The sequence below is a fragment of the Chryseobacterium daecheongense genome (assembly GCF_003729955.1).
Classification (GTDB): Bacteria; Bacteroidota; Bacteroidia; order Flavobacteriales; family Weeksellaceae; genus Chryseobacterium; species Chryseobacterium daecheongense.
On the sequence record NZ_RJTX01000001.1, the window covers coordinates 980,417 to 1,038,087 of the forward strand.

Genomic DNA, 57,671 nt, shown 5'->3' on the forward strand with positions numbered 1-57,671 from the left:
AGTTCCGTTTTGCTCCTTGTATTGTAAGTGATTTGAAATTAAAGTCCAATCTGACGATGATATTTTTTGTTCTCTTTTACAGGAGATTAAGACTAAAAAGGCAAATAATAGTAAAATTCTTGATTTCATCTTTCAAAGAAAGCAAAAAAGTGCTATATTTGCAAACCTAAAACAGGGTGCATAGCTCAATTGGATAGAGCGTCAGATTACGGCTCTGAAGGTTGGGGGTTCGACTCCTCCTGCGCTCACTTCTTGGGATAAGTCTAAAATGATAGACTTATCCCTTTTTTATTTCTGCTGAATCCTTGCATATTTTAGTTTTATCTCATAAAATGGACGTTTTTGCTTGCAAACTAAAAATAAGAAAACGATGGTTTCTTCTTATACAATCTGTCTTTCCTGATGTATCTTATCGAAATAGTTACCCAGGCTGAGAATGCGGTTTTCATCTACCGGATTAATATATTTCAGAAACATTTGTTCAGTACTGTGTCCGGTAGCTTCCATTAACAGAGGAGTGGGAATTTTGCCGTAAAAATTGGTCGCAAAGCTCCTTCTCCCTATATGACTGGTCAGTACTTCCCATTTTTTCACCTTTAAATTTTTCACCCTGTGCCCTATCCTTTTTACAGCATTTATAGATTCATCTATTTGAGCAATCTGTGCTATCTTTTTGATATGGTTGTTATAGTTGGTGGGTGAAAGTTTTTTAGGGAAATTATTATGATTTCTTTCTATGATTTCCAAAATAACAGGATGTACAGGTAGTAATACTTCTTTTTGTGTTTTTTGCTGCATAAAAGAAATACATATTCTATCGTTTATTTCCGTCAGTTGTTCAGTGCAGAATTTCATAAAATCTGATATTCTCTGTCCTGTATAACAACTTATCAAAAGCCAATCTTTAGCAGCCTGTAACTCTTGAGGAACATCTGTTTTTTCTATTTTCTGTATTTCGTTCTCTGTAAGATTAATTACGTTTCTTCTTTTCCTTTCCTTTCTTATATCAATCTCCCTTATATTGGTTCTTATACCTTTTCTTTCTGCAAAGTTTAAAATGGTTTTAATAAAATGAATCGTTCTATAGATGGTATTTTCACTATAAGCTTCTTCTTTACCAAAAGAAATGAAATTTTTGACAAAATCATTATTAACAGCACTTAAACAAGACCTTTGAGCCATATATCCATCAAACCTTTCGACAAGGTTGAAAAATACTTTATACCTTTTATAAGTTGACCGGCAGATGTATTCCTTTTTAGCAGAAATATAACTTTTGATAAAGTAAAGAAGAGAATCCACGGGATATTCAATTTCATCCCTGCTACAGAGGTCTTGTATTTTTTTTGAAAAAGCTTTTGGAGGCAAGCCTTTATCTATACAATCTGTTAAGAGTATTTTTAAAGCATCTAATTTTGCATTGATTTTTTTATTTTTCTTCAAGTAAATATTACTGGGGCGTTCTTTTTGGCTATCCCAGTCTTCTTCAGAAATTTTTAAAGGAGTTTTGCATTGAAAAAGTAATTGATCTGATTGATTTTTTACTATTAGATGAATGTTTTTTTTTAACTGTTTTTGCTCAGAAATAAAAAAAAATAAAGTCATAGCTTATGGATATTAGATTAATTTCCAGCTAAGATATGACAAAAGGTAGTCCTATTTAGACTACCTTTTCAAGGCAAAGATAGGACAATATTTTAATTATACAAATAAAAATACAAAAAAGTAACATTTTACATTACAGAGACTTAGCAAAAATAATAGTATTCATGAAAGAAATGATTTAAAATAATATATGTTCAACATAATTTTATTATGAATATTATTTGCTTGAGAAAAATGTTTATAAATAAGAAAATAATTTAAAGAAATAGTCTAAATAGGACTACTTATTATAAACATAACACAAAAAAAATGAAACGACTTTTATTACTAGGCTCTCTACTATTTTCAGTAGATGCCTTCTGCCAGGTAGGTATTAATACAAGTACCCCACAGAAAACACTTCATGTAAATGGCTCTCTACAAATTACGAATGAATTAAATGTTGGAGGTAATGCCTCTACAGCCGGATCAGCCGGAACATCAGGGCAGGTTCTTACATCAGGTGGGCCCGGTGTTGCTCCTTCATGGACTAATATAAATTCAGTAAGCGGAACAATAGCTTCTGCAAACTATGTACAGGGAACTACTACTTTAACAGTCCCTCAAGGAACCACTGCTGATGTTCCAGGAGTCTCGATAACACTAACTGTCCCTGCAGGAAAAACCCAAACTTTTTTGTTTACCATTTTGGGATATGCTTCAGGTTTAACGTACGAATCAACCCAAGGAGTTTTTTCTTTATTACAAAATGGGGTTAAGATATCATCTGCATTTGCATCGAAAGCAGGCTATTTCCCTTCTTCCACCGCAGGGCAGGAACTATGGAACATGCCTGTTCCTGTAACGTTTCTAAAATCGGTAACCCTTGGACCTGGAACCTATACTTTCAAAGTACAGTATACATCTTGGTGGGGAAGCAGTGATGTTAATCTCGTTCCTTCGAGCTATGGGGGTTACAATGGAGATACAGAAGCCATGCTTACTAAAATGCAGGTTTTAGTCTATAATAACTGATGATTGAAAACGATGCAATCATAGTAACAGCAGAAAATTTTTCTGTGGTAGCTAAGAAAACATTCCCGAAATGTCAGTTCATTCAACAAGTCTAAGTTTTTTCATAAGTTTTTGTAGGGCGGATAGGTGTGAATATTTGTCCGCCAATTCTTAAAACAAAGTATTTATGATGTGTTTTAGGAATTCATTTAGAGCTCAAGAAAAGTGAATTATACATTCTATTTTTTATATAAAAGTAGAAAAGCCTAATGAGATTGTAGATGTCCTAAGCCCCTAATTATTATTTCCCTTCAAATATATATGTTCCGATATCACAGATGATGAGAAAGAAAAAGGGGGCTTAGTTTTATTACAAGACCAATATATCATTTAACAGAATTTACGTCAAAAATTAAAATTATGAAAAGAATAATAAATTTTCTGTTTGTCATCAATGCCTTATATCTGAGTGCACAACAAGGAAGTGTAGGTATTGGTACAACTAATCCTGATGCTTCAGCTATTTTAGATGTAGTATCATCAAATAAAGGATTGCAGCTTCCGGTAGTTTCTCTTACTTCCACTACCGATATTACTACTATACCGAATCCAAAAACCGGTTTTATTATTTACAACAATGCTGTTGCAGGTTCCGGAAATACTTCTGTTAATAAAGGTTTATATGCATTTAATGGCACAGGATGGGAAAGGATGTGGACGAAATCTGATGTAAAAACCGAAATAGATAAAATCCCTTTCATAACACCAGTGTTTGCAGCAAGTAATATAGCTGCTTCAGGAAGTATCGCAGCAGGTACAATTACCAATCTCACCTTCAATACCCTCCATAAAGACTTACCGGCAGGAGCGCAAGGCGGACCTTCTTACACAGGATACAGAATCCAACAGGCAGGAGGATATGTGATCTCTTATAATGTGGATATCAGGAACGTATCGGGAGACACCACAGGTGGGGCGATGGTCTATGTACAGAAAAACGGAACCGATCTGTGTACTTACGGAACTTCAAAGGTATATCAGTATGGAGGAGTTTCAAGTACATGCACAGTGAAGCTGGCGGTAAATGATCTTATTACATTCAGAGCACAGTCTTCAAATGCTGCCTATCAGATAACCAATCCTAATGTTTCTATTTCGAAAATATCAAATAATTAAAATCTTATGAAATCTAAATTACTAAGTGTATTTCTGGGATTAATTATGATCATGAATCATGCCCAGATAGTTATAGGATCAAGCAACGCATCACCGGCTGCTGCCCTGAAGCTTGATTCAAATAATAAAGCATTAAGAATCCCGAATTTATCTATAACAAGCAGAACAGATGCAACAAACCCAATTTCGTCACCTGCAACAGGAGTCATGCTTTATAACATCAATTCAAGCATTACTAATGATATTACAAAAGGAGTAGGATATTGGGGAAGTGATAACCAATATCATTCTCAGGCAACCCCTACATCAGCCGATGAAATTGTTTCCACTTCTCAAATTCCCTCGCTAATCTTCAGTGCAGCTATTGGACAAAAACCTATTACTGCTTCGGGAAGCGCCGCAGGTGGAAGCTGGACCAGACTTTCTCTTATCACATCTGAAATATTGTTTGATAAATACGCTGCATGGGATAGTACAACCAACCAATATAAAACACCTTCTACAGGTATATACATGCTGGAGTTTATTACCGATATGTCAAATACAGGGAATAACGGAGGAACTAGCACTCATAGGATTTTGAAAGCAGCAGCTCTTATGGTAAGTGCTTCCGGACGAGACAGCGTGATTAACAACAGAATGTACACAACGTTGATTACTACTCAAAATTTAACATTAAATGACCTTCTTGCCTTTGAATACATCTATACTGCAAACAATTACAGAATACAATCAGGGACTCTTAATATCTACAAATATCAATAATGATGAAAACACAAATTACATATATAATATGCTTATTAGCTACTTTTAATTTAAAGGTCAATGCTCAGGTGGGTATAGGTTTAAACAACCCGGATGCAAATACTATTCTGGATTTATATAGTACCAATAAAGGGTTGCTTATTCCCCGGATACAGCTTTCGGGAATCAATGATACTTCTACGGTTCCGGTAACATCTTCCTCCAGCTCACCTGAACAAGGGACTTTAATTTATAATCTTTTAGATAGCGGAACTTCACCCAATAATGTATTTAAGGATACTTTTTATATCTGGACAGGCACACAATGGGAAAGTATTGGAGAAGTAAATGATATTCGTACTGAAATCAACAATAAAAATACTACTCAGGTATTATTTGCCGGAAGCCCGGCTGTAGTAACTGCAAGCTATACAATGCCTAACTATTCAGCATGGACCACAATGAATTTTTCTACTGAAAGATTAGATTTGGGAAACACTCATACAGCAGGTACTTTTACAATTCCTGCAACAGGATTGTATTCATTCTTCGGAGATGTTTCATTAGGTTTATCAAGTCCAAACGGAGTCGCTAAAGCTTTTGGGGCACGCATCTTCAATGCGACGACTTCTACGGTATTAGCGATTTCATATTTTGGAACAGGAGCCGGAGGAAATGGAGGAGATATGCCTTTATACTGGATGGGAAATTTACCTGCAGGTACACAGATCCAGATTCAATATCGCGTAAGAGCTGATTTTTCCAGTACATTGTCTACAAGCGCTAATTCCAACATAACACTAAGAAAGCATTTTTGAAAAAAACATTAAAAGAAATTCTCTTTCATATTTAAAATATTAGAGTTATGAAAAAAATTAACTTCTTGTATATTCTTACTATCACCATTTATCATTTCCTCAGCTAGATTTAACATTAGATAAATACTTCAGTGATGTCATCTCCTCAGGGATTTTAGTTTTTGCATCAATATTTATAAATACAGGAAATAAAAACCATTTAAAACACAAAAAATGAAAATTAATATTTTAATTCTAAATGTATTAATTCCAGGTTGTCTGCTTAGTCAAGTTGGAATTAACACAACCAGTCCCACTAAAACATTGGATGTCAACGGTGAAGTGAGAATACGAACCCTTAATAATGTCAGTTTACCAAATGTGATGTATCTAGTTGCTGCCGATTCACAAGGCAACTTATCCCGAGCAACTCCTTTTGATACCATGTATTCTTCAGGAATATATGTAAGCTCAATAACCAACAATCAATGGAGTAATATAAGAATGAGCACTAAAGGCACTCGTCTTGATTTTGTTGGAAGAGCCGCTATGGGAAGCGGAATAGATTTTACATTTTCTGTTTTCTATGATTATGGGGCAGGTTTCAGTATAATATCTTCTCCCGTTATAGAAGGAGGCAGTTCGATAAATGTGTCCGGTATTTCTGCAACATCCTTCAGGGTATCTATTACCAGTGGCGCTACAACAGAAAACTTCTTATTCACGATTTCTGTACCTTCTTCGGATTTGGCCAATATAGTAGCTTCTAATATTAATGGAATAGTAATGAAAGGGACTTTTGTTTCTGAGCACAATATGTCATAAATCATAGCTAACTTCTAAAAGCACTACACTAAAGATGAAAAAAATTATATTGGCATTGTGCGCAATAGTATATTTTCATGGCCAATCACAGATTGGAGTTGCTATTATTTCTCCAACAAATACTTTAGATGTGAATGGAGAAACCAGGATCAGAACATTGGCAGACATACCATCCCCTAATGCATCCACTCTGTTAGCCACCGATAACAGCGGAGTGATGAAAAAGACAACTTTTTTTGATGCTATATATTCTTCAGGATTATATACCCGAAGTTTATCAAATGACAATTGGAACAATCTATATGTCGGAACAAAAGCCTGTCGACTTGATTTCGTGGGAAGAGTCGCTGATAGTGGTATTGACTTTACGTTTTCAGTATTATACAAAATAGGTGTCGGATTTCAGGTTGTGTCTCAAAACAATGTTGTTATCATACCTATTAATGCTACAACTTTTCAAATATTTATTTATGTCGGAGCGGTTTATACCTGCAAATTGACGCTCTTGGGAAATATGGCAAATATGAATGCTGTTAAAACCTTAGGAGGGGGTTGGATTCAGGGAACTTTCAGGAGCATTCCCATTTTGAATTAAGCAATCTGCCGAAAGATTGAGCATAACTTAAAAATGAAGAAAATATATCGATGATCAACAATTGACTAAGTAAGTATCATTCTGCTGAATGATTTACAAGGGTAATATAAAATAGAGATAATGGATTTTAAAGAGATACACATAGGAAAAATGATTAAAAAGAGAGTTACAGAATGCGAGATGGATACATCCCGCATCTGTAACTTTTTTAAATGTACTGTTGAAGAAATTGAGAAAATGTATGAGGAGAAAGGTCTGGATTCTGAAATATTATTGAAGTGGTGTAAGATTTTGGGATATGATTTTTTCAGAATATATTCTCAACATCTCATATTATATTCTCCACCATTTAAGATAGAGACAAAAAAAAAGTTAAAAAAATCTTTACTGCCAAAGTTTCGGAAAAACATTTATACTAAAGAAATAATAGATTTTATTTTTGAACAGATCGATTCCGGAAAAATGACAAAAAATGAAGTAATTAAACGATACAGGATTCCTAAAACAACACTATACAAATGGATAAGCAAATACAAGAAATAAATCAGCCTGATTATAAGCAAATATATATTGATATTATTACCGTAAAATTTCCAGAGAAAATGGAGAAATGCTTTTTTTTACTTAATAAGAAGGAGCTGTCCGATATAGATATTATAGAGCTCAACAAAAGGGTTTTTGAAACAGAGGATCTGGAAACTGAAAAATTTAATCAAAAACTCCGCTCTTATAATACATCCTCCATAATAAAGATTTTAGATTATCAGCAGAAAAACAGCTTAAATAATACTCAATTAGCAAAACATTTTAAGTTAAGTCGCAACACAGTGGCAAAATGGAAGAAAATGAATATATGTTAGTTAATATCAACAAGGTAATCTATTAAAAAGGCCGAATTAAAGACTATCTTTCTCAGAATAAAGGTTTTAAAGCCAGATAAGATCAAACTTCGTACCCGGACTGCAATTGCAACAGTTCCCGTTATCATTGAGTGCGAGATAAGATAGAGAATCCTGCCAAATGGCAGGATTCAGTATTATTTTAAGTGATTATTTTACGGCACTCTTTGCCTTTTCAGATTCCATCAGGTGATGTTCTAAAGTAGGCAGGGTTTTACTTGCAAAAGATTTCAATGATGCTTCCGTACCTTCATTCGCCTGCTTTTTAAATTCAGCAATATCCTTTTGATGATCCTTCACCATAAGATCCGTGTATGCACGGTCAAATTCTGCTCCTTTTTTTGCTTTCAAATCATCATATTCCTTTTGTTTCTCGGCATCTAATCCGGCAGGCAAAGTATACCCCGCTGCTGATGCCCATTTCTTCAATTCATCATTGGCTTTACCATGGTCTTTCACCATCATACTTCCCAATGCTTTTACCGCCGTATTGTTTCCATTACTAGCTGCAAGTTCCCCCATCATTACCTCCATCATTCCACCTTTTGCAGCAGCATCCGCAAATTTTTTGTCCTGATCACTCAGAGAATTTGCTGTTCCGGCATCCGTCACTGTGGCAGAATCATTGACATTCATCGTAGAATCGGCAGGAGCAACCATTGCAGAACTATCTGCAGATTGATCAACGGCCGTAGTTTCATTTTTTTTGCACGCCACTATAGCAGCAACTGCTAACAGGGCTAAGATTGAATTTTTCATATTATAAAATTTAGTGGTTAATTGAAATACAACAATTTATCTGCCAAAATAGGAATCAAAAAAACCTCACAAAATTCGTAAGGTTTTCATATTGTATTTAAAGTAATGTTTTTATATTGTCAATCCATGAATGTTTTTCACCTGAGCCATTACGAATGTACTGTGGGTACTGCCAATAGATGGTACAGCACCTAAAATATTGAAAACAAAATTCTGGTATTGCTTCATATCCTTAACATATACTTTAAGGAGAAAATCAAAATCACCGGAGATACTGTAACACTCTGCAACTTCTTCAATCTCTAAAATTTCCCGTTCAAATTCAATCGCCAGATAGCTGTCATTGCTTTTTAATTTCAGCTGGCAGTAAACAGTAAATCCAAGATTAAGTTTTTCGGCATCCAGAATAGCCGCATATTTTTTAACATAACCTTCCTGTTCCAGCCGTTTTACTCTTTCAAAAACAGGTGATGGGGAAAGATTAACTTCTTTAGCCAACTCTTTGACAGTCAGTTTTGCATCTTTTTGAAGCAATCTGAGCAATTGCAGATCCTTATCATCCAGGTGTTCCATAGAATATTATTCTTTAAGGGTTCATTTTAACCCAAATATACAGAATTTTATTCTGAAATAATTTTAATTTAAAGTTTTTTTTGCTTAATTATTACATTATTATTATTTATTTATTCTATATATCTACATTTACACCAATCAGATAAGGATGACCAACATCTGATTTTAGTAAAAAGTAAAAAAGGGAATTTTATATTAAGATCACTTCAATTGCGGGGTGGTCTTTTTAAATCAAAAAAATAAATTAGAAAAAATTCACTCAGTTTGAATACTTTTAGGGAGGGCAGTTATACAAATTGTATAGCTGCTTTTATTTTATATAGATTCAATAAAATTTAACGCTTCTTATGCAATATCTTATTCATACTATTATTTTTTATGAGAACTATAAATAATGAAACTAAATAGGATTTCAATCAAACCACCCACCAATGAAGATATATCGGCTTCCACTTTCATGGTAAAAAGACTATATGCCGCCAATCCTAAAGCACCTCCCAACATCCAATAAAGACGTGTTCCGTAAAGACTGGCGAACGTTAAATATCTACCACCAACGATCATCATCATTCCCTGAAAGAACCATCCTATATTATTCAAAGACAAACCATAAGCTAAAGGAATACACATAATCATCCAAATTGTACCTTCCATGGCCAATTTACCAAGGGGATTATTTTTACTGTGTTGTCCTTTTATACCAATTAATTTCCCCATCAATGTTGCTAATGGAAAAATGAATACTCCACCTATCATTAAGACCCATACAGCTTGTTGAAAAGAATAAAAATAAGCGGTAAGACTAGAAACCAGCCAAACGCTACCAGAAACAAAAACGCCAATAGAACCATATCCATATCCAACCCCCATGTCCTTTTGGGCTTCAGATAAGCTATCCGCATTCAGGTCTTTATTTTCCATATCTCGTATTAATTATTATTTTAAACCAAAATAATAAATCAATGAGCACTTTTATAAAAAATACGCCCAGATGCAGGTTTATGTATACAATCATCCTGCGATATTACTATTGAATTAAAATTTTTCAACACAAGCTTCGATTTATGATGAATTTATATTCTCTTCTTTTCTCCTTATCAAAGTTTAAATGAAATCTGTCATATATTGAATTAAATATTTTACTTTACATTTGCAGCTAAATTTTATACACAATGAGAAAAAAACAATTAACAAATCTTCTTCGAGATTCATTTGACACCTTTTATTTTAATTCCGTTCATCTGTTTAACCTTTAACTTCACCTACTGGTGTAAAATCCCCAATCAGAATTAACAATTATTTCAAATTCGCATCATTTTTAGAGACAAAGAAATAAATTAAACTCTGATATTTAATAAATTAGGAAATAAAATCATTTATCATTATAAAAAACACATTTCAGAAGCACCAAAAGTATAAAAACCTCTATAAGTACCTTCAATAAAGGATTTACCAAGAGAAAAATCTACCCTGCATAGCATAATATCATTTCCCTGGCACTATCGGATATTAAAAAAAAATGCTACTTTTGCTTTAGAAAATAAAGATTGTTTTTGAATTTTTTTATTCATAATTTAGATACACCAATTTATAAAACATTAAAAATCCAGTAAAATGAGAAAAATACTTCTACTATTTACTTGCATGTTCAGTATTTCGGTTTTTTCACAAATTAAAGTGTTGAAAAACGAAACTTTAGTGGAAATTGGCAAGGATAATTCTGTAGGTCTCTATAAAAAGCAAGATAAATTCACCATCAATTACCAAGATCTTAATACCAGTAATTTAAATACATTCAGATCTTTTTCATTTTTAAATCTAAATGGAGATGTGGAAAGTCTTTATAAACTAATTTCTGACGGATTTATCGACACCCCTATTGGAAACATCACCCTTGAGCTTCCTAATGACATTATCGAACTGCATTATGAAAAGAACTACGGACAATCTACCGTACAATTTATCCAATACATCAATAAGAACAGAAAATATGTTGGAAAATCACAACTTCTGAATAAAAAGCAAATTGATAAAATCTTTGGAAAAACCAACGGGAAATCTGCTTTGTATGATAAACCGGCAACCATGAATAATGTGAACACCACATCGAAGCCATCTACAGCATCTACAGCTGCCCCATCATCTAGCAGTAAGGACAAGAAATCAAGAAAATAATTATATTTTTTTAATATTCAATAAACTCATTCCTCGTGAATGAGTTTTTTATTTCTATTTTTGCAAAAAGATCATTAAAAACTATGTCTCTTCAGGTAACGAATTTAACTAAAAAGTTTGGTGAACAAACCGCCCTTAACAGCATCAACATCTCTATTGACAACAATGAAATCATTGGTCTTCTGGGTCCGAATGGAGCCGGAAAATCCACTTTAATGAAGTCTATTGTTGGTGCCCTGAAGATTGATGAAGGTGAAATTATCTTTAATGGGCTGAATATTTCAGAACAGGCTATTGAAAGCAAAAAGAAGATTGGTTTCTTACCTGAAAACAATCCGCTATATCTGGAAATGTATGTGAAGGAATACCTTCAGTTTGTAGCCAATATTCATAAAATCTCCGAATCCAGAGTGGATGAAGTGATTGAATTGGTAGGAATCACTCCTGAAAAATCTAAAAAAATCGGACAACTTTCTAAAGGATATAAGCAAAGAGTCGGTTTAGCACAGGCGATCATTCATCAGCCGGATCTCTTGATTCTTGACGAACCTACCAACGGACTTGACCCGAATCAGATTATCGAGATCAGGAATGTGGTGAAAGAAATCGGACAGGAAAAGACGGTTTTACTTTCTACCCATATCATGCAGGAAGTAGAGGCACTTTGTTCCCGTGTTATTCTTATTCACAAGGGGAATATTGTCCAGGATTGTCCTATTGAAGAATTTAAAGGTAAGTTTGAAAGCCTGGAAGAAGCTTTTGCGAACTATACAGCATAAAAATAAAAAGCTCCGGAATTCCGGAGCTTTTTTGTTATTGTTCATTTTCAGGTTTATAGTCAATACCTGCTTGCTGTTCAGGATTTTGAACTGATTCAACACTTTTCTTTTGAAGCTGTTCTAAAAGCTGAAGACCTAAAAGTCCGCTTATTCCTCCATTTGCAGCATCTCCGTTGCCACCGATCAAAACATCCGGCATTATTTTGACATTTTGGGAAGCTATGTTTTCCATAATTTTCAGCTGGGTGAAGTTATTTCCTCCCATAGCTTCTACGGAAAGTTTATAAGATTCCGCATTGGATTTACCAATAGCAAGGATTTTCTCTGCTTCCGCATTCCCTGTTAATGAAATTTGTTCTGCATTTGCTTTTGCAAGAAGTTCAATTTTTTCAGATTCCGCTTTTGCCAATAATCTCGTTTTTTCAGCTTCTCCATTCGCTAAAAGCTTCAGCCTGTCTCCTTCCGCAGTTGCCTGTAACCTTACAGAATTTGCATCCCCTTGAGCTTTTTTAACACTTGCATCTGCAATTCTTTCTGCAATTACAACCCCCTGGTCGGCTTTTACAATTTCTTTCTGCATATCTGCGATCGCGGTTTCTTTTTCAAGGGTCTGACGTGTTTCCTGCGCCAGCTTTTCTGTCTCATATGTAATCTTTTGCTCTTCAGCAAGCTTTCTGTCCGTTAATGTTTTCATCAGACTTTCAGGCGGAACAATATCTCCTATCAGAGTATCCACTCCATTCACATTATATTGTTCCAAAACATGACCGATGTGTTCTTTTGCAGATTGCTGTCTTTCTTTTCTTGTTCCCAGGAACGCAATTACATCACTTCCCTGCGCAGAGTTTCTAAAATAGTTCCCAATGGTGGGTTCTAATACCTGACTTACGAGATTCACCATATTTCCAAATCTTGCAATGACTTTAGGGGCTTCATTGGTAGGAATGTGAATGATCTGTGAAACATCCAGATTAAAAGGGAAACCATCTTTACTTCTTACAGTAATTGTAGACAGATTTTTATCCAGTTGATGAGATTCACTTCTTGCGGAAGCCCAGTTCAATACAAGATTGGTAGTGGGAACCAATTCCACTTTCATAATATAAGGATTAATAGGATATTTACCCGGCCCCAAAGGTTCTGCCCAAACTCCTTTAGACCCTTTCTGAACAATATTTCCATGCTTGAATTCTGCACCGCTCAAATCTTTTCCTTCTTCTCCTACATAGGAAATGACCACTCCCACATGACCGATAGGAATTTCCGTCATATGCACCATTTCAAGTTTAGCAAACCAAGGGTTTAAGAAATAGGATCCGGCAAGGATAACCTGCTCCTGAAGACCTTTATAGCCTCCATTCTGTAAAAACACGTCTACATCCTGGAATTTATTATGTCCTTCTACGATTTTTCCCGCAATCTGCCCTTCTTCCAAAGGATTACCTTCTAATGTTGTGATCACCCCTACTGCATTGTCAGGAATAATCATCATATCTGCCAATTCAATATTGAAGAGTAAAGTATTGATTCTATAAGATCCCGGTGTTATGATGGCGGTTTGTCTTCCCTTACGTCCACCGTTTCTTAAAAATGCTTCCGCATCCTGAAAGGAATCGCAGTCCACTTTCCGGCCTAGAATCCTTCCTGTTTCCAGTTCTACACCATCTTTAGCAAGAAGCAGCCCTATCTTTCCTGTTGGAATTACCGTGAAAGGCTGAAAATCTATAGAATACTGCCAAATCCATTTCCCGAAATACACTCCGGGAGCTAAAGTTTGTGCCTGGAAACCGGCTTCCCCGTTCGTAGCAATAATTCTTCCTTCCGGAAGTGTTTGTTTACCAAAAAGGACAAACTTTTTAGTTACTAATCCAATCTTATCTTCAGGAACAATGACTAACCCGAAAAATACTCTCAATACAAATTTGTATAAAACAAGGCATACTACTACAATGCCTACCGGAATCATCCAGCTTTGGAATGTTAAGTCCATTATTATTTATTTTTAAATTGTTGTTTATTGTGTTCAGAAAACGACAGATAGACCCATCATCCATTGGATTGGACTGGGCTATACATCAACATGAAAAAATTCAGGTCAATATTTAATACTGAAAACAGGAGGGGAAGTGTTAAAAATCGTGAAAATGATTTCAGACACTTTTAAAAGGAATTTTTTGAAATTGATAAGTTTCATTTGAGTTTTAAAAGGATATTACCTTTTATATGAGCTAATACGATGGAAGTTACAATCCGGTTACAAAAAAATTAAACAAAGTGATAAATATTTTACCAAGCAGCTGATTATCCGCTCTTTGCAATTTTTAAAAAATATTCATCATAGCTTTCTTTCGCCGCCTCATATCCGATATTGAAGATTTCTTCCAATCTGTCTTTTTTTCTTTCGAAAGTACCATAACTTGAGAGTTTCTGGGAAGAAATAAACCAGTCGCAATATTCAAATTTCACTTTTTCCACTCTATAGGATAAAAGGTCATAAGAACGGGATACAATGGCTTTAATCGATTTGAGATCATTAATTTTGATATCATGAGGTGGAGACACAAATACTCCGATAAGTTTATCACATTCATCTCTGATAATATCGGCCGGAAAATTATTCAGTACTCCCCCATCACAGTACATTTCCTCACCAATAATATAAGGTGTGGTGACTCCTGGAATTGAACATGAGGCAATGATGGCATCCGTAACTTCAAAATCTTTGTCGAATATTTTCTGAGTTCCGGAAACCAGTTCTGTGGCTACAATTTTCACTTCTTTATTCAAGTCTCCTAATTTCATATCATGAAAAATAGGTTTCAGGTAATTTCTGAAAATTATGGAAGAAACTAATCCCGGCTGGTTAAATGTAAAATGTTTCCAGTTGAAGAAATACACAGAATTGAAAAATTCCAGAATCTCTTCCGGAGTTTTTCCTATAGCATGCAAGCATCCGACTATGGAGCCGGCGCTACAGCATGACAGAACATCAATGTCGATATTTTTTTCGTTTAAGAATTTTAAAACTCCTGCATGCGCGATACCTTTGGTACCGCCTCCGGATAAAACAAGCCCTACTTTCTCAAAATTCATAGAATAAAATTAAGAAAACAGGGCGAGAAAATGAGATTAATTTTTCTAAATATGGTGATTTTACGATTATTTTAACAGATATTCCTGCATGAATCTAATGACTGCCAATCGCTGAAAATCTATATTCTCTTTTTTACGGAATCCATGCCCCTCATTTTTAGCCTCCAGATACCATACTGTTTTACCCTGAGCTTTAAGTTTATCCCGCATCTGTACTGCTTCAGAAACAGGTACTCTCGGGTCATTGGTTCCTTGAATGATGAACATCGGTTTTTTAATCTTATCAATATTGTTCAAAGGGGCAATTTTGGTAAAAAATTCAGCCATTTTCGGGATTCTTTCGTCACCGTATTCTACCCTTCTTAAATCTCTGCGGTATTCCTCCGTATTTTTCAGGAATGTATTGAAATCTGAAATTCCCACAACGTCTACTGAGCATCTTATTCTGTCTGCATACTCATAAGCGGTAGCTAAAGTCATAAATCCGCCATAGCTTCCCCCCATGATCATGATTCGATCTTTATCAAGTTCCGGTTGTTTAGCAATCCAGTCTAATAAAGCGCCTATATCTTTTACAGAATTCATTCTTAGGTACCAGTTATCCGCAGCGATAAATGTTTTACCAAATCCTGAGGAGCCTCTTACATTCGGATAGATCATTGCCACTCCCAATTCGTTCGTGTAATAGTTGTAAGAGCCCAGTGAAGAAGCCATAGATTGTCCTTCCGGGCCGCCGTGAATGGAAATCACTACCGGTCTTTTTCCTGTAAATTTAGAAGCTGCCGGATAATAAAAGCCTGAGATTTTCATATTGTCAAAACTTTTCCATTCAATCAGTTTGGGAACAGACATATCTGCGGGCTGCATTTCTCCCTGTTCGCTTTCCGTCCATCGTTCGATATTATTGGTAGCAAGATCCAGTTTGTAAATATCAGATCCGGAGTTGGCTGCTGATTGGGTGAAAAACAAATACTTGCCATCTTTGGTAAATTTGGCACCACCAATCAATCCTATAGAAGTTTTAACTGGAGAATATTTATTAGTGCGGGTATCCAGCTTATACATCTTATTGATCCCGCTTTCATTGGTCGTGAAAATAAGAGTGGATTTATCCTCCGAAACATCATACCCTTCCACATTCCAAGGGATGGAAGAGGTAAGATAATTGATTTTTTTAGTTTTTGTATTTAAAACAGCCAGCCTGTCAAATTCATTATCTCTATCAGTCACATACCATATCTCATCCGGATTTTTTCCGAATGTGGCACCGGACTGAACGACTCCTTTTTCATTTCTGTCCGTAACAGGTTCCAGTTTTTTCGTTTCAAGATCATAAATGTACAAATAGGAATCATTCGCGGAAACGTATTCTCCGATCAATAGTTTCTTACCATCGTCCGAAAGATCATTGATTCCCCAACCTCCTCCTTTCACTTCTAAAATAAGTTGTGCTTCCCCGGGTTTTGAGGGGTCCATATAATAAATATCACGGTCTCCGCCATTTCTTTTGGTGGAGGTAAAGTAAAATCCGGAACCGTCTTTTTTCCATTTCACACCTCCGTTTTGCGATTTTCCGCCATCGGTAAGAAGTGTTGACTCCATTGTTTTCAGATCAAGCTTGAACAGCTGCCCAAATTCATTCCCGCCAATATCTTTTGAGTAGATCAAATACTCGCCTTTAGTAGGCTCATACGTTGCAGAGCCTATCGGTTCATCAAAAAAAGTGATCTGCTTTCTGGCGCCTAACGGAAAGGAAATCTTGTGAAGCTGATTGGTAGATGCAAAACGTGTACTTGCAATCAATTCTTTTCCATTAGGATGTACATCTGCCAAACCTGCATTTCTGCTTTCGGAATATTTTTTTATCGTCTGATTTAAACTCTTGGGAATTGGAAGGATATTCTCTGTGATCAGGTTTTCATTGGGGTTTACAACATCATTTTTCTGCTGGGCAGAAAGAAGAATCCCGGTTAAAGAAAAAGCCAGAATAATAGATTTGTTTTTCATACTAATAAATTTGCATGAAATTAATGAATTTTCTGTAAAAATGGTTTATTCAACTTCTGGTTTCATCAAATTTCAAATCTTGATTTTACAAATTGATACCCGTTGTTATAAAACAGATCTTCCACAAAAGCATCCACATTCAACTGATCTGCCCATTTTTTGGAATCCTGTAAATCCTTAAGAAAATATTTAATATTCATTCTGATATAGCTTTTGAGATCTGCCATTCTGTTCACGGTCGGCATATTAAGGAAAGGATTGATCAATCCGTCATAATCTGTTCCAATGGTTATCTGCTTTTGTGCTTTACTGATAGAGATTCCGTTATTGACACAAACCTGGAAATAGTGTTTGATATGGTACAGGATATGGTCATAGAAATATTCATTGCGCTGAGGAATGCTGCTTTCTGTGTTCTCTTCCAATTCACTCATCGTAAGATGCTCGTCATCAATAATCAATTTTCCAATCTCTTCATTTTTAATTCCTAAGGCGGCCCATTCTGTTTTTGAAAAGAATTCTTTATCTACAATTCTTTCCATTTCGGTGATTCCTGTTGGATCATCATCATATTTATCAACATATCCTAAAATCCTTCTGTCCAATGAAACACCAATAACTCCTCCGTTTTTCACGATCCAGGCAATTTCTTCATCGAACAAATTAATAGTTGAAGCATTAAAGGTTGGGAATCCTGGTCTTCTTGGACTATTTTCTATATGCAAAGATTTGGTAATTTCAAGATATAATGCTCCGGAAAGAGGTTTTTTAAGCTGGATATGTCCTGCCCAATCTTTAAAAGATACTCCCGTAAATCCTGCATGAGTACAAACAAGCGGCTGTACGTTTTTGAATTTCCCCGCATCAATCTCACTCATTACATCTTTTCGGGACTTATAACTCATGTGTTTTACATCCACACAGATTTTCCGGTCAAAAATTCCCTGCACCACTGTTCTTCCATCATTCTCAAGACCGTTCCCGGAAGGAAAAAACGGCTTGGAATCCGCTACCTGCATTCCGAATGCCTGATTGCACAAACTGGATTGTTGAAGGTGGGTAATATTAATGGATAATACTTTTACTTTTTCCTGTACTTTATCCAGGTTTTTAAGAATATCAGCCGGTTTATATTTATGAACAGCATCACAAAAATTCGGGCTGTCTACTAATGAATGGCAACCTTCAATGGTGAAAAAGACATTGACTTTATTTTTCGGAAGCGATTTTTGGAAGCTCTTCCTGGTAAGAATATTAAATGATGAAGACTGGAGATATTCATTCAAAGTCCGCTTCATTAAAAAGTCGGAAAAAGGTTTATTGTTATTCTGAACAATATCGTTTAACAGCTTTTCGGACAGTTTGAAACGGGAAGTTTTTTTCAAATACCCCTGAAGCGGAATTACGGTTTGTGCCACATATCGTTCCACACTATAAAGTACTGCTCCCAGAATCACCTCATCACTGAATTCCGCCAGCTGCGTAGGATGGGTCTGCGTTTCAATGATGCTGGGTAAATCGGAACACATTTTGGGCAGTGCCGCCACATCGCTTCTGTAAATAAAAGCATCGATGTTTGGGGTATCATTAAACAACTGTTTCAACACAGGATGGCAATGAAAATCAAAATATTTCATGGTGTTTGGTTTTTGTTTACGTAAAGTTAGTGACTTAATCTTTATTATATCATTCTACTTTTGTGGTATTTTTGAGCATAAAAAACCACAAACAAAGTCTGTGGTTGATTTATTAAGTTTATTATTAATTTATTTTAGCATCATATAGACGAATAATCTTCAGATAATCTCCTTCTGTTTTAGCCGACTTCAGGTTTTCCAACAAATCAGGATAATCTTTGAGTATTTTTTTCAAATCTCCTTTGGAACGATCAAAGAAACCGGCATAAATAACTTTCTTGTTTTTATCAATAAGATAGCTTCTTACCTGAAGATTATAATCAAGCATTGCATTATGATAATCTTTGTACCAATTGATATTCTTTCCTTCATACAGAATTTCAATTAACCCTTCTTCTGTCGGCAATCTGCCTGTTGAAGCGAAATATTCATGTTTGATCTTATTTTCGTCTGTAATTTTAATGTATTGTACGTCATTGGGCTGCACCCAGGTTTCGTTTCCATCAGCATCTTTCATTTTCATTTTGAATATCACCGTGGCAAAATAATATTTTTTATTGGTGAATTTGCCCATATTCCTAACTTTTGCTTTGATGGTATCATTAGAGTTTTTCAAGACATATTCTGCCGGAAAAAAACTTTTATCTTCTTTTTCCTGAGAAAAACATAACATAGAGAATAAAGAAAATAATATGAAAAACTTGGCTTTCATAGTTAGTAATTTTAAAAAAGCCCAGACAAATCCGGGCTTTTATTATAGTTGATAATACTTATTATTATTAAATATGGATCACTTCTCCGTAAGCAGCAGCTGCTGCTTCCATGATCGCTTCAGAAACAGTCGGGTGCGGGTGGATAGATTTGATGATCTCATGTCCTGTTGTTTCTAATTTTCTAGCTACAACAGCTTCTGCAACCATATCCGTTACTCCATCACCAATCATATGGCAACCTAACCATTCACCATATTTTGCATCGAAAATAACTTTAATGAATCCATCTGTATTTCCGTTAGCAGTAGCTTTACCACTTGCAGAAAGAGGGAATTTACCTACTTTAATTTCGTATCCTTTTTCTTTTGCCTGTTTTTCTGTAAGACCTACAGAAGCTACTTCAGGGTGACAGTAGGTACATCCAGGGATATTGCCATAGTCGATTTTCTCAACATGCATTCCTTTGATTTTTTCTACACAAGTGATTCCTTCTGCAGAAGCAACGTGCGCTAAAGCCTGAGTCGGGATGATATCTCCGATCGCATAATAACCAGGAACTGAAGTTTCATACCATTCGTTGACTAAAACTCTTCCTTTATCTGTCTGGATTCCCACTTCTTCTAAACCGATATTTTCGATGTTAGCAGCAATACCTACCGCAGATAATAAAATATCAGCTTCAAGGGTAATATTTCCGTTGGCCGTTTTTACGTTGGCTTTTACGCCTTCTCCTGTTGTATCAACGCTTTCTACAGAGGCATTGGTCATAATCTCGATTCCTGATTTTTTCAGGGATTTTTCCAAGTGCTTAGAAATTTCCTCATCCTCTACAGGAACGATGTTTGGCATAAATTCAACAATAGTTACTTTTGTTCCCATTGTGTTATAGAAGTCGGCAAATTCTACCCCGATTGCTCCGGAACCTACAACGATCATAGATTTCGGCTGCTCAGGAAGAGATAATGCCTGTCTGTATCCGATTACTTTTTTACCGTCTTGTGGTAAGTTCGGTAATTCTCTTGAGCGGGCACCTGTTGCAATGATGATGTGGTTCGCTGAATACTCAGTTACTTTACCGTCTTTATCTGTAACAGAAACTTTTTTCCCAGGCTGAACTTTTGCCGTACCAAGAATTACGTCAATCTTATTTTTTTTCATCAGGAATTCAATTCCTTTGCTCATTTTACCGGCAACGCCACGGCTTCTCTGAATCACGTTTGGGAATTCAAAGCTTGCTTCCACTTTGTTCAAACCATAATCTTCAGCATGATTGATATAATGAAAAACCTGAGCAGATTTCAATAAAGCTTTAGTTGGAATACATCCCCAGTTAAGACAAATTCCCCCTAAGTTTTCTTTTTCGATAATAGCAGTTTTGAAACCCAATTGTGCTGCTCTGATGGCAGTAACATATCCACCAGGACCACTTCCGATGACAATAATATCGTAATTCATTAGTTTAAAAATTTTATGCGAATTTAAGGAAAAATATTGGATGTTGAATCTTTCTGTCATTTCATCTGACAATGTAAGTGCAAGAGGATTTCTATTAAATTTTAAATAAAAAAGAGAACACAAAAAGCATTCTCTTTCAATAAATTTTATTTTTAATTAAAATTTTCACAAAATTGATTTACATAGAATTCAACTATTTCAATATTGTTTTAGTAAATCTATGGCAGGTTTCTAAGCGCTCTTTTCTCTCTTCTATATTTCTCCGTTAACGCTCTCACCTGATCCTGCTTCATTTTCTTGCTCAGGAGCGGGTGATTCAAAATCATTTTCTTTTCTGTATTGTACTTTTTATCCAACTCACGCGATTTCAGGTTGATCATTTCAGTTCTCGAAGGAACAGGAGGACGTGGAGGATGCTTTTGGGCAGAAACATGCATTGACATACCCAATAACAAAATGGCTGATATCAATAACTTTTTCATAATATTTACTTTTTGAATGAATAATAATCAATAAACTCTGATCCATTAATTCATTATGGTTTACAATATATGTACATATTTCATACCATATTGCAAACAGCATTTTACTGAACCTCAATATTTTGCTTTAAAGAAAGGTTTTTTGAGGAGTTTCCTACCATAATTCTGTAAGTTCCTTTTTCTACCGTCCAGCTCATTTTTTCATCTAAAAACTGTAATTCCTTCACCGGTACTTCAATAGTGACAGACTTTGATTCTCCCGGCTGTAATTCTATTTTCTGAAATCCTTTTAATTCAATAATCGGTCTTGACACTGAAGCCAACATGTCTTTTATATATAACTGTACCACTTCGCTTCCGGCTTTTGAACCTGTATTTTTAACATTTACTTTAGCAATTATGGTCTCGCTTTTTGTATATTTCGTTTTATCCAACTGTAATCCAGAGATTTCAAAAGTAGTATAACTTAATCCGAAACCAAACGGATATAATGGTTCACCACTTAGATCATGATAATCATTTCCTCTTCCTGTTGGATGATGGTTGTAAGTTAAAGGTAATTGTCCTTCTTCAACCGGGAAAGTAATTGGGAGTTTTCCTGATGGATTTTCGGCTCCGAACAGGGTTTTTGCCACTGCATTCCCTCCTTCTTCTCCGGGATACCACACATCAAGAATAGCTCCGACTTTATCCTTCCAGCCTGTTGTTTTTATAGCAGAGCCTCCGATCAGAATAACTGTAGTGGGTTTATTCAATTTTGAAACTTCATGAATAAATGATTCCTGATTTCCGGGTAAACTCAGTGAAGAGCGGTCCTGGAATTCTCCTTCATGAATTCCTGCCGTTACAATAATATAATCTGCATTTCGAGCCAGCTGTAAGGCTTCATTAAAATCTTTCTGATAATCATTCAGACCATAATTCCAGATCAGTTCAATATTGGCTTCCCCTCTGTTTTCATGAAATTCTACAGCTATATCATATGTTTGGCCTTTACTGAAATCAACATCTATTGTTTTGGTGGAATAGCTTAATTTTTCCCATTGATCAATCACTAATTTTCCATTCAGGTAGAGTCTGAAGCCGTCATTTCCACGTAATCCGAGTTTATATTTTCCTGAACCCGGAGCATCCAGCTTCCCGGTCCATCGAACGCTATAGTTATCAGGCTGCAATTTTTCTGGATCGGGGGAATATAACGTCCATTTGAAACTGAGCTGTTCATCCTTTCTTTCAACAACAGGAGTGCCCTTTAAGCTGCTATTGGAAAAATAGTTTCCCTTTAAACCTTTTTTATTGTCAGAAGAAAGAAATTCAATTGGAACTGTTGTAAATTTTTTTACATTCCAGTCAATCCCCTTTGAATAAGTGATTTCGATGTTTTTATTTTTGGTAAAGCTTTTAATTCCGTCCAGTATACTTACTTTTTTGTTTCCCGGTCCGGAATACCCGCCTAATCTTGCATCAACGGCATCTGTTCCAACAATTAGAATTTTCTTTATATTTTCTGAGACAGGAAGTGTGCGGTTATTATTTTGAAGCAAAACAAATGACTCCGCCGCTGTTTTTTCTGCTAAGGGTTTGTGATTAAGCTTTTTTAATTCCTGAATCTCTTGTGTTGAAACGTAAGGATTTTCAAACAATCCCAGTTCAAATTTCGCTCTCAGAACTCTTGATACGGCATCATCAATTCTTTCTTTGGAAATTCTTCCATCCAAAAACGGGGGTATGAATAGTTTGTAATGCTTGTATTCTGTCTGGAAGATCACATCAAGCCCCGCATTGATAGCCTGTGCGGAAGCATCATCATAATCCTTTGCAGTAAAATGCAGCACATTGGCACCTCCTACCGCACTTGCATCACTGATGACAAAACCTTTGAAATTCCAGTCTCTTTTTAATTTTTCCGTCAGTAACCAATGATTGGCTGTGGAAGGTCTTCCATCCAACAAATTGTATGAAGTCATGACCGATCTGCTTTTTCCCTGGGTAAATGCTTTATGAAAAGGCATCAGATGAGTTTCTTCCAGATATCTTCTGCTCCAGTGGATCGGATAGGAATCTCTTCCGCCCTCTCCTACATTGGCCAAAAAATGTTTTGGAGTGGTAATGATTCCCTGATTTTCAAATGAGCTCACAAAATGAACTCCCATTACAGAAGTCAAAAACGGGTCCTCTCCATACGTTTCTTCTGTTCTTCCCCATCTCACATCGTTTGCCAGATTCACTACAGGTGTCAAAATCTGACGAATTCCTCTCAGCCTGGATTCTTTGGCAATAGCAGCCGAAACTTTTTTCATCAGTTCAGGGTTGAAAGTGGCCGCCAAACCGATCGCCTGCGGAAAAGCGGTGGCTCCTTCTCTTACCAATCCGTGCAGTGCTTCATCAAATGGAATGATTGGAATTCCCAATCTTGATTCTTCTACAAAGTATTTTTGAATGGCATTGATTTTTTTCACCAGTCTTTCCGCATCTTCGTTTGCATTGTATTTCAGCAACTGTCCTGCCGCTCCGCCTCCCTGATTCCCTGCACTTACCTGAAATCCAAAAATCCCGTGTGAATACTGATCTTTCGGAACATTATCCAGATCTCCCGGAATCATGAAACATTGCCAGAATTTTTCTTCCGGAGTCATTCTCTTCAACAAATCCTGGACTCTTACTTCAACAGGTTGTTTTGGATCTTTATAGAGTGGTTTTTGAGCAGAAATAAAAACGACACTGAACAGCGTAATTCCGATCCATTTAAAACGATATGACTTCATTATTTTGTGATTTGAATTACCGTTGCATACTTCAGATTTTCCCTTTCTTCAGGTAATTTGATTTCAATCGTATTTCCTGATGTTTTTTTCCATTGGATTTTCGATGAAATCCCCAATACTTTCAATGATTTGGGTTGAAAGTTTTCAGGAACTGAAAAAGTAAGCGACGCCGGTGACTGATAGTTTGTTTTTTCATCCATATGAAAAACATTCACAGTTTTCCCATCTTTACTTTGGGTGTAATAAAAACTTCCCTCATGATAAGGAGCTGCGCTTCTGGTGGCAAAAACAGCAGACTGATTCATATCCATCCATCCTGAAATTTCTTTTAGTCTTTCATAAACAACAGGATCATAATCTCCGTTGGGACCCGGAGCAATATTCATCAGATAATTTCCTCCTCTGGAAATGATTTTGATTAATGTTTCTATGATTTTTTGAGAAGACTTGTAGTTGTCGTTCGGGACATAGGAAAATGAATCTCCCATCGTAATACAGCTCTCCCATGGGATAGAAAGTGCGTGTTCCGGGACCGCCTGCTCCGGAGTCACATAATTTTCCCATTTTCCGGGAACAGTACGGTCTACAATGATAATTCCCGGTTGATTTTTGCGGACCATTGCTCCGATTTTATCCATATCTATATCCTGTTCCATTTTGATGGTTCTTTGCCATTCCACTTTAGGATCGATGGTATGAAAAGGACGGACCCAACCTCCGTCCAGCCAGAGAATATCTATTTTGCCATAACGAGAAGTGATTTCATTGAGCTGATTGAAGGTGAACTTTTTGAAACTTTCCCATCTTTCGGGATATTTTTTAGGGTCATAGTTCACATTTCTGTCTTTTGGCGGGAAATAAGGCCACCAATAGTCATCCGAATGCCAATCCGGCTTTGAAAAATAAGCTCCGATTTTGAAACCTTCTTTCCTGAATGTGTTGAAAATTTCTTTTGTAACATCTGCTTTCGGGTTCTTTGAAAAAGGAGTTTTAGGGGAGGTTATTTTATAATCGGATTGCTGGGTATCAAACATAGCAAATCCGTCATGGTGCTTCGTTGTGAATACCACATACTTCATTCCTGCCTTTTTCACTGCATCTGCCCACTTTTGCGGATCAAACTGTGTTGGGTTAAAGGTTGTCTGAAGATTCTCATAGTTCTTTACGTATTCATCATACGATTTTCCATGCTCCGGTTTACGTTGGGTCCATGATTCGTCTTCCGGGCACAAACTCCAACTTTCTACAATTCCCCACTGGCTGTAGGTACCCCAGTGCATGAAGAGCCCAAACTTTAAATCCTGCCAGTTTTCAAGATTCTGAACAACCAGCGGATCTGCAGGTTTCTGATATCCTTCCGAAACATTATGAGCCTGAGAAAAAAATGTTGTAGAAATAAGTAATGATGATAGAAATAGGGTTTTAGTTTTTTGTTTGATAAGCATAAAGAATCCTTTGTGCTAATTTACTTATGATTTATGAATCGGCAATACATTGATAAAAGATTAGTCTTTCGTCCGATTCCGATAAAATCACAAATTTAAAGATTAAGAAAATCTCCTCTGGTGCGTTTATTCTGTAATTTGAAGGTGACATACATCCAAATTGTAAAGATCAGTGTTTTCATATAAATGAATTTTTAAAAACTTCCACCTTAGAACCGTCTGTCATAAAAATACTTTCAGGAGTTCTTTGCAGCAGTATATTTTGAACTGTAGAATTAATATGTTTTATTCTTTTAATAACAAAATCAGGATTTTTTATTGGGATTAAGTTCCACGGCTGATGTAAAACTTCATACATTTTGCTGTTTTTACCTGCTTTTCCACAGAAGGCAAGACTTCTATTAATGACGAATTTCTGCTCTTCAGTCCATCTTTGGGCTTTCGGACCAGCAGTTTTTTCAGCTTCTATACTCATTTCACATACTGCATCTTTAATGGTATATTTTAATTGATTTTCTTTTTTTGAAATGGTCAGGTCCCGTAATGAAAAGGGTTCTCCATATATAAATTTTCCTGTGAAAAATGTCATCAGCTTCGGAACCATCTCAGAAAGGAAGTAAATACCTTTTACGTTTCCATTATCTTTTCTTTTCACATAGGTTCTTATATTGACTTCAGGAAAATATTGATGAAAAGGAATTTTACAACCGAATAACCTTGCATTGGAAAACTCGAAACAAACTATGCTTAATATGGCTTTTCCGTCTAAAGTATCCGGTTCTATATCTTCGGGTAACATTCCGGATAGCAATTCCGGCTGTATTTGGAAATTAATATAGATCAGGTTTTCCCAATGGCAGGTCATGAATTTGTAGTTCTTTCTCATTGTTTAAATATTTCTGTATTTTCAATAATTTTTGAAACCACATTTGAAATAAAAAAGGATTTAAAATCCTTTCTATTTTAATAAATTGGTAATCTTTCCTACTAGCCAGTGATCATCACTTTTGATCGCGAGATCCATAATATTATTGATTTTTCCGGTAACTGAACTAAAGTCTTCCATCAATTTAATGAATTCCTTGGCTTCGGGTGTGTCCTTTTCATCAATCTCTTTCAATTCTTCCAAAAAAGAAATCACGGGCTCAATTTCTCTTTTTCTTCGTTCTTTGGTAATTTGTTTGAACAGAAACCAAACATCTTTTTCAGCCACAAAGTACTCTTTTCTGTCTCCTTTAATCAATTCTTTCTTCACGATTCCCCAATCCATCAAGCCTCTTAAATTCATATTGGCATTTCCTCTGGAAATTTCCAGCTGTTCCATCACCTCATCCGTAGAAAGCGGTTTATCACTTGCCAAAAGCAATGCATGAACCTGTGCCATGGTACGGTTGATCCCCCAATTGGTAGCAAAGGTTCCCCAAGTCTGAATATATTTTTCTTTAGCTTCTGAAAGTTTCATTTTATTGACTATTTAATTTCTATTACAAATATAATTAAATATTTTGAATTTTCAATAATTTCTGAAAATAAAATTTAAATTAAGTTTTTGAAAATAGATCCTTGATTTTTGGGTTTTACTAACACATAAGATACCTTTGTAACAATATCAAATAACAAGGCTTGAAAAATAATCTACTCCTGGTATTTTTTCTCATCTTATTTTCCTCTGTTTATAGCCAGAAACCTTACATCCAATATTATAATACGGATAATGGGCTTCCGCAAAATAGTGTAAAAGACATTATTAAGGATAAATATGGATTTATCTGGCTCACCACAGAAAATGGCATCGTACGATATGATGGCAACAGTTTTTTGGTCTATAAAAACTTTCCACTCAATAGTCAGCGGTTTACTTATTTTTATGGAAATACCGAAAGAGACAGCATCTTCACTACAGGAGAATTTGGAAAAAGCCTGCTGCTGCATAATAAATTCCCTAAAGTGGCAACTATCAATAAGTTTCCCAATTTTATTCTTAAGCATCACACCAATTATCTTTTATACTGCTCCAATTATAGTTATGCGTCCTCCTCAGGGATGAATTTCTATATGAATTTTAAAGACGGAAGATATTATTTGCAAGAAAACTTTTTAATATATGAAGATTTCCATTCAAAAGTTGAAAAAAAGCTATCTATACATCCTATCTATAAAAACACGCCCAGGGTTTTCGCACTTGACCAATTGCTGTTTTATATAGATATTCCGTCCAAAAAAATTAGAAAAATAGAAAAAGGGGGAATCAGTGATAGTTATGATGTTCCTTTATTGACAGATATCAATAGTAAAATTTTATGGAGCCAGATCAACAATCAGATATTTATCATCAATAAAGGCACTATTTACTCTTGCAATTATCATGATAAACAGCTTAAAACATCTAAGATCATTACTCTCGACAACGTAAAAGATGAAAATTTCATCAGCATTTATTATGATAAGAAGTACAAGAAATTATATTTGGGGAGCAGTATAGATGGTCTTCAAATTATTAGCCTTTCAGACTTCGTCAGTGTCAAGAGACCTCCTTCAAAGCCTGAATCTGTTTTTTACGCCACACTACCTTATGGTTCTTCTTCTGTGATAAGCATTTTTGGAGAGGTTTACAACCGCAATGGTCTTATAGAAAATAAGGATTTCAAAAATACTTCTCCCTATTTTATGGATTATGATGAAGCCGGAAATATTGTTACGATGAGTACCAATGATGTTATCATTTACCAAAAGTCTTCCTCTTTTAAAAAAACAAAGAGTATAAAAAAGGTATTTTTAAAAGATTTCTTCTTCGATGATAAAAAGTACTACGCAATACTTAAAGATTTAAGAAATAATCAGACTCCGGAGTTTGACGGGGTTTTGGCTGTATACAAGGATCAATCTTTTACCCATCCTGAAAAGAAAATATTTTTCAGGAATGAACCCACAAAATTCTTACCGCTTGATGCAGAAAATATGCTTGTAGGGACTACAAAATCTTTATATAAAATATCACTAAAAACCAATAAGGTTTACACTATAAGTGGTAATGAGCTAACCTCCATCCGGGATATCGTTCGTTCAAAAGATGGGAATGTCTGGATCACCGCTGCAGGCAAAGGAATTTACTTATTAAAAAATGGCCATTTGATACTGATGCCTTATGATGCGGATAAGAATATTTCTTCATCCCATACTATTCTTGAAGATACCAACGGTTATTTTTGGATCCCTACCAACAACGGATTATACAGGGTTTTAGAAAGTGAGCTTATGAAGTATGCTCAAAATAAAAAATACCGGGTCAATTATTATAAATATACAAAGGATGCCGGATTTAATACTAATGAATTCAATGGTGGCAGTAATATTTGCGGAAACCAACTGAAAAACGGAGAATTTGTACTTCCCTCTCTTAATGGGCTGGTTTTCTTTAATCCTTTGAAAATAAAAAATTATTATCCTGAAAAAATCTACATAGAGAGAGCCATGGTGGACAACAAGGAACAATACTTTAAAAAGGATCTCCACCTGGACCAAAAATCCAGCCGTATAGATATATTCATTGATGCGCCTTTTTATGCCAATTCCGACAATGTAGTGATAGAAGCTAAACTGGGAGGTTCTCCTAATGCCAAATGGGAGCCAATCGGAAAAGACAGAAAATTTTCTATTTCAAATCTTGGATATGGGAATCACATTCTTGAGATAAAAATGTTGGTTTCTGACGATGGCAAGTTTGTCTATAAAAAAATAAACATCATTATCCCACCCTATTTTTATCAAACACTTGGGTTCAAAATATTTATTTTTTCTGTTTTGCTCCTGTTATTATACTTATTGGTAAAATGGAGAATAAGCTTTTTGAAAAAGAAAAACCTAGAACTGGAGGGGATCATAGCTTCCCGAACCCAAACTCTTTCTGATACGGTAGAAAAATTAGTGACCACTAAAGAAAAGCTTCATAAAGAGGTTGAACAACAAAAAAAACTTATTGGCACTATCACCCACGATATTACCACTCCCGTGAAATTTATAGCATTAACGGCTAAAGAAGTTCTGGATGGCAGCAACTTCAATAAACAGCGTATTGAAAAAATCCTTACCTCCATTTATAAATCTTCGGATCAATTATATAATTTTACACTTACTTTAAAAGAATATGCGGATATCTATACCCATTACAGATCAGATGAAACTGAACAATATTCTTTGTATCAGCTGATAGAAGAGAAAAAAACACTTTTTAATGAAATTGCTGAGAAGAACAATACGGTAATCAGTAATCAGGTAGATCAATCATTAATGATACAGATCAGCAAAAACATATTGTCTGCCATTGTTCACAACTTAATGGATAACTCAGTAAAATACACACAAAACGGTACAATAACCCTGAAAAGCAAAACAAGAGGTGAACATATTGTTTTATTCATCACAGACACCGGAATCGGTATGGAGCAGAAGAAAATAGATTATTATACAAGGCTTCAGGACAACATTGACAACGAAAAACTATTATTACAGAAATACGGAATGGGGCTTCATCTCGTTTTACAGTTACTACAAATGATCGGCGGAAAAATTATCTTCAAAAAAAATGAATTACAGGGAACTTCTTTCCAACTGATTTTAACAAATAAAAAAAGATGAGTAAAAACATTCTTATTGCAGATGATCATGACATAGTTCTCGTAGGGACGAGCATCATTTTAGAATCAAGAATCAAGGATGCGGTTATAGATCAGGCCGAAAATTACCCGGAAACCCTGGAGAAAATTTCCCGGAAGAAATATGATCTTGTTATCCTGGATATCAATATGCCTGAAAGCAAAAATAAAAAAATGATTACGGAAATAAAGGCACTTGATCCAGACATCAAGATATTGATATTTTCTGCATATGAGGAGCAAATAGCTGTTCAATACATCAAGGAAGGTGCTAATGGATACATCAGTAAATTAAGTAAATCCGAAGAGATTTCAGATGCCGTCAATACCATATTTTCCGAAGGTTATTATTATCCGTCAGGCATTGTTCATCAACTGATCAACGAATCTCCAATAGATTCCATAAAAAGTTTATCTGAAAGAGAGTATGAGATTTTTACCCTCTTGGCTAAAGGAAACGGCAACCTGGAAATTTCAAATAAAATGAATATCCAAATGCCTACCATCAGTACTTACAAAAAAAGAATACACAAAAAGCTAAAAACCAATAACATAGCAGACCTTATCAAATTATATCAAACTTATATCAGTTAGATCTAATTGTTGCAACACAATTCACACTTTGTAGAATTTTTTCTACAAATTCATTTATTTTTTTCTACAAAATACATTATTTTTTAGAAAATAAATTCTATAATTTTACATTATGATTAAACAACAAATATTAATATCTGTTAATATCATAAAAATAACACATCAATATATCACTACAAATTAAAATACAGCAATAATCCGGAATGTTATTCTTCCGCAATTATTAATGAAGAGAAAGGTCTAAGCTAAAAACAAGAAATAAATGTCAAAAAAATTTACAAAAGTATGGCAGGCAATAGCACTGCTAAGTTCCTCTATTGCCTTTTCACAGGCTGGGAATGTAGGGATCAATACCGTAAACCCGGGATCTACCATTGATATTAACGGATCTGTGGCAGCCAAATATAATGCGGTAACCAGTACTGCTTACAATTTGTCGGCAACAGATTTCCATGTATCGTATAATGGGACAGCCAACGCCTCCTTTAACTTACCCGCCGCCATTACGGGAAATGGGAATTTCAAGGGAAGGATGTACACGATCAAAAATAACACAAACTTTACCATAACCGTCAATCCGGCTGGCTCTGAAACCATTAACGGAAATGCCAATGTTTCCGTTCCGGCCAACCAGAGTATACAATTGATCAATACAGGTCTTACGGGAGCCAGCTCTACATGGGAAGTTGTTTCATCTGGATCCTTAGCTGGATCTTCAACAGGAGATTATATTGTAGTGATACCAACTGCTGTTCAGAATGTTACTGCCGGATCAGATGTTGTATTTTCATCTGTCCTTACCTCAAACAATATCACTTATAATTCAGGAGTTTTCAATCTGAAGGCAGGTAAAACGTATGTATTGCGTTGCCAACTTCATGGAATTAATTTCTCACTTGCAGGAGGTTATTTTCTATATCAATGGGTAGATGCTTCCACTAACACCCCGCTTCCAAGCAGCACTCGTGGAGTTATAGATGCCATTAATAATTATCCGGTAACAACTATAGGGGGACAGCCTGAAACCTACGCAATTTATAAACCGACAGTTGATACTTCGGTAAAAGTAAGGCTTACTATAGGAGCAGGAACTGCAGATCTACATTCGGATATAGGAATGATGTCCATCACAGAACTTTCAGGTGGTAACGGCAGTGGCAGCGGAACTAATAATATTACGGCAAGTAATGGTACTACCATTTCAGGAAGTGATGTAAGATTAGGAGGTACACTTTCTCAGGCAACAAACATTGCCACCGCCGGAAATAACTTAAGTATAGACGGAACCGGAAAACTTTTAGTAGGTTCAAATACCGTTCCTACGGGAGCTGCTAATGCTAAGTTAGTTATTGATAATGGTACTACCAACGGAGCTTTACAAATTAAAGATGGTACTCAACAGTTAGGATATGTACTAACCAGCGATGCCAATGGATTAGCGACATGGTCATCAACCGTTACCACAGCGTTTGCTGATAACTGGACTTCCTATACAGGGACATTAGTTAATCCTTTTACAGGACCAACTGGTGGTGGAGCTTTACCTACCGGGATTTCAGTGACAATTCCTGCAAAAGGATGGTATTTTTTCCGTAGTGGTATTGCTATAAATTCCGAATGTAATGATTATTGGTTTTATATCAATGGTATTGGAGAGGTGTGGAGAAGCTATTGTGGATCGAATACAGCAGCTTTTATGTTCCCTCGTGACCAAAACCGTGTATTATATTTTGCTACTCCGGGAACCTATACAGTGTTAGCCGGTAAAACCAATTTCATAGTTCCAGCCGGTTTCAATGTTGGAAACCCCGGATTTTATCTGGATTTTGTAAAATTCCAAAACTAAATAAAAACTTCCCTTTTCATAAATATTTCCCCTCCTTTCTATAATCAAGGCAATGATACGTTGCAGACGATGAAGAAAAATAGTTCCCCATTCAGGAGGGGATTTATTAAAACAAAACAGGCACTCATTGGAGTGCCTGTTTTTTAGTTCCTACTACTTTTAATAGTATGATAGCCCTGAATCATTTTCACAAATTCTGTTCTGTAGCCTTCTGCATCTTTGCCTTTATTTTGTCTGGCTAAGTTTTCAATTTCTTTAAGATTTTTCTTCTTGATTAATTTTGATTCTCTTAAAACCAAACCGAACCAGGCCACAGAAGCAGCAAATTTGAAGTCTGAACTCGCTTTTGCATTGGTAACCGAAGAGTTTTTGACAACCTGAATCATCTCACTACTCTTTGTTCCTTCCGGTTTTTTATACCTGAATTTGATGGTAGCTAACTCATCTCCAAACTTTTGAGTTTTTGAAGTTGTACTGTATTTTAGCTTGCTTTTCTTTGGCAAAAATTCAGAATCCACGTTTGTTGGAATCACTTCGTATAAAGCAGTAACGGTGTGTCCGCTTCCCAATTCTCCGGCATCAATGTGATCATCTGCAAAGTCTTCATTCCTTAATTTTCTGTTTTCATATCCAATCAATCGATAGGATTTCACATATTTAGGATTGAACTCAATCTGGATTTTCACATCTTTGGCAATGGTATAAATATTTCCGACAAACTCTTTTGCTAAAAATTTATTAGCCTCCTTCAGGTTGTCTATATAAGCATAGTTCCCATTCCCTTTATCGGCCAGCGTTTCCATTTTGTTGTCTTTATAATTACCCATTCCGTAGCCAAGACAAGTCAGGAATACTCCGGATTTTCTTTTTTCTTCAATCAGGCTTTCAAGATCTGTTGTAGATGACGTTCCTACATTAAAGTCTCCATCTGTTGCCAAAACCACACGGTTATTTCCACCTTTTATAAAATTTTCTTCTGCCAGTTTATAAGCCAGTTCAATTCCGGCTCCTCCTGCGGTACTTCCTCCTGCCTGCAATCTGTCTAAAGCTTCCGTGATCTTTGCCTTTTCGGCAGCCGAAGTAGGAGGTAAAACCACTCCTGCATTTCCGGCATACACTACCATTGCTACTTTATCCTGTGGGCTTAACTGGTCTAATAAAATTTTGAAAGAAGATTTCAGCAACGGCAATTTATTTTCCTGATCCATAGACCCGGAAACATCAATAAGGAAAACAATATTGGACGGCGGAAGATTATCCATCGGGATATCTTTTCCTTTGAGTCCTATTTTCAGGAGTTTATGGCTCTGATTCCATGGAGCGGCATTAAGTTCCGTATTAATAGAGAAAGGATGGTTCTTTTTCGGCTGTGGATAATCATATCTGAAATAATTGATCATCTCTTCCACTCTTACTGCATTTTTATCTACTCCTCCATATTGTATCATTCTTCGCACATTGGAATAGGAAGCATTGTCTACGTCAATCGAGAAAGTAGATAACGGTTGATTTTGCGTTAACTCAAAAGGATTTTCAATCAAAGCATTATATTCTTCATCATTATAATATCTTGAAGGCTTGGCTGTTTTCTTTCCATTTTTTTTCGTTCCAACCTGGTTATTATATACCCTGCCTATTGGATAAGAGCTCTCAAGATCAAAAGAACTTTCTACTTCCATTGCGGTCATCATCTTAGGTTTTGGGCAGCCATTATACTCAGGCAATCCGGGAACTGTAGGACAAGCATCATCTTTATCCAGGATTCCGTCGCCATCTGTATCTGGCCATGGGCATCCATTGTTTTCCGGTGGTCCGGCTACTGTAGGACAGGCATCATCCTTATCAATCACTCCGTCTCCATCAGTTTCTGGCCACGGACAGCCGTTATTTTCAACAGGTCCGGCTAATTCAGGGCATTGATCAAGCTTATTCGGAATGTGATCCTGATCTTTATCTTTTTTAATACTCAACGGTTTGGATTCTTTAGATGAATTGGATACATCTTTAGTTTTACAGCTTCCCAGTAAAGCGAAAACCAGAATCGGCATACAGATTTTTCTCATCGTTAATTTATTTTAGCGGTTGTTATTTATTTTAAAGCAATTTTAATAGATATTAAAAATTGTTAATTTCAGGGCTAGCATATAAAAAGTTAATCCTCTTAATCCGGTGTATACTCATTCCAAATTTTAATTACTCACACCACCAAAAAAATAAATCACTTAGGATCAAACATTTAAAAACACTTTCATAAGAAAGATTAACCTTTATAGTATAGATGCAGAAATTGAAAAAGGTGTATGCTTTTTATCATTTTTTACAGAAAAATTTTGAGGTGTAATGTTTCAAAATGTAACAAATCCTTAATAGTACCGACTATTTCAGATATAATTTTAATGGCAATGAAAAATAAAAAAATGGCATTATTATTTTCTGTTCTATCAGCAGGAAGTATGATGTTTGCTCAGGATGACCTGATCAACAAGTTAAAAAACAATCAGTCTCAAAATGCTAATTTTAAGTTCACAACAGTAAAGGATCTTGGCGCTACTTCGGTAAAGAATCAGGGTTCATCAGGAACATGCTGGAGCTATTCCGGGAATTCATTCCTGGAATCTGAAATGCAGCGTATGGGTAAAAAACCTGTAGATCTTGCTGAAATTTTTACTGCCAGAAATTCTTATCATGACAAAGCCAAATTATATGTTTTGAACAATGGAGCGATCAACTGGGGAGATGGTGGTGAACTGCATGATGTAATCAATATGTACAAAAAGTACGGTGCTGTTCCTCAGGATGCTTATACGGGTTTAAAAGACGGACAGACTCTTAATAATTTCAAAGAAATGCAGGATAAGCTGAAACCGGTTTTAGACAGCCTGGTTCAGGCTTCTCAAAAGGGTAAGCTTACTGATAACTGGATGGCTTCCGTAGATGCAATTTTAGATGACTATCTTGGAAAAGTTCCTGCTAACTTTACCTATGAAGGGAAATCTTACACACCCAAAACATTCGCTAAGGAAGTGGTGGGAATCAATCCTGAAGATTATGTAGAATTGTCTTCCTATAAAGATTACCCGTACTATCAGAAATTTGTAGTTCCTATCCCTGATAACTGGAGCCATGATTCTGACTGGAATGTTCCGATGAAGGATATGACTGCCATTATTGATAATGCCATCAACAAAGGATATTCCATTGGTTGGGCAACCGACGTTTCAGAACCTTATTTCTCTTATAAAAATGGAGTGGCGTATGTTCCCGATGTTGATCTGAATCAAATTACTCCGGAGGTAAAGAAAGAATTATTCACCGAGCCTAAAAAAGATAAAGCAATCTCTGAAGATATGCGTCAGGCAGCGCTTAATAATCTTTCAACCACGGATGATCATGGAATGCACATCGTAGGATTGGCAAAAGACCAGTCAGGTAAGGAATATTATATGGTGAAAAACTCCTGGGGTGTAACCAACGATTTTGAAGGTTACCTTTACGTGACAAAACCATATGTTGAATATAAATCAACAGCTATTCTGGTTCACAAAAATGCTATTCCAAAAAGTATTTTGAAGCAGTTGAAACCTACCAAGAATATTGGCTTATAAGAAATCACTGTTGTCATTTATTTGACAATTTTAGATATTTAAATCTGTTAAAAACCCGCTTTCAGAAATTCTGAAAGCGGGTTTCGTTTAAATAGATGATAGGAAAAAATTTAAAATATAAGTAAGTGGATTGTGAAAGTCTATTGTGAATCTGTATTCAAATTGACTTATTGACAATTCACTATTGACTTTAGTATAGCACGCCCATGCTTTCGGCTGAAAAATCTAAAAGCTTTTCTGTATTTCCGTCTTTTATTTTCTTCACCCATTCATGATCCTGTAAAAGAGCCCGTCCTACTGCTACTAGATCAAAATCTTCTCTTTCAAGTCTGCGTATTAATTCTGTAAGATCTGTTTTTTCGGTTCCTTGTCCTGCAAAAGCTGTCATGAAATCACCTTTCAAACCTACTGAACCTACAGTGATCGTTGGTTGTCCTGTGATTTTTTTGGCCCAGCCTGCAAAGTTCAGATCAGAGCCTTCAAATTCCGGTTCCCAGAATCTTCTTTGTGAACAATGGAAAATATCTACTCCCGCTTCTTTTAATGGTAATAACCAATCCTCCATTTCTGCAGGGGTTGCAGCCAGCCTGCTGGAATAATCCTGCTGTTTCCATTGAGATAAACGGATAATAATCGTGAAATCCTCTCCTACTGCTGCTCTTATTGCTTTCACAACGTCTACGGCAAAACGGGTTCTTTCTTTTAACGTTTTCCCTCCGTATTCATCAGTTCTTGTGTTGGTTACTTCCCAGAAAAACTGATCGATCAGATAACCGTGAGCGCCATGAATTTCGATACAGTCAAATCCTAAATCTTTTGCAGATTTTGCAGAAGCAGCAAATTGAGCAATCGTATCCTGGATATCTTCCAGCGTCATGGTGGAAGCTTTCTCCATATCAATCAAAGGATAATCTTCCGACATTCTTGTATCTCCTACATGCCAGATCTGAGGCCCCATTTTTCCGCCATGCTGATGAACAGCATCAATTACATTTTTCCAGCCCTGTAATGCTTCCGTACCATAGAAATCCGGAATGTTCTGCATATTTTTGGAAGCCGGCCTGTTGATAACGGTTCCTTCGGAAAGAATTAATCCTACTTCCGAAGCAGCACGTCTTGCATAATAGTCTGCTATTTTCTCAGTAGGTACTCCATTATCAGATTGGGCTCTTGTCATAGGAGCCATAACGATTCTATTTTTAAGCTGTAAATTCTTGTATTGAAAGGGGGTAAATAACAATTCTGTACTCATTTTTGATTGTATTTTTTATAATTGTTACGCAAAGTAACTAATAATAGTTCATTTTTGTATCTTTTGATTAAAAAAAAGTGGTAACTTTGCAGTAACTTATAATAGTAACATTCAAGTAACGATGAAATCTTGATTCCGTATGACTTTGAAAAAAATAAAAATCACCCTATGAAAAAGAATGAATTAATGAAGCATAGCTGTCCACTGGGAAAAGCGATGTCTGCGTTGGGAAGCAAATGGAAACCTATCATTGCTCTTGTGATCAAAGACAGGAAACTGCGTTTCGGAGAACTTGCAGTACGCATCAATGTGATTTCGAGAAAAGTTCTTACCGACCAGTTAAGAGAAATGGAAACGGACGGATTAGTTGTTCGTGAAGAATTTAAAGAGATCCCGCCAAGAGTGGAATATTCTCTTACAGAAAAGGGATTGGCTCTTTTACCTATTTTATATATGCTGGAAGAGTGGGAAGCGAAGTATCAGAATAAAGAGTTGTATGCTGAAAAAGATTGTAATCTTTTAGATAAAAAAAGTGAAAAGGCTGTTGTGTAATGGCTTTTTTAATTTTCAAAGATATTTTTAACTTGCATTTCCAAGTCTTTAATTCCATCAAACTTTTTGAATTTAATTTGTTTATTTTGTGAATATAATTCGTTTATTATTTCTAAAATTAAATCTAAAGGTTCAATTTCATAACCGTATAAATTTTGATCAAAATTTGTTCCTACAATTAATCCATCATTGCTCATTCCAACACACCAATTTTCAATAAACTCTGCCAAACCTAGCTCATCAACTTCATATTCACTCCATTCATTTTTTATACAAGATTTTGCCCTGACTTTATCTGACCAAAAGCAAATAATCCCTACAGCATCTCCATTTTCATCTTCTATTTTATTTGATGAAGATGTTGCATAACCTTCATGATCTTTTAAAGCATATACTATTTCATTTGTTGAAACTTTTTTTACGAAATCTTTATGCCGATTTACTAAGGTAAAATGGTCTTGTATCATTTGTTTTTTTATTAAAATTTAAATATATAAATTTATTTAACATGATAAAAATCCTTATTTCAATATAATAAAGATTGGTTCATTGAATATGACTTTCAACAATTTCGCTAGTCAAAAAAGTCAGATTCATATTATTAATAATATTCAAAAAAACATTACATTTGTATAAATCACAATCCTTTGAAAAATATGAAAAATTTAAGAAAATTGCAAAAATCCGATCTAAAAATGATTATTGGCGGAGGGGCACCGGAATGTGCGGAAGATCAAATCGCATGTTATTATCCACCTAAAAACGGTTATCCAAGTTACTGGAGATGTGTCCCGATAAGTGTAGGATGCCCTGATTAAAAAACAAAACCGCTTTCTTAGAAAGCGGTTTCTTATTTCTATTCCTCAATTTAAAATATCGCGGGATATTTCTGAGGATTCGTTTCATTGAACATCGCATAGATCTTTTCTACCATATCATCCGCTGATGGTTTGCTGAAGTAATCTCCGTCACTTGCATATGCTGGTCTGTGATCATTCGCAGCAATCGTTAACGGATCTGAATCCAAATATCTGAATGCTTTTTGTTTTTCAACAATCTGCTGTAGGATAAATGCTGAAGTTCCTCCTTCCACATCTTCGTCTATCACTACCAATCTGTTGGTTTTCTTCACGCTTTCAGCAATTTCATGGGATAAATCGAAAGGAATCAATGACTGGATATCAATAACTTCTGCAGAAATGCCTAGTTTTTCTAATTCATTAGCTGCTTCCATTACAATTCTCCAGGTAGAACCGTAAGTTACTAAAGTAACATCCTTACCTTCTTTTGTCACTTCAATCTTTCCGACAGGAACCGTAAATTCTCCTAAGTTATCCGGTTGTTTTTCTTTTAATCTGTATCCATTCAGACATTCAACAATTACAGCAGGTTCGTCTGCTTGTAACATAGTGTTATAGAATCCAGCCGCTTTGGTAAGGTTTCTTGGTACTAGAACAAGGATTCCTTTTGAAAGGTTAAGAATTCCGGCCATTGGTGAACCTGAATGCCAGATTCCTTCTAATCTGTGACCTCTTGTTCTGATGATTACCGGCGATTTCTGACCTCCTTTTGTTCTGTACTGAACTGTAGCCAGATCATCACTCATTCCTTGTAAACAGTATAGAATATAGTCTAAATATTGGATTTCAGCGATTGGTCTCAAACCTCTCATGGCCATACCAATTCCCTGTCCGAGAATGGTAGCTTCGCGGATTCCTGTATCAGCAACACGAAGTTCACCGTATTTTTCCTGCATTCCTTCCAACCCCTGGTTTACGTCACCGATATTTCCGGCATCTTCACCAAATACTAAAGTTTCAGGATATTTTTCGAATATTTTATCAAAGTTGTTTCTTACCACTACCCTTCCGTCCACTTCTTCTGAATCCTCAGAGTAAACAGGCTTAACTTCCGCTACGTTGGTAGCTTTCCATTGAGACTGGGAATATAAGTGGGAAGAATAATTGTCTTTTTCAATTTCAAAAACTTCGTGGTATTTCTGCATCAATTGATTTCTTTCTGCAGAGTTGGTTCCTCTTGTTGCCAATAAAGCCTTCCTTACTAAATGGAAGACATCTTTTTTAGCTTTTGAAACCAGTTTGTTAAACTGGGTAATATAGTTTTCAATTTCAGCATTTTGCCCTTTAAGGTTTTCCACTAAAGGTACAATTGACTGAGTTAAGTCTGTAATCGTTTTCTGATAGCTTTCCCAAGCTACTTTTTGCCCGGCTTTCACTATTTTTTTGGCCTCATCATCAATAGCATCCAACTCTTCGGTAGTAGCAATAATTTCTTCTTTTCCTTCGATTTCAATGGAATAGTTCAAAATCCATTCTCTGAATTTAATCAATCCATCAAACTCAGCCTCCCAGGAAAGACGCTCTTCATTTTTATATCTTTCGTGTGAGCCTGATGTAGAGTGACCTTGAGGTTGTGTAACTTCTATGACGTGAACCACCACAGGAACACTTTCTGTTCTTGCAAAGTGTTCGGCTCTTGCATAGGCATCCAATAAAGCAGCATAATCCCAAGCTTTTACCTGAATGATTTCACATCCCTGGTTTTCTCCTTCTTTTCTTTGGAAACCACTCAGCATTTCAGAAATATCCGCTTTGGCTCTTTGATTTCTGGTAGGAACAGAAATTCCGTACCCATCATCCCAGATGGAAACGATCATAGGAACCTGAAGCGCACATGCCGCATTCAATGTTTCCCAGAAGTGACCTTCTGCTGTAGATGCATCACCAATAGTTCCGAAGGCGATTTCATTTCCTCCTTTTGAGAATTTTTCAGAACCTTCAAATTGTACACTTTTATATATTTTGGAAGCCTGAGCTAATCCTAATAATCTTGGCATCTGACCTGCAGTAGGAGAAATATCAGAAGAGATATTCTTCTGAGCAGTCAGATCTTTCCAACTTCCGTCTTCGTTCAAACTTCTTGTTGCAAAATGCCCGTTCATCTGTCTTCCGGCAGAAGCAGGCTCTCTTTCTACATTGGTATCTGCATATAATTGGGCAAAGAAACTTTCCACCGTCAGCGCATCTACCGCCAATGCAAAAGTCTGGTCTCTGTAATATCCTGAACGGAAATCTCCATTTCTGAAAACTTTTGCCATGGCCAGCTGAGGAAGCTCTTTACCATCTCCAAAAATTCCGAATTTAGCTTTTCCGGTAAGAACTTCTCTTCTTCCCAGATAAGACATCTCGCGGGAAATTCTCCCTAGCCTATAGTCTTCAAGTATTTGATTTTTAAAGTCTTGAAAGGAAATTTGCTGTGTTTCAATATAAGTTGTCTGCATAGCCAAATATAAAATTTTATGTTCTTGAAGTATTTTGCTAATATACACTTTTTAAATTAATTTTAATTTTTAATAATCTTTTTTAAAAATTTGATAATAAAAAAAATTGTGTTTTACTTTGAAAAAAATTGTAAAAGATGGAAAAGAAATCCCCTCATATTCTGAATGCTTCCAGTAATCTCTTAGGATTTTCACTGATCATTATCACCTCTTTAAAAATCACTAAAATAAGTGGCAGTACGTATTTGGATGAATTTGCAGGAATCTCTTGCCTGCTTTTTGCCTGCAGCTGCTTCTTTTCATTTCTTGCGATACGATCCCAAAATGAAAAACGTGAAGATAAATTTGAGACTATTGCGGATTATTTATTTTTAGTGGCATTATTTTGCATAGTTCTAGCTGTTATCATTGTAACAGTAAAAATAATTTAAATTTAGCACTGCAAAATCGAAATCTAAATTCAATTATCATTTACAAATCATCAAATGTAGATTTTTATCGATAACGCCTGATTTTCAGTTTTTTGGTATACTATTTGAAAATTGTTATTGAAATTATTTAAAAACACAAATGATGAGAAAAAAAATATTGATTATGGTCAAGGTTTTCGCCTTTTCCACATTGTACTTTGCACAAGTAGGTATTAATACTTCCGCTCCTCAAACTACATTTCACATTGATGGGGCAAAGGATAATCCAACATCAGGAGCTCCAACAACTACACAACAAACCAATGATTTTTCCGTAACTAATACCGGACAAGTAGGTATAGGAACAACTGCTCCAACAGAAAAACTGGATGTGAGTTCAGGAAATTTACGTGTCCGAAACATTAACTCCAATGTCGGGGTAGGTGGAACAGACAGAGTAGTCGTTGCCGATGCGAATGGTGTACTGAAGACCATAGATTTTACAGCCTATTCCTTATTCCATGCACGTTTGGCAGCTGACCAGAATATTGGTTCTGCAGCTTCCATTGTTACATTATTGTTTGCCAATCCGGTAGCAACGTCACCATTCTATTCTTATAATACCTCTACAGGGGTTCTTACGTTCAATCAGGCAGGCAACTATCTGGTTACCCTACAGGCAAGTTTTGCTGATATTTCAGCAGGAGCACAGCTGCTTTTAGGTATCAGACCTGTTCCGGACAGCAATTACTTAGGAAGAGGAAGTCATTATGCCGGTGCTACAACACCTGCTCTAACGGCTTCCACAAGAATTGGTGAACTTATGAACTATACTACGGTAATCGTTGTTCCTACAGCAGGGTATCAGATCCGTTTTACAGCAGCACCTAATGAGGCTTGCACAGTTTTATCCACAGAGATGGGACCTACCGGAAATGGAAACGTGACCAACGTAACGGTTCAGAAAATATAATATAACTGGAAAAGATAAAAGGCTTCGGCGCACCAAAGGTGCGCCGAAGCCTTTTTATTTGAATATTTCTTATCTTAAAATTTTCTTTCAATAACATAATCCAGCATACTGTGCAAAGATTTTTTAGCGTCAGAATCCGGGAATTCATTCAGGATATCTTTAGCTTTCTGTTGGAAATCTTTCATCACTTTGATCGCATAATCGAGACCTCCAGAGCTTTTTACAAAATTGATCAGCTCTTTTACTCTTTTCTGATCATTGTTATATCGTTTTATGGTATTAAAATAATATTTCCTGTTCTTTTCATCAGCCGTTTTCAAGGTATAAATCAAAGGCAGCGTCATTTTTTGCTCCTTAATATCAATTCCTACCGGTTTTCCGATCACATTGGAACTTAAATAATCGAATAAATCATCTTTAATTTGAAATGCCATTCCGGTATAGGTACCGAAATCCTGCATTTTTTTAGCCAGCTTTTCATCGGCATTATTTGAAAGGACACCGATCTCACAACAGGCAGCAATTAAGGTAGCAGTTTTCTGACGGATGATTTCATAATATACTTCTTCTGTAATATCCAGCTTTCTGGCTTTTTCCAATTGTAAAAGCTCTCCTTCAGACATTTCACGGATAGTCCTGGAAATAACGCTTAATAAATCATAATCTTTATGATCGGTAGACAGCAAAACGGATTTTGATAAAAGATAATCCCCTACCAAAACGGCAATTTTATTTTTCCATAAAGCATTAATAGAGAAAAAATTACGCCTTTTAAAGCTTTCGTCCACTACATCGTCATGTACTAACGTAGCAGTATGAATCAGTTCTATCATGGAAGCTCCACGATAAGTTTTTTCATTGACGTTACCTATCAGCTTAGCACAAAGAAATACAAACATAGGACGCATCTGTTTTCCTTTAGTCGTCACAATAAAGCGGGTAACTTTATCCAGTAAAGGGACTTTACTCTGCATGGATTCATAAAACTTCTGTTCAAAAAGTTTCATTTCCTCGTTGATCGGTTGTTTGATTTCTTCTACAATATTCGCCACAATCTGTGAATGATAATAGGTAAATGATTATTAATTCTCACAAAGATAATTTTTTTCAGGCAATTTTAAGAGAAATTTCAATGTTTGAGCTTTTCTTTTGGAATAAAATAAAAACTTTGCTTTGCACCACCTAAAGGGGAGTTGAATTTTTCACCGGAAATATAGAGCCCGTCTTCGTTCACTGCAATCCCTTCAATTTGTCCGATAGATAAAGAGCTTCCCAAATAATAATGTACCGGTGGCTCTTTAAAGAAAATTCCTGGTTCGGTTTCGTTAAAAATATCCAAAAAGACTTCTGTTTTTTTAGTATACCCTATCAGGTAAAGTTTTTTATCGAAATAAGAAGCATCGGTTACTACAAAATCTATTTTATAAGATTCTATTTTTTCGGCTTTTTGATTTTCCGAAATTTCAGGATCAATGATATAATGAGTGGTAGATCTTGAAGACCATTCTTTAGTAAATAGATGAAGTTTTCCGTTCAAATAGATCAAAGCTTCCGCATCGAAATTAGTATCCATATTTTTAGAGACGAAATCTGTCTGTTCAGGATAATAAAAAGAAATGGCTCTTACTTCATCATTTTTTGTCTTATCCTCCTGAAAAGGAATCTGATATATTTTCAGATCTTTTCTTGTTCCGGCATTGTTTCCGAAATCTCCAATATAAAAATGGGTTCCATCATTGGTTAACGCTTCCCAGTCTTTATTTTCTGCATTAATTTTCAAAACATCCACTATATTCCCTGAAGATTTGTCTATTGAAAAAAGTTCAGGCTGGTTTCCGCTATCATTGAACGTATACAGTTTTCCATTAAAAAAATTCAATCCCGAAGTTTCTTTGATCCGCTCATCAAGAAAGGCCACTTTATATTTTCTTATTTTCAGAAAATCAACCCGCTGAGAATAAACAGATGGAGAAACAATGATGATAAGAGACAGAAGAAGCTTTTTCATGCCATAAAAATAGAGCTTATTATTTTATCACAAAAGTCAAAAAATGATTCTTCACCTCTTGTGCGTTTTATGATTGTATTTTTTAAGCTGATCTTTTTTGCTTTTCTGCATATTCTTTTTGATATTGCCTTACTGTTTTTCCGGTTCCGTCATGTCTCCATCCCGGGGAATTGAAGAGATATCCTAGACGATCTGACATTTTAAGTCCGGGTTGCTTCATATCTTTCCAAATTTTTCTCCACTCATATAGCAGTACCGTATCAGGATTATTATCCGGCATTTTAGGATATATTCCGAACTTAACCGGAACATTTGGATCCTCTTTTTCAAAAGTTCCAAAGATCTTATCCCAAATGATCAGGCACATTCCCATGTTCCTGTCCAAGTATTTGATATTACAAGCATGATGAACACGATGATGAGATGGTGTCACCAGAATGTATTCCAGAATCCCCATACTTTTTACGGTCTGCGTGTGTACCCATGTCCCATATACCTGCCCTAATGCATAAACAACCATAATGTGCCACGGATTGAAGCCCAGAAAAGCCAACGGAGAAAAGTACAAATATCTATAGAGAGGCTGTAAAACAGGACTTCTGAAGCCCGTCGTCAGGTTAAAATATTCAGAATTATGATGGGTAATATGAACGGCCCAAAAAGCTCTTGAATGATGATCTACATAATGAAGAATATAATAAGCAAAATCCGTGATCACAAAGCAGATCAGCCAATACCAAATATTGAAATCCCATGAGAAAAGGCGGTGATTATAAAAGAAGAACATTACTCCCATTGCAAAAACCTTCATCACCAAATCCAAACCAAAGTTCAGCAAGGCAAGATAAATACTTGTTGCAACATCTTTTCCGTTATACAATTTGGCTTCGGAAAAATGGCTGTAAATCATTTCAGCAAAAATAACGATGGCATGTAAAGGAATTGCCCATGTATAAACATTTTCCAGTCCATCTTCACCAAGAAAATAATCCATCATTGTATTAGTTTATACAAATGTAGGATTTTAAGATTTTTTTAAGAGTATTTTTTAGAGTTTTTAAGGAAATTTTAATCAGCAGTTTTATTGGCCAGCTGACCACAGGCAGCATCGATGTCTCCCCCTCTGCTTTTTCGGATCATTACGGTAATTCCTGCATTTTCAAGCTGGCGGACATAGTTATCTTCTGCCTGCTTATTGCATTGGTCATATTTTCCGTCCCCGATCGGGTTATATTGAATCAAATTAACTTTAGAAGGAACCTGCTTACAATATTTGATCAAGGCTTTGATATCTTCATCTTTATCGTTGATATCTTTCCAGACACAATATTCAAAAGTGATCACTGAACCTGTTTTCTGGTACCAGTATTGAAGTGCCTCCATAATGTCCGTTAACGGGAACTTATCAGAGAAAGGCATGATCTCATTACGCTTGGATTCGATAGCGGAGTGAAGTGATAAAGCTAATTTCACCCGCAGCTCATCATCAGCAAGCATTTTGATCATTTTAGGAATCCCGGAGGTAGAAACGGTGATTCTTCTTGGAGACATTCCCAAACCTTCCGGCTGGGTAATTTTTTTGATGGCTTCCACCACATTTTTGTAATTCATCATCGGCTCTCCCATTCCCATAAAAACGATATTGGAAAGGGGCCTGTCGAAATACAGTTTACTTTGCTTATCAATCAAAGCGACCTGATCTACGATTTCAGCCACTTCAAGATTTCTCATTCTTTTGAGCCTTGCGGTAGCACAGAATTCGCAGTTCAAAGAACATCCAACCTGGGAAGAAACACAGGCTGTTGTTCTTGTTTCAGTAGGAATAAGAACAGATTCCACCATTAATCCATCATGAAGCTTTACTCCATTCTTGATAGTCCCATCCGAGCTTTTTTGAAGCTGATCTACGGAAACGGGATTGATGGTGTATTCTTCAGCAATCCTTTCACGAAGCTGTTTCGAAAGATTCGTCATTTCATCAATGGAATGGAGATTTTTACTCCATAGCCAATCATAGACCTGCTTCGCACGAAACGGTTTTTCTCCTAAAGACACAAAGTAGTCTTTAAGCTGGTCTAGTGATAAAGTTCTGATATCTTTCATAGGTTGATTGAGGATGATAGGTTACAGGTTGCAGGAATTATTACCTGCAACCTTTTACCTTATATCTTTATTATAAAATTAGCATGGCATCACCGTAAGAGTAGAATTTATACTTTTCTTTTACGGCTTCTTCATAGGCATGCATTACGAAATCTCTTCCTGCAAATGCTGCAATCATCATAATCAATGTAGATTTTGGTGTATGGAAGTTCGTGATCATAGAATTTGCCACTCCAAAATCGTGAGGCGGATAGATAAACTTGTTGGTCCATCCGTGGAATGCAGAGATTTTCTTATTAGAAGAAACTGATGTTTCCAAAGCTCTCATTGTAGTAGTACCAACCGCACAAACTCTTCTGTGACCTTCCACTGCTCTGTTGATGATTTCAGCATTCTTCTCATCAATGAATACTTCTTCAGATTCCATTTTATGTTTAGAAAGATCTTCCACTTCAATCGGGTTGAAAGTTCCCAATCCTACGTGAAGAGTAATTTCGGCAAAATCAATTCCTTTGATCTCCAATCTCTTCATCAAATGCTTAGAGAAGTGTAATCCGGCAGTAGGTGCAGCTACAGCTCCTTCTATTTTAGCATAGATTGTCTGATATCTTTCAGCATCTTCAGGCTCTACGGCTCTCTTGATATATTTCGGAAGCGGGGTTTCTCCCAATTCTTTCAATTTGGCTCTGAATTCTTCATAAGAACCATCAAATAAGAATCTTAAGGTTCTTCCTCTGGATGTAGTATTATCAATAACTTCAGCTACTAAAGATTCGTCTTCAGTAAAGAATAATTTATTACCAATTCTGATTTTTCTCGCAGGATCTACCAAAACATCCCAAACACGGGTTTCTTTATCTAATTCTCTTAAAAGGAATACTTCAATTTTAGCACCTGTTTTTTCTTTATTTCCATAAAGACGTGCAGGGAAAACTTTAGTATTATTGAAAATGAACAGATCTTTTTCATCGAAATAGTCTACCACATCTTTGAACAGTTTGTGCTCAATTGTTTGAGTTTTTCTGTCCAAAACCATTAGTCTTGCTTCGTCTCTGTGTTCTGATGGATGTTCTGCTAATAATTCAGCAGGAAGATCAAAATTAAAATCGGATGTTTTCATTTTTTTAAATTACGGTTTAAAAATTAAGAAAGCTACAAGGGTGTAATTTTCGCGGTGCAAATATACGACATTCAACACCCCTTTGTCAAGTCTTATTTCAAATGATATCAAAAACCGTAATAATACGGTGACTTTACGAGCAAAAAAAAGTTTATTTTTGGAAGCAAAATTGTACACCTATGAGCAAATATTCATTAGAAGCGTTCGTGAACGAAACCAAAGAGAATCCGCAGGAAAGAGACTATTTCGAACTTGAAAAGCCTCAGCTTCTGGAGATCAATCTTAATAATCAGTCTGTATGGACCAAAGCCGGAAGTATGGTCGGGTATGTCGGAAACATCAATTTCGAAAGACAGGGAATGCTTTCAGGAGGATTAGGTAACCTTTTAAAAAAAGCCATTAGTGGAGAGGGAGCCAAACTGATGAAAGCAGAAGGCACCGGAAAATTGTATGTAGCAGATTCAGGGAAGAAAGTCCGTATTCTTTACCTGAATAATGAAGCGGTCTGCGTGAACGGAAATGATGTTTTAGCTCATGAGCAAAGCATTAAAAGTGATATTACCATGCTGAAAAGTATTGCCGGAGTAATGTCAGGCGGATTATTCCAGGTAAGACTTTCCGGAACGGGGCATATTGCCATTACCACTCATGGAGATCCTTTAACGTTAATGGTCACTCCGGACAGCCCTGTTTTTACCGATCCCAACGCAACCGTTGCATGGTCAGGAAATCTGAGTCCAGAGCTGAAAACGAATGTGTCTTTTAAAAGTCTTCTAGGAAGAGGAAGCGGTGAAGAATTCCAGATGAAATTTTCCGGAACCGGATGGGTGCTGATCCAGCCTTATGAGGAGGTTTATGCTGTTGAAAAATAATTGATAATTGATAATTGATAATTGATAATTGATAATTGATAATTGATAATTGATAATTGATAATTGATAATTGATAATTGAATAATAAAAAAGCAAAGACGTTGTCTTTGCTTTTTTATTATATATAATTTCTGATTTTCTCCCAATCTTCCAATTTCTTCTCCAATGAAACCGTATGAAGCGGACTCGTTGAGGGAAGTAAAAATATAGGAATTTTAAAGTCTTTGCCTAAAATTTTCTGTAGGTTTTTATATGATTTTCCGCCATTGCAGAATATCGCCTGAATATTCGGGTGTTTGTCTAAAAGCTCTGCAATCTGATTGGCTTCTTCATTCCTGATCTCGGAATCCAGACTTCCTTTTCTTTCACAGGAATCAATGACATCCCAAAGTGCGATATGATGTTTTTTCAATACTTGAATTCTTTCGGCATAATTCTCTGTAAATTCTTCTTCAAACAAAGCAAATATAATTTTCCAGAATGCATTCTGCGGATGGGCATAATATTGTTGTTTTTCCAGTGACTTCACCCCCGGAATCGAGCCGAGAATTAAAATCTTGGAAGCATCATCAATGATAGGTGGAAACGAAGAAATCCTGTTCTGCATATATATAAATTTTGGTAAAGTCCGGAATAATGAAAAACAAAAAACGGGCTAAAGCCCGCTCTTATTAGTGTTTTTAAAATAAATCCAATTTTATTCGGAATCATTTTTTAATCTGTTACAAAGTTTCCTTTAACCATTCAAAAAACTCTCTCTGCCATACCAATCCGTTCTGTGGATGAAGTACCCAGTGGTTTTCATTCGGGAAGTATAAGAATTTTGTTTTTAGTCCTTTTAATTTTGCCGCCTGGAAAGCTTCCTGACCCTGTTCGTAAGGAACTCTGAAATCGATTCCTCCCTGAATGATCATAATTGGCTTGTTCCATTGATTAACAAAATTGCTTGGATTGAAATCTGTATATGCTTTTGGTAAAGGTTTTTCCCATGGAGAACCTAAATCCCAGTTTGCAAACCAAAGTTCTTCTGTGGTCAGATACCAGGATTTCATATCGAATAATCCATCGTGCGCAATGAAAGTCTTGAATCTGTTGTTATGGATTCCAGCCAGCATGAATACACTGTAACCGCCATAACTCGCTCCTACAGCAGCCATTCTGTCTCCATCTACATAAGGTAATGTTTTAGCATAGTCTGTAGCAGCTAAGTAATCTTTCATCGGCTGTCCGCCCCAATCTTTGGAAATATCTTCATTCCATTTCGTTCCCCAGCCCGGCATTCCTCTGCGGTTAGGGGCTACAACGATATATCCGTTGGCCGCCATTAAGGCAAAGTTCCATCTTGTACTGAAATATTGCGTTAATCCTGATTGCGGACCTCCCTGGCAATATAATAAGGTTGGATATTTTTTATTAGGATCGAAGTTAGGAGGATAATGGAACCATACCCCCATTTCTTTTCCATCCGTTGTTTTTACCATTTTAAGCTCGGTTTTTCCCTGAGCTAATTTAGCATACGTGTCTTTATTAGCTTCGGTAACCTGCTTCATTTCTCCATTTTTAAGACTGACAGAGAAAAGTTCCGTAGCATGGTTGATATCTGTTCTACCTACTACAAGTGAGTTTTTGTTGTCCGCAAAAATTTCATTCACGTCAAAATCTCCTTTGGTAATCTGCTGAACTTTTGAAGATTTAGGATCTACGGAGAAAAGCTGTTTTGTTCCCTTGAATGCAGCTGTAAAATATACCATTTTGGAATCTCCGCTCCAGAATACATCTCCGGTTACGCTTTCATCCCAACCTTTGGTAAGGTTAACCGTTTTCCCTGATTTCCAATCTAATAATTTAACATCATTTTTATCTGCTTCATATCCATCTCTTTCCATACTTTGCCAAACCAGAGATTTTCCATCCGGACTGAATTTTGGATTAACATCATATCCTTTATTAGATTCTGTTAAATTCTTTGTAGTTCCCGAAGCTAAATCATATGCAAAAATATCAGTATTGGTGCTTGTCGCATATTCTTTACCGCTTTTCGGCTTAGTTACATATAAAAGCTGTGCAGAATCCGGGCTCCAGATAAAATCTTCTGCTCCACCGAAAGGTCTTTGCGGAGAATCCCAGGTTTTACCATCCAGTAAATCCTTTGCAGATTCCACTTTATCTGAAACATTCACTACAAATACATGGTTGTACTTCCCTTCATTGAAGTAATCCCAGTGTCTGTGATTCAGGTCTGTGTAAATCTGAGCCGTAGTTTTCGGTGTATCATTGTATTTATCTTTTCCCATTAATTTTTCAACCAAAACCTGCTTGCTGAAGGCAATCTTTTTACCGTCCGGTGAAATCACAACATTGTCTACTTCTCCTATGGTATAAAACTCTGTCCAGGTTTTTCCACTGTCTTTAGAAAGATAAATTTTATCTCCTTCCTGGGCATAGATTCCATTCTTGTCCCATTGAATAAGAGCTTTCTTACCTAAATCTATTTTAGAAGACTGGCTGCTGAGAATATTGAGAAAATAGTTTTCGTTTTTTGTTTTTTCTGTTTTTAAATCTACCTGTCCTACTTTATAGATCAGAGAAGATTGATCCGGAGAAACGGCCTGTACTCCCACTTTTTTCAAAGTCCAAAGAATTTCAGGCGTCATTAACTGTTGTGCATTCATTAAAAGCGGAGCTGCCAAAGCCAGCAGACTGTACTTAAGTTTCATATGTAATGTTCGTTTTTTAAAGGATCTGTAGAATCTCATGATGAGTTCTTCACATCCTTATTGAATTCAAAGATTGCCAAAGTTAATTATTAAAATAAAAATGAACGAAAAAATTAACATTTAAGTTGGATTTGAGATTATCAAATAAAAAAATCGCCAGCTAAAAAGCTGGCGATTTCTATTCGTTATAATAAACTCTGATTAATCTTTGTCTGAAACAAAAGAGTTGACCAGAGAAGTAATAATTGAAAGCGCAATGCTGAAAATAAATGCCCATCCAAAACCATCTACTTCCATGCTGTCTATAAAATAATCTGCCATTAAAATGATTACGGCATTAATGACCAATGCAAATAATCCTAATGTAATAATGGTAAGCGGAAGCCCCAAAAGACTAAGAATAGGTTTTACAATAAGGTTTAACAACCCTAAAACAATAGCAAAAATAATAGCGGAACTAAATCCTTCAAAATGGACTCCCGGTAATATTTTAGTTAAAAGATAAGCTACGATCGAGGTGATAAGCAGCCGGATAATGATGTTCATAGTTGATTTTTTTAATGTTTCCAGTGATATTGTACAAAAGCTATTCCAATAGCTGAAATTGCCATTTCTGTTTATTCGTTATTTTATTTTCATCATGGTAACTAATGACGTCGCGACATGGCTTTCAGATGTGTTATATTCATCAACCGTATAAATTTCCGTTCTGATCACACTGATCTTTGCTCCTCCTTTAATTACATAAGATTTTGATACCAAAGCATCACCAATGGCAGGACGTAAATAGTTGACCTTCAATTCCACAGTAACCACATAACAATCTTCCTCATAATGGCTCACCGCAGCATATCCCGAAGAAACATCCACTAAAGAAGCGATCATCGCACCGTTGAACATTCCCGCTTTTCTGGTCATCAGATCCATTTTCGGGATCTTCATGGAAATAAAATCGGTTTGTACTTCAAGAAGTTCAGCTTTATAGAATTGTAATGTTTCAGAACGGTTGAAGCTGTCTGTGATGAGTTTCTTTTTTTCCGGGGTCATTATTTTAATTTGAATACAAATTTAATTTTTTTACCCGCAAATATTGATTTTTCAAATCAGGAAACTGTAAATTCGTATAACAGGAATTATCTCAACAATAAATAATGAGTAATGATTTAGTATATCGATTCATCAGGCCGGATCAATCACTTACCGATTTCGTGTACGGTTATTCTTCACTGCAAAATTTGGCCACCTTTACTGAAGGGGTGATCATACCAAACGGGCGAATTGATTTACTTTTCTATAAAACCATCAATGATCAGTTTCAAATTATTCTCATGGGTCTGGAAACAAAGCCGAAACCAATGCCCAAACGTGAAATTTCTGTTTTTTTTTCCATCAGCTTCAATCCTCTTGCTTTGGAATACATTCTCAACCAGTCTATTGCAGAGTTTATAGACAGCGGAAAAGAACTTCCCGATAATTTCTGGGATTTCAGTGTTGATGATTTAAATGATTTTGATGCATTCTGTAAAAAAGCATCTCAAAAAATCATTTCACTCTTGCCTGATGAAATTGATGAACGAAAACGTCAATTATTTGAATTGATTTTTGCCACCGACGGAGAAATAAGCGTCAAAGAGCTTTCTGAAAAAATATTCTGGAATGAGAGGCAGATCAACCGCTATTTTAACAAGCAATTAGGAATCTCCTTAAAAACCTATTGCAAGATTCTTCGTTTTCAGGCTTCGCTACACCATATCAAAGACGGAAAACTTTTTCCGCAGCTTAATTTTACCGATCAGTCTCATTTCATCAAAGAAATCAAAAAACTTTCCGGTGTTTCTCCCAAAGAATTATTCAAAAATCAAAATGACCGTTTTTTACAATTTTTAGTCTACCACACCAAGTAATTTTGCAGCATAAAATTCACAATTATGCTTATAGACAATAAATCAATCGCCATTGTGGGTGGTGGTCCCGGCGGATTAACATTAGCCAGGCTGTTACAATTGAAAGGCGCCAACGTAAAGGTATATGAAAGAGATCTAGATAAAAATGCGAGAGTTCAGGGATCCCCACTCGATCTGCATGATAATTCCGGATTAGCTGCCATTCGTAAGGCAGATTTACTGGAAGAATTCAAACAAAACTATCTTCCGGGAGCCGATAAAAAAATGATCATGAATGAAAATGCAGAAATATTTTTCAGTGATCATGAAACCAAATCCGAAGACCATTTCGGATATGAATATTTCCGGCCAGAAATTGATCGTGGCACTTTGCGAAAAATTTTACTGGAGTCTTTACAGCCTGAAACCATAGTTTGGAACAGTCATTTTATTTCTATGGAAAAAGAAAATGATGGCTGGCTTCTGCATTTCAAAAATAGGGCATCAGTTTATGCAGATATCATTATTGCAAGTGACGGAGCAAATTCTAAAATACGCCCTTATATTACGGATAATAAAGCTTTTTATTCTGGTATAACGATGTTTGAAGGAAATATTCAAAAGGCAAAAGAAAATGCACCATCAGTTAATGATTTACTGAAAGGCGGAAAAATAATGGCTTTCGGGAATAGAAAAAATCTGCTGATGGGGCAAAAAGGAAATGGCGACATTGGTTTTTATGCCAGTTTTCCGGCTGAGGAAAACTGGGCAACATCAAACAGATTGGATTATTCCGACAAAAACCAAGTGATTAACTGGTTTAAGACAACGTATCCCGAATGGAATATCATTTGGCTCGAATTATTTGAAAATGCTGAAACCCCTTTTATTCCGCGTCCTATTTATTGTATTCCATTGGATCAAAACTGGGAAGCCCATTCCAATATAACCATGATTGGTGATGCAGCGCACGTAATGCCTCCATTTGCAGGAGAAGGTGCGAATATGGCAATGCTGGATGCTTTAGAGTTAAGTGAATGTTTAACTTCCAATCAATATAAAACATTACAGGAAGCCATTTCCGTTTACGAAACCAACATGCGCAAAAGAGCTTCAATTGCGGCAAAAGAATCGCTTGAAAACGGAGAATTGATGCATTCTGAAAATTCTCTTCAAGAAATGTTGAGTTTCTTCAACGGACATTAAAAATGCTGATCGTTGATATAATGACCATTAAGAAGTTCTTAATGGTTATTTTTTTAATCAGGCAAGAATCACATTGAACATGTCATTCAAAGATAAAATACCTTCTGTAAGATTATCAGGATGGGCTGTAAACCCTTTCAGCTTTGAAGTTTTTCCTTTTACAATAAGATCCAGAAGCTGTTTTTCGGATAATTTCTTTCCAAAAGTTTCAAACGGTACTTTAAAGCTGCAGTTTTTATAATCTGAACATCCTACGGCTGTTTTTCCTTTCATTAAATGATGTTCTTTACATTTCGGACATTTTATTTCTTCCCAGGACTGAAGCTCTTTTTTGGGAGCTGGCTCTTTCTTTTTCTTTTCTTTTACTTCAGGTTCTTCCTGCAAGGTGATTACTTTTCCTTTTCCGTCCACTACTTTACGGGTAAGTTCCGTTACCATTTGGATCAGTTCTTCTTTGAACTGGTTGGCTTCATACTCTCCTTTTTCGATCTTACGAAGCTTGGATTCCCATTCTCCCGTTAGTTCAGGGCTTTTCAAGAGTTCATCTTCAATAGTATCGATCAGCTGAATTCCGGTTTGGGTAGCATAGAGATTTTTCCTCTTCTTCTCAATATATTTCCGTTTGAAAAGAGTTTCAATGATATTCGCACGTGTTGAAGGTCTTCCGATGCCGTTGTTTTTCAATAATTCCCTGAGCTCCTCATCTTCTACCTGTCTTCCTGCGGTTTCCATCGCTCTCAGAAGGGTTGCTTCCGTGTAAGGTTTCGGCGGCGAAGTTTTTCCCTGGTGGATCATGGGTTCATGTGGTCCCGTCTCTCCTACGGTGAATTCAGGAATGGTTTGTTCTTCTTCTTTATCTTTGTCTTTATCTTGCGGTTCTTCTTTGGCGTCTTTTGAATATACCACTCTCCATCCCGGTTCCAGGATCTGTTTTCCACTGGTTTTAAATGGAATGGTCCCTACTTTTGCCTCTACTAAAGTATTGGAGATTTTACATTCCGGATAGAAAACGGAAATGAAACGTTTGGCAACAAGATCATAGATCAGCTTTTCTTCTTTGCTCAGGTTTCTTGATGGCGGAATTTCCGTTGGAATAATGGCGTGGTGATCCGTCACCTTGGAATCATCGAAAACGGCTTTTGACTTAGGAATAGGCTGTTCCAGTAATGGTGTTATCAATTCCTGGTAAAACGTCATGCTTCTCAAAATTCCTCCCACCTTCGGATAAAGGCTTTCGGATAAGTAGGTTGTATCAACACGAGGATAGGTAACGTGCTTTTTTTCGTAAAGACTTTGAATATAGTTTAAGGTATTCTCTGCAGAATATCCGTATTTTTTGTTGGCTTCCACCTGAAGTCCCGTCAAATCAAATAGTCTCGGATTTTTTTCTTTTCCTTCTTTAATTTCGAAAGAAACAATCTCAAATGGATTTTGTTTAAGGTATTCCAGTCCTTTTTCTGCCCGATCCAGCGTTTTCAATCGGTCAATTGCCGCATTGAAAATTACATCACGATATTTTGTTTTCAATTCCCAGTATTCTTCCACCGTGAAACTGTCAATTTCCTTTTGACGCTGAACCAACATCGCCAAAGTAGGCGTCTGTACTCTTCCGATGGATAAGACGGCTTTATTACCCCCAAACTTTTTGGTAAATAATCTTGTTGCATTAATCCCCAACAACCAGTCTCCTATCGCTCTCGCATTTCCTGCTAAGTAAAGATTTTTATAATCTTCGGCGGGTTTTAAGCTGGCAAAACCCTCTTTAATAGCTTCTTCCGTAAGGGAGGAAATCCATAAACGATGAACGGGTTTATTGCATTTTGCTTTCTGCAATACCCATCTTTGGATCAGTTCCCCTTCCTGTCCGGCATCCCCGCAGTTAATGACCTCATCACATTCCTCCACCAACCTCTCTATTACCCTAAACTGGTTTTCCACTCCTTTATTTGGGATGAGCTTGATACCAAAATTTTTAGGAATGATCGGGAGAAAAATTAAGCTCCAGGATTTCAATTCCGGACCATAATCGTGGGGTTCTTTTAGCGTACAAAGATGGCCGAACGTCCATGTCACACAATAGCCGTTTCCTTCCATATAGCCTTGCTTAGGCGTGGTAGCGCCCAACACTTTGGCAATATCTCTGGCAACACTGGGTTTTTCGGCAATACAAAGCTTCATGAATGTTCGTCGTTATGGAAAGGGGAGCAAAATTCGGGATTTTTTTTGACTTTTTCGAGAGGAAATATTTAAAATAATTTGGTATACAAAATGTATTTCAATACAACATGAAAAATAAAAATACTGAAAATCAAATATTTACACATTAATTTTTTATTAACATTTTAAAAAGTCTATGTTTTTAGTGGACTAATAAAAATATATGTTCTATATTTGCAACCGTATTCAGGAAACAAAATAATGAAAGCCATATCTGTAAATATAAATAAATGCACTAAGAGACACATCAACATGACAATGATGATGTATTGCAGCATGTCTATGCACGGATATTTTTGTGGTTAACCTTACTTTTATGACATATTTTCAAGGCTCTACCACGTTGTAGAGCCTTTTTTATTACACAACATTAAAAAAATACAGCAATGAATACTTCAAAAAATAAATGGTTGATACCTGTAGCATTTACCAACATATACGTGATCTGGGGAATTACTTTCCTTGCCATCTCCTTCGGGTTAAAAGGTTTTCCTCCTTTTATTCTTTCCGGATTTCGGTTTTTTACTGCGGGAATATTGATACTAGGCTATCTGCTGTTTAAGAAGAGAGAAAAAGCAAATTCTTTCGCCAACTGGAAAAAGAACGGTATCACAGGAATCCTCATTCTTACCGGAGGAACCGGGCTTGTTGCATGGGGTGAACAATATGTAACCGCTTCTGAAGCCGCAATTGCAATTGCAACAGGACCTTTCTGGTTCATTGCCATCGATAAAAAGAACTGGAAATATTATTTCTCAGACAAATTCATTCCAATTGGACTTGTGATCGGTTTTATCGGATTGATCTTATTCCTGAATGGAAGCATCAGTTCACACTCCCCTA

52 protein-coding genes and 1 tRNA gene (2 of these 53 running past the window's edge) are annotated in these 57,671 nt (G+C 36.1%); 23 read left to right on the forward strand and 30 right to left on the reverse strand.

Features of this window, described 5'->3' with window-relative positions:
* A protein-coding gene (locus tag EGI05_RS04570) for an ABC transporter substrate-binding protein (RefSeq protein ID WP_123261867.1) crosses the window boundary here: on the reverse strand, window positions 1-129 show its start. It extends 918 nt beyond the left edge of the window; 129 of the gene's 1,047 nt are visible here — the first part of the coding sequence; it begins with the start codon at window positions 127-129; its stop codon lies beyond the left edge, outside the window.
* Window positions 130-174: 45 nt separating this feature from the next.
* On the opposite strand from EGI05_RS04570, the gene EGI05_RS04575 reads away from it, so the two are divergent.
* Window positions 175-248, forward strand: a tRNA-Arg gene (locus EGI05_RS04575).
* Window positions 249-381: 133 nt separating this feature from the next.
* Here EGI05_RS04575 and EGI05_RS04580 read toward each other — a convergent pair.
* On the reverse strand, window positions 382-1,605 hold the full coding sequence (locus EGI05_RS04580; RefSeq protein ID WP_123261868.1) for a site-specific integrase: 1,224 nt from the start codon (window positions 1,603-1,605) through the stop codon (window positions 382-384).
* Between the two features lie 309 nt (window positions 1,606-1,914).
* On the opposite strand from EGI05_RS04580, the gene EGI05_RS04585 reads away from it, so the two are divergent.
* The 8 genes from EGI05_RS04585 (at window position 1,915) to EGI05_RS04620 (ending at window position 7,595) form a co-directional block, all read left to right on the forward strand.
* The gene (locus EGI05_RS04585) at window positions 1,915-2,619 is read left to right on the forward strand and encodes a hypothetical protein (RefSeq protein ID WP_123261869.1); all 705 of its coding nucleotides are present in this window, start codon (window positions 1,915-1,917) and stop codon (window positions 2,617-2,619) included.
* A gap of 399 nt (window positions 2,620-3,018) precedes the next feature.
* On the forward strand, window positions 3,019-3,774 hold the full coding sequence (locus EGI05_RS04590) for a hypothetical protein (RefSeq protein ID WP_123261870.1): 756 nt from the start codon (window positions 3,019-3,021) through the stop codon (window positions 3,772-3,774).
* A gap of 6 nt (window positions 3,775-3,780) precedes the next feature.
* Complete coding sequence (locus EGI05_RS04595) at window positions 3,781-4,539, forward strand: hypothetical protein (protein ID WP_123261871.1); 759 nt, start codon at window positions 3,781-3,783, stop codon at window positions 4,537-4,539.
* Window positions 4,539-5,336, forward strand: coding sequence for a hypothetical protein (locus EGI05_RS04600; RefSeq protein WP_123261872.1), 798 nt, complete (start codon window positions 4,539-4,541; stop codon window positions 5,334-5,336). The genes EGI05_RS04595 and EGI05_RS04600 overlap by 1 nt, the downstream gene beginning before the upstream one ends.
* Window positions 5,337-5,549: 213 nt before the next feature.
* The gene (locus EGI05_RS04605) at window positions 5,550-6,140 is read left to right on the forward strand and encodes a hypothetical protein (RefSeq protein WP_134197367.1); all 591 of its coding nucleotides are present in this window, start codon (window positions 5,550-5,552) and stop codon (window positions 6,138-6,140) included.
* A gap of 34 nt (window positions 6,141-6,174) precedes the next feature.
* Window positions 6,175-6,735 carry a hypothetical protein gene (locus EGI05_RS04610; RefSeq protein ID WP_123261874.1) on the forward strand — a complete coding sequence of 187 codons (561 nt, stop codon included), beginning with the start codon at window positions 6,175-6,177 and terminating at the stop codon, window positions 6,733-6,735.
* Window positions 6,736-6,855: 120 nt separating this feature from the next.
* Window positions 6,856-7,278 carry a transposase gene (locus EGI05_RS04615; protein WP_123261875.1) on the forward strand — a complete coding sequence of 141 codons (423 nt, stop codon included), beginning with the start codon at window positions 6,856-6,858 and terminating at the stop codon, window positions 7,276-7,278.
* The gene (locus EGI05_RS04620; RefSeq protein ID WP_123261876.1) at window positions 7,254-7,595 is read left to right on the forward strand and encodes a helix-turn-helix domain-containing protein; all 342 of its coding nucleotides are present in this window, start codon (window positions 7,254-7,256) and stop codon (window positions 7,593-7,595) included. Before EGI05_RS04615 ends, EGI05_RS04620 begins: the two co-directional genes overlap by 25 nt.
* 189 nt (window positions 7,596-7,784) lie before the next feature.
* On the opposite strand, the gene EGI05_RS04625 is transcribed toward EGI05_RS04620, so the two are convergent.
* From EGI05_RS04625 to EGI05_RS04635, 3 genes are all read right to left on the reverse strand, one after another.
* Window positions 7,785-8,393 carry a DUF4142 domain-containing protein gene (locus EGI05_RS04625; protein WP_123261877.1) on the reverse strand — a complete coding sequence of 203 codons (609 nt, stop codon included), beginning with the start codon at window positions 8,391-8,393 and terminating at the stop codon, window positions 7,785-7,787.
* Between the two features lie 111 nt (window positions 8,394-8,504).
* Entirely contained in the window at window positions 8,505-8,966 is a 462-nt protein-coding gene (locus tag EGI05_RS04630) for an Lrp/AsnC family transcriptional regulator (protein WP_123261878.1), read from the reverse strand.
* Between the two features lie 369 nt (window positions 8,967-9,335).
* Window positions 9,336-9,887 carry a DUF7010 family protein gene (locus EGI05_RS04635; RefSeq protein ID WP_123261879.1) on the reverse strand — a complete coding sequence of 184 codons (552 nt, stop codon included), beginning with the start codon at window positions 9,885-9,887 and terminating at the stop codon, window positions 9,336-9,338.
* Window positions 9,888-10,580: 693 nt separating this feature from the next.
* Here EGI05_RS04635 and EGI05_RS04640 point away from each other — a divergent pair.
* Both EGI05_RS04640 and EGI05_RS04645 read left to right on the forward strand, forming a co-directional pair.
* The gene (locus EGI05_RS04640; RefSeq protein WP_123261880.1) at window positions 10,581-11,141 is read left to right on the forward strand and encodes a hypothetical protein; all 561 of its coding nucleotides are present in this window, start codon (window positions 10,581-10,583) and stop codon (window positions 11,139-11,141) included.
* Window positions 11,142-11,224: 83 nt separating this feature from the next.
* Window positions 11,225-11,920, forward strand: a complete 696-nt coding sequence (locus EGI05_RS04645; RefSeq protein WP_123261881.1) for an ABC transporter ATP-binding protein — start codon at window positions 11,225-11,227, stop codon at window positions 11,918-11,920.
* Between the two features lie 34 nt (window positions 11,921-11,954).
* Here the strand turns inward: EGI05_RS04645 and EGI05_RS04650 are convergent, their stop codons facing one another.
* From EGI05_RS04650 to EGI05_RS04700, 11 genes are all read right to left on the reverse strand, one after another.
* Window positions 11,955-13,910, reverse strand: a complete 1,956-nt coding sequence (locus tag EGI05_RS04650) for an SPFH domain-containing protein (RefSeq protein ID WP_123261882.1) — start codon at window positions 13,908-13,910, stop codon at window positions 11,955-11,957.
* Between the two features lie 311 nt (window positions 13,911-14,221).
* Window positions 14,222-15,013: a patatin-like phospholipase family protein gene (locus EGI05_RS04655; protein WP_123261883.1), complete on the reverse strand. Its 792-nt coding sequence runs from the start codon at window positions 15,011-15,013 to the stop codon at window positions 14,222-14,224.
* A gap of 66 nt (window positions 15,014-15,079) precedes the next feature.
* Window positions 15,080-17,020, reverse strand: coding sequence for a S9 family peptidase (locus tag EGI05_RS04660; RefSeq protein WP_123261884.1), 1,941 nt, complete (start codon window positions 17,018-17,020; stop codon window positions 15,080-15,082).
* Window positions 17,021-17,085: 65 nt separating this feature from the next.
* The gene (locus EGI05_RS04665) at window positions 17,086-18,657 is read right to left on the reverse strand and encodes a membrane dipeptidase (RefSeq protein ID WP_123261885.1); all 1,572 of its coding nucleotides are present in this window, start codon (window positions 18,655-18,657) and stop codon (window positions 17,086-17,088) included.
* Window positions 18,658-18,781: 124 nt separating this feature from the next.
* On the reverse strand, window positions 18,782-19,369 hold the full coding sequence (locus tag EGI05_RS04670) for a hypothetical protein (RefSeq protein ID WP_123261886.1): 588 nt from the start codon (window positions 19,367-19,369) through the stop codon (window positions 18,782-18,784).
* A 67-nt stretch (window positions 19,370-19,436) separates the two neighbouring features.
* Complete coding sequence (gene lpdA / locus EGI05_RS04675; protein WP_123261887.1) at window positions 19,437-20,825, reverse strand: dihydrolipoyl dehydrogenase; 1,389 nt, start codon at window positions 20,823-20,825, stop codon at window positions 19,437-19,439.
* Between the two features lie 218 nt (window positions 20,826-21,043).
* Window positions 21,044-21,307, reverse strand: a complete 264-nt coding sequence (locus EGI05_RS04680) for a hypothetical protein (RefSeq protein WP_123261888.1) — start codon at window positions 21,305-21,307, stop codon at window positions 21,044-21,046.
* Window positions 21,308-21,411: 104 nt separating this feature from the next.
* Complete coding sequence (locus tag EGI05_RS04685; RefSeq protein WP_123261889.1) at window positions 21,412-24,072, reverse strand: beta-glucosidase; 2,661 nt, start codon at window positions 24,070-24,072, stop codon at window positions 21,412-21,414.
* Window positions 24,072-25,517: an alpha-L-fucosidase gene (locus tag EGI05_RS04690; RefSeq protein ID WP_123261890.1), complete on the reverse strand. Its 1,446-nt coding sequence runs from the start codon at window positions 25,515-25,517 to the stop codon at window positions 24,072-24,074. The genes EGI05_RS04685 and EGI05_RS04690 overlap by 1 nt, the downstream gene beginning before the upstream one ends.
* A gap of 178 nt (window positions 25,518-25,695) precedes the next feature.
* Window positions 25,696-26,403, reverse strand: a complete 708-nt coding sequence (locus tag EGI05_RS04695) for a DUF2071 domain-containing protein (RefSeq protein WP_123261891.1) — start codon at window positions 26,401-26,403, stop codon at window positions 25,696-25,698.
* 72 nt (window positions 26,404-26,475) lie between these two features.
* Window positions 26,476-26,979 carry a GbsR/MarR family transcriptional regulator gene (locus tag EGI05_RS04700; RefSeq protein ID WP_123261892.1) on the reverse strand — a complete coding sequence of 168 codons (504 nt, stop codon included), beginning with the start codon at window positions 26,977-26,979 and terminating at the stop codon, window positions 26,476-26,478.
* Between the two features lie 161 nt (window positions 26,980-27,140).
* On the opposite strand from EGI05_RS04700, the gene EGI05_RS04705 reads away from it, so the two are divergent.
* The 3 genes from EGI05_RS04705 (at window position 27,141) to EGI05_RS04715 (ending at window position 32,609) form a co-directional block, all read left to right on the forward strand.
* Window positions 27,141-30,152 (forward strand): sensor histidine kinase, encoded by a 3,012-nt coding sequence (locus tag EGI05_RS04705; protein ID WP_123261893.1) that lies wholly within the window; start codon window positions 27,141-27,143, stop codon window positions 30,150-30,152.
* The gene (locus EGI05_RS04710) at window positions 30,149-30,763 is read left to right on the forward strand and encodes a response regulator transcription factor (protein WP_123261894.1); all 615 of its coding nucleotides are present in this window, start codon (window positions 30,149-30,151) and stop codon (window positions 30,761-30,763) included. Before EGI05_RS04705 ends, EGI05_RS04710 begins: the two co-directional genes overlap by 4 nt.
* A 262-nt stretch (window positions 30,764-31,025) precedes the next feature.
* Window positions 31,026-32,609: a hypothetical protein gene (locus tag EGI05_RS04715; protein WP_123261895.1), complete on the forward strand. Its 1,584-nt coding sequence runs from the start codon at window positions 31,026-31,028 to the stop codon at window positions 32,607-32,609.
* Window positions 32,610-32,752: 143 nt separating this feature from the next.
* On the opposite strand, the gene EGI05_RS04720 is transcribed toward EGI05_RS04715, so the two are convergent.
* Entirely contained in the window at window positions 32,753-34,672 is a 1,920-nt protein-coding gene (locus tag EGI05_RS04720; RefSeq protein ID WP_123261896.1) for a vWA domain-containing protein, read from the reverse strand.
* Window positions 34,673-35,026: 354 nt separating this feature from the next.
* Here EGI05_RS04720 and EGI05_RS04725 point away from each other — a divergent pair, with 354 nt between their 5' ends.
* Window positions 35,027-36,214 (forward strand): C1 family peptidase, encoded by a 1,188-nt coding sequence (locus EGI05_RS04725; protein WP_394337973.1) that lies wholly within the window; start codon window positions 35,027-35,029, stop codon window positions 36,212-36,214.
* A 190-nt stretch (window positions 36,215-36,404) separates the two neighbouring features.
* On the opposite strand, the gene EGI05_RS04730 is transcribed toward EGI05_RS04725, so the two are convergent.
* The gene (locus EGI05_RS04730; RefSeq protein WP_123261897.1) at window positions 36,405-37,466 is read right to left on the reverse strand and encodes an NADH:flavin oxidoreductase; all 1,062 of its coding nucleotides are present in this window, start codon (window positions 37,464-37,466) and stop codon (window positions 36,405-36,407) included.
* A gap of 168 nt (window positions 37,467-37,634) precedes the next feature.
* Between EGI05_RS04730 and EGI05_RS04735 the strand changes: the two genes are divergently transcribed.
* A complete protein-coding gene (locus EGI05_RS04735) occupies window positions 37,635-38,018 on the forward strand; it encodes a winged helix-turn-helix transcriptional regulator (RefSeq protein ID WP_123261898.1) in 384 nt (127 codons plus the stop codon).
* A gap of 8 nt (window positions 38,019-38,026) precedes the next feature.
* Here the strand turns inward: EGI05_RS04735 and EGI05_RS04740 are convergent, their stop codons facing one another.
* Window positions 38,027-38,485: a DUF2750 domain-containing protein gene (locus EGI05_RS04740; protein ID WP_123261899.1), complete on the reverse strand. Its 459-nt coding sequence runs from the start codon at window positions 38,483-38,485 to the stop codon at window positions 38,027-38,029.
* A 189-nt stretch (window positions 38,486-38,674) separates the two neighbouring features.
* On the opposite strand from EGI05_RS04740, the gene EGI05_RS17945 reads away from it, so the two are divergent.
* Complete coding sequence (locus EGI05_RS17945) at window positions 38,675-38,836, forward strand: hypothetical protein (RefSeq protein ID WP_166668309.1); 162 nt, start codon at window positions 38,675-38,677, stop codon at window positions 38,834-38,836.
* A 50-nt stretch (window positions 38,837-38,886) separates the two neighbouring features.
* Here the strand turns inward: EGI05_RS17945 and EGI05_RS04745 are convergent, their stop codons facing one another.
* Window positions 38,887-41,319, reverse strand: coding sequence for an alpha-ketoacid dehydrogenase subunit alpha/beta (locus EGI05_RS04745; protein ID WP_123261900.1), 2,433 nt, complete (start codon window positions 41,317-41,319; stop codon window positions 38,887-38,889).
* A gap of 137 nt (window positions 41,320-41,456) precedes the next feature.
* On the opposite strand from EGI05_RS04745, the gene EGI05_RS04750 reads away from it, so the two are divergent.
* Both EGI05_RS04750 and EGI05_RS04755 read left to right on the forward strand, forming a co-directional pair.
* The gene (locus tag EGI05_RS04750; protein WP_123261901.1) at window positions 41,457-41,750 is read left to right on the forward strand and encodes a hypothetical protein; all 294 of its coding nucleotides are present in this window, start codon (window positions 41,457-41,459) and stop codon (window positions 41,748-41,750) included.
* A gap of 163 nt (window positions 41,751-41,913) precedes the next feature.
* A complete protein-coding gene (locus EGI05_RS04755) occupies window positions 41,914-42,702 on the forward strand; it encodes a hypothetical protein (RefSeq protein WP_134197365.1) in 789 nt (262 codons plus the stop codon).
* Window positions 42,703-42,776: 74 nt separating this feature from the next.
* On the opposite strand, the gene EGI05_RS04760 is transcribed toward EGI05_RS04755, so the two are convergent.
* The 5 genes from EGI05_RS04760 to queA all read right to left on the reverse strand — a co-directional run bounded on the left by EGI05_RS04760 (window position 42,777) and on the right by queA (window position 47,933).
* On the reverse strand, window positions 42,777-43,754 hold the full coding sequence (locus tag EGI05_RS04760) for a polyprenyl synthetase family protein (protein WP_123261903.1): 978 nt from the start codon (window positions 43,752-43,754) through the stop codon (window positions 42,777-42,779).
* Window positions 43,755-43,831: 77 nt separating this feature from the next.
* Window positions 43,832-44,710 carry a hypothetical protein gene (locus tag EGI05_RS04765; protein WP_123261904.1) on the reverse strand — a complete coding sequence of 293 codons (879 nt, stop codon included), beginning with the start codon at window positions 44,708-44,710 and terminating at the stop codon, window positions 43,832-43,834.
* 82 nt (window positions 44,711-44,792) lie between these two features.
* Entirely contained in the window at window positions 44,793-45,707 is a 915-nt protein-coding gene (locus tag EGI05_RS04770) for a sterol desaturase family protein (RefSeq protein ID WP_123261905.1), read from the reverse strand.
* Between the two features lie 71 nt (window positions 45,708-45,778).
* Window positions 45,779-46,813 (reverse strand): 23S rRNA (adenine(2503)-C(2))-methyltransferase RlmN, encoded by a 1,035-nt coding sequence (rlmN, locus tag EGI05_RS04775; protein ID WP_123261906.1) that lies wholly within the window; start codon window positions 46,811-46,813, stop codon window positions 45,779-45,781.
* A 70-nt stretch (window positions 46,814-46,883) separates the two neighbouring features.
* Window positions 46,884-47,933: a tRNA preQ1(34) S-adenosylmethionine ribosyltransferase-isomerase QueA gene (gene queA, locus EGI05_RS04780; protein WP_123261907.1), complete on the reverse strand. Its 1,050-nt coding sequence runs from the start codon at window positions 47,931-47,933 to the stop codon at window positions 46,884-46,886.
* A 179-nt stretch (window positions 47,934-48,112) separates the two neighbouring features.
* On the opposite strand from queA, the gene EGI05_RS04785 reads away from it, so the two are divergent.
* A complete protein-coding gene (locus EGI05_RS04785) occupies window positions 48,113-48,805 on the forward strand; it encodes an AIM24 family protein (protein ID WP_123261908.1) in 693 nt (230 codons plus the stop codon).
* A gap of 118 nt (window positions 48,806-48,923) precedes the next feature.
* Here the strand turns inward: EGI05_RS04785 and EGI05_RS04790 are convergent, their stop codons facing one another.
* The 4 genes from EGI05_RS04790 to EGI05_RS04805 form a co-directional block, all read right to left on the reverse strand.
* A complete protein-coding gene (locus tag EGI05_RS04790) occupies window positions 48,924-49,412 on the reverse strand; it encodes a DNA-deoxyinosine glycosylase (protein WP_123261909.1) in 489 nt (162 codons plus the stop codon).
* Window positions 49,413-49,527: 115 nt separating this feature from the next.
* Entirely contained in the window at window positions 49,528-51,522 is a 1,995-nt protein-coding gene (locus EGI05_RS04795) for a S9 family peptidase (protein WP_123261910.1), read from the reverse strand.
* 201 nt (window positions 51,523-51,723) lie between these two features.
* The gene (locus EGI05_RS04800; protein ID WP_123261911.1) at window positions 51,724-52,068 is read right to left on the reverse strand and encodes a phage holin family protein; all 345 of its coding nucleotides are present in this window, start codon (window positions 52,066-52,068) and stop codon (window positions 51,724-51,726) included.
* A gap of 78 nt (window positions 52,069-52,146) precedes the next feature.
* Complete coding sequence (locus EGI05_RS04805; protein WP_123261912.1) at window positions 52,147-52,569, reverse strand: PaaI family thioesterase; 423 nt, start codon at window positions 52,567-52,569, stop codon at window positions 52,147-52,149.
* Window positions 52,570-52,673: 104 nt separating this feature from the next.
* Here EGI05_RS04805 and EGI05_RS04810 point away from each other — a divergent pair, with 104 nt between their 5' ends.
* Entirely contained in the window at window positions 52,674-53,426 is a 753-nt protein-coding gene (locus EGI05_RS04810; RefSeq protein ID WP_123261913.1) for a helix-turn-helix domain-containing protein, read from the forward strand.
* Window positions 53,427-53,450: 24 nt separating this feature from the next.
* The gene (locus EGI05_RS04815) at window positions 53,451-54,611 is read left to right on the forward strand and encodes an FAD-dependent oxidoreductase (protein WP_123261914.1); all 1,161 of its coding nucleotides are present in this window, start codon (window positions 53,451-53,453) and stop codon (window positions 54,609-54,611) included.
* A 57-nt stretch (window positions 54,612-54,668) separates the two neighbouring features.
* On the opposite strand, the gene EGI05_RS04820 is transcribed toward EGI05_RS04815, so the two are convergent.
* Window positions 54,669-56,789: a type IA DNA topoisomerase gene (locus tag EGI05_RS04820; protein WP_123261915.1), complete on the reverse strand. Its 2,121-nt coding sequence runs from the start codon at window positions 56,787-56,789 to the stop codon at window positions 54,669-54,671.
* A gap of 425 nt (window positions 56,790-57,214) precedes the next feature.
* On the opposite strand from EGI05_RS04820, the gene EGI05_RS04825 reads away from it, so the two are divergent.
* Window positions 57,215-57,671, forward strand: the beginning of a protein-coding gene (locus tag EGI05_RS04825) for an EamA family transporter (protein ID WP_123261916.1). The gene runs 545 nt beyond the window's last position; 457 of the gene's 1,002 nt are visible here — the first part of the coding sequence; it begins with the start codon at window positions 57,215-57,217; its stop codon lies beyond the right edge, outside the window.

Bases quoted from the DNA above. Each gene is read 5' to 3' on its own strand.
- EGI05_RS04635 (WP_123261879.1), bottom strand. From the start codon at position 9,887: ATGGAAAATAAAGACCTGAATGCGGATAGCTTATCTGAAGCCCAAAAG.
- EGI05_RS04650 (WP_123261882.1), bottom strand. From the start codon at position 13,910: ATGGACTTAACATTCCAAAGCTGGATGATTCCGGTAGGCATTGTAGTA.
- EGI05_RS04805 (WP_123261912.1), bottom strand. From the start codon at position 52,569: ATGACCCCGGAAAAAAAGAAACTCATCACAGACAGCTTCAACCGTTCT.
- EGI05_RS04595 (WP_123261871.1), top strand. From the start codon at position 3,781: ATGAAATCTAAATTACTAAGTGTATTTCTGGGATTAATTATGATCATG.
- EGI05_RS04795 (WP_123261910.1), bottom strand. From the start codon at position 51,522: ATGAAACTTAAGTACAGTCTGCTGGCTTTGGCAGCTCCGCTTTTAATG.
- EGI05_RS04740 (WP_123261899.1), bottom strand. From the start codon at position 38,485: ATGATACAAGACCATTTTACCTTAGTAAATCGGCATAAAGATTTCGTA.
- EGI05_RS04710 (WP_123261894.1), top strand. From the start codon at position 30,149: ATGAGTAAAAACATTCTTATTGCAGATGATCATGACATAGTTCTCGTA.
- EGI05_RS04730 (WP_123261897.1), bottom strand. From the start codon at position 37,466: ATGAGTACAGAATTGTTATTTACCCCCTTTCAATACAAGAATTTACAG.
- EGI05_RS04800 (WP_123261911.1), bottom strand. From the start codon at position 52,068: ATGAACATCATTATCCGGCTGCTTATCACCTCGATCGTAGCTTATCTT.
- EGI05_RS04580 (WP_123261868.1), bottom strand. From the start codon at position 1,605: ATGACTTTATTTTTTTTTATTTCTGAGCAAAAACAGTTAAAAAAAAAC.
- EGI05_RS04590 (WP_123261870.1), top strand. From the start codon at position 3,019: ATGAAAAGAATAATAAATTTTCTGTTTGTCATCAATGCCTTATATCTG.
- EGI05_RS04645 (WP_123261881.1), top strand. From the start codon at position 11,225: ATGTCTCTTCAGGTAACGAATTTAACTAAAAAGTTTGGTGAACAAACC.
- EGI05_RS17945 (WP_166668309.1), top strand. From the start codon at position 38,675: ATGAAAAATTTAAGAAAATTGCAAAAATCCGATCTAAAAATGATTATT.
- EGI05_RS04745 (WP_123261900.1), bottom strand. From the start codon at position 41,319: ATGCAGACAACTTATATTGAAACACAGCAAATTTCCTTTCAAGACTTT.
- EGI05_RS04630 (WP_123261878.1), bottom strand. From the start codon at position 8,966: ATGGAACACCTGGATGATAAGGATCTGCAATTGCTCAGATTGCTTCAA.
- EGI05_RS04620 (WP_123261876.1), top strand. From the start codon at position 7,254: ATGGATAAGCAAATACAAGAAATAAATCAGCCTGATTATAAGCAAATA.
- EGI05_RS04655 (WP_123261883.1), bottom strand. From the start codon at position 15,013: ATGAATTTTGAGAAAGTAGGGCTTGTTTTATCCGGAGGCGGTACCAAA.
- EGI05_RS04665 (WP_123261885.1), bottom strand. From the start codon at position 18,657: ATGAAATATTTTGATTTTCATTGCCATCCTGTGTTGAAACAGTTGTTT.
- EGI05_RS04750 (WP_123261901.1), top strand. From the start codon at position 41,457: ATGGAAAAGAAATCCCCTCATATTCTGAATGCTTCCAGTAATCTCTTA.
- EGI05_RS04720 (WP_123261896.1), bottom strand. From the start codon at position 34,672: ATGAGAAAAATCTGTATGCCGATTCTGGTTTTCGCTTTACTGGGAAGC.
- lpdA (WP_123261887.1), bottom strand. From the start codon at position 20,825: ATGAATTACGATATTATTGTCATCGGAAGTGGTCCTGGTGGATATGTT.
- EGI05_RS04680 (WP_123261888.1), bottom strand. From the start codon at position 21,307: ATGAAAAAGTTATTGATATCAGCCATTTTGTTATTGGGTATGTCAATG.
- EGI05_RS04625 (WP_123261877.1), bottom strand. From the start codon at position 8,393: ATGAAAAATTCAATCTTAGCCCTGTTAGCAGTTGCTGCTATAGTGGCG.
- EGI05_RS04670 (WP_123261886.1), bottom strand. From the start codon at position 19,369: ATGAAAGCCAAGTTTTTCATATTATTTTCTTTATTCTCTATGTTATGT.
- EGI05_RS04660 (WP_123261884.1), bottom strand. From the start codon at position 17,020: ATGAAAAACAAATCTATTATTCTGGCTTTTTCTTTAACCGGGATTCTT.
- EGI05_RS04605 (WP_134197367.1), top strand. From the start codon at position 5,550: ATGAAAATTAATATTTTAATTCTAAATGTATTAATTCCAGGTTGTCTG.
- EGI05_RS04715 (WP_123261895.1), top strand. From the start codon at position 31,026: ATGTCAAAAAAATTTACAAAAGTATGGCAGGCAATAGCACTGCTAAGT.
- EGI05_RS04640 (WP_123261880.1), top strand. From the start codon at position 10,581: ATGAGAAAAATACTTCTACTATTTACTTGCATGTTCAGTATTTCGGTT.
- EGI05_RS04785 (WP_123261908.1), top strand. From the start codon at position 48,113: ATGAGCAAATATTCATTAGAAGCGTTCGTGAACGAAACCAAAGAGAAT.
- EGI05_RS04690 (WP_123261890.1), bottom strand. From the start codon at position 25,517: ATGCTTATCAAACAAAAAACTAAAACCCTATTTCTATCATCATTACTT.
- EGI05_RS04820 (WP_123261915.1), bottom strand. From the start codon at position 56,789: ATGAAGCTTTGTATTGCCGAAAAACCCAGTGTTGCCAGAGATATTGCC.
- EGI05_RS04610 (WP_123261874.1), top strand. From the start codon at position 6,175: ATGAAAAAAATTATATTGGCATTGTGCGCAATAGTATATTTTCATGGC.
- EGI05_RS04810 (WP_123261913.1), top strand. From the start codon at position 52,674: ATGAGTAATGATTTAGTATATCGATTCATCAGGCCGGATCAATCACTT.
- EGI05_RS04735 (WP_123261898.1), top strand. From the start codon at position 37,635: ATGAAAAAGAATGAATTAATGAAGCATAGCTGTCCACTGGGAAAAGCG.
- EGI05_RS04765 (WP_123261904.1), bottom strand. From the start codon at position 44,710: ATGAAAAAGCTTCTTCTGTCTCTTATCATCATTGTTTCTCCATCTGTT.
- queA (WP_123261907.1), bottom strand. From the start codon at position 47,933: ATGAAAACATCCGATTTTAATTTTGATCTTCCTGCTGAATTATTAGCA.
- EGI05_RS04700 (WP_123261892.1), bottom strand. From the start codon at position 26,979: ATGAAACTTTCAGAAGCTAAAGAAAAATATATTCAGACTTGGGGAACC.
- EGI05_RS04695 (WP_123261891.1), bottom strand. From the start codon at position 26,403: ATGAGAAAGAACTACAAATTCATGACCTGCCATTGGGAAAACCTGATC.
- EGI05_RS04815 (WP_123261914.1), top strand. From the start codon at position 53,451: ATGCTTATAGACAATAAATCAATCGCCATTGTGGGTGGTGGTCCCGGC.
- EGI05_RS04725 (WP_394337973.1), top strand. From the start codon at position 35,027: ATGGCATTATTATTTTCTGTTCTATCAGCAGGAAGTATGATGTTTGCT.
- EGI05_RS04585 (WP_123261869.1), top strand. From the start codon at position 1,915: ATGAAACGACTTTTATTACTAGGCTCTCTACTATTTTCAGTAGATGCC.
- EGI05_RS04755 (WP_134197365.1), top strand. From the start codon at position 41,914: ATGGTCAAGGTTTTCGCCTTTTCCACATTGTACTTTGCACAAGTAGGT.
- rlmN (WP_123261906.1), bottom strand. From the start codon at position 46,813: ATGAAAGATATCAGAACTTTATCACTAGACCAGCTTAAAGACTACTTT.
- EGI05_RS04600 (WP_123261872.1), top strand. From the start codon at position 4,539: ATGATGAAAACACAAATTACATATATAATATGCTTATTAGCTACTTTT.
- EGI05_RS04615 (WP_123261875.1), top strand. From the start codon at position 6,856: ATGGATTTTAAAGAGATACACATAGGAAAAATGATTAAAAAGAGAGTT.
- EGI05_RS04770 (WP_123261905.1), bottom strand. From the start codon at position 45,707: ATGATGGATTATTTTCTTGGTGAAGATGGACTGGAAAATGTTTATACA.
- EGI05_RS04790 (WP_123261909.1), bottom strand. From the start codon at position 49,412: ATGCAGAACAGGATTTCTTCGTTTCCACCTATCATTGATGATGCTTCC.
- EGI05_RS04685 (WP_123261889.1), bottom strand. From the start codon at position 24,072: ATGAAGTCATATCGTTTTAAATGGATCGGAATTACGCTGTTCAGTGTC.